This window comes from uncultured Winogradskyella sp. (genome assembly GCF_947496485.1).
Taxonomy (GTDB): domain Bacteria; phylum Bacteroidota; class Bacteroidia; order Flavobacteriales; family Flavobacteriaceae; genus Winogradskyella.
On sequence record NZ_CANMCZ010000001.1, the window covers coordinates 634,386 to 692,056 of the forward strand.

Genomic DNA, 57,671 nt, shown 5'->3' on the forward strand with positions numbered 1-57,671 from the left:
CCGAATGACAAATATAGCTTCTGATTCTAATTCTTTTAAGTGATTAATTACATAATTACTCATATTTAAATATTTAATTTTTTAATAATAAAGTCTAAAATGGTTTGAACAGAATTTTCTATTGATTGATTATCGGTTATAATTTCCAAATCTGCATTGACTGGAGCTTCATAAGGTGATGAAATGCCTGTCATATTACTAATCTCACCAGATCTTGCCTTTTTATATAACCCTTTTACATCTCTACGTTCACATTCTTCTAAAGATGTATTAACATAGATTTCGATAAAATTTTCCTCACCAACAATTTTTTTTACGTTCTCTCTGTCCTTAATATATGGAGAAACAAAAGCAGCTAAAGTTACTACACCTGAATCAACCAATAAATTTGCTATTTCGGCAATTCGTCTAATATTCTCAGTACGATCTTCAGGAGCAAAACTAAGATCTTTGTTAATACCTTGTCTAATATTATCTCCATCTAAACAATATGTTAAAATTCCCTTTTTATAAAGCTCAACCTCAACCAAATTAGCTAGCGTAGACTTTCCTGAACCAGATAGGCCAGTAAACCAGAGTAAAAAAGAGCGATGTTCATTTAGCTCCTCGCGGTTAAGTTTTGTGATTTTAAAATTATGTTTAATTGTATTTAAACTCATTCTTCCCTTTTTTTAAATAATTATTAAAGCGTTACTTCTTACTGCGTTGTTCTAAACCATAGTTAACTTGATACCATAACTTTTCATGTCCAAAATATAAAAGCATTTTGGTAATTACCTCAGCAACTCCTATTTTAAGACCTATTACAGGATTTCCTGTAATTACCCATCCTAAAACAATAGTATCTAAGGTGCCCACTCCACGCCAAGAGAAAGTTTTAAAAATATGGCGTTTGTTCGAATCTTTTATGGTTGATTTAAACCAAACTCTTTCATGTATATAATATAAAATCATTTTTGTAATCAACTCAAAAACTCCTATTTGGATTCCAATATTAAAATCATTAGATATAAACCATGATAACAGTATTGTGTCCAAAGTACCAATAATACGCCATGTAATAGTTTTGGCTAGATGTCGTTTACTAAATTTCACCATTAAATAATTCTAAACGCACAATGGCTGATGTCAATATCAAAAATGTTCTAGTTTCGATTTAATTTCGCAAATCTAAAACAAATACGAATAATTAAGTCTATTTTAGTCTATTAAATTAGTAGACTATTGGTTTTAAAATGAATACTAGATTATTTTGCAGTTAAATTCTCAATTATTGTTGTCAATGTAATATTACTATAATATCATTAACTTTATTTAATAGACTAAAAAAATGGAATTATAAAATTGTGATTAAAATAGTTTAAGAAATTGAAAATCAGTGAAAGAGTACTTTTAATGATTTTTCGTAAGAAAAATGCTTCATAAAAATTCCGTTTGTCTAGGATATTTCGGTAAAAAAGTTTGTTTATTCGTAAATTTTACTACCTTTGAACACCCTCTAATCACTAGACACTCATATAAAATAAATTTGTGCAAGACGTGTTTGGATAATAAAAAAATGGAATTATGAAAAAAACTTACTTTTTTTACTTGTTGGTAGCCCTTTTCTCATTTGGGTTTAGTCAATCGACTATTGTTACTATCGATCGTGCAAATATCATCGGTCCCACAACTACTGGTCATGATCCTTCAATATCAGCGATAGGTCTTACTAGGGGCGTTGGTGTTGTGCGTCACACAGGTAGTTCCAACTTTTCCACTAGAAACTGGGATGCAACAAGTCAAGCTAGTGCTGTTGCCAACAATGAGTATTTACAGTGGTCTGTTTCTGCTAGTGCATCCAATAGTATTGAAATTACCGAATTTGATATTAGAACTAGAACAGGTACAAGTACAGATGGCCCAACAAATTGGCAAGTTTTTTACAGTACAGATGATTTTGCAACAGCTGGAATACCAGCAACGTCAGTCCAAACAGCATCTAATATCACTACTGATTTCAATTTTAATGGTTTAAGTATTTTGTCTGGTATAGGTGGTAAAATTACCTTTAGACTTTATGCATGGAATTCTACTACAACTAGTGGATGGTTTAGAATTATAAAAAATCCTGGATGGTCTGCATATGGTATTTCTGATCCAGGCCTAAGATTAATAGGCACAATAACTAGCTCTACTGCTAATAATACTGAATCTAACATTGTTGCAACTAGTTTCGATCCTTCCGATAATATTAACTATTCATTGTACAGTGAAACTTCTGGTTTAACAATATCTAATTCAATTAAAGTAGGTGAATTTTCGATTCAAGATGGTGGAGATGATTTAACCGATGCAGATGCTGTGGCCACCATTTTAACAGATTTAGAATTTGGTGTAACCAATAGTGATTTTATTGCTCGTTTAGCCATTTTTGATGGTATCACAAATATTTCGGAGACATCAATAGTTTCTGAAACAGCTACATTCTCTGGTATTAGTGGTATTAGCGCTTTAGACAATAGCACTAAAACTTTTGATGTTTATGCAACCTTTAACGCCTCAGTTATTGACAATGAGCAATTTCAATTGACTGTCAACTCTGCGTCAGCAGATGTTACTGGGTCATCATTCAATGCTTTTAATGCTGGCGGAGCTCAAACACCAATTACTGGTGATGATAATAGAATTGAAGTAATTGCAACTAAACTAATATACGACCAACAACCTACAGATACTTTTCAGTTTGAGATTATGACCCCTTTCCCTACTGTATTAGCAGTTGACAATAATAATAATCGCGATTTAGATTTTAATACAACCATTTCTGTTTTAGCTGCTGGTGGTTCATTAGAGCCGTCACTTATAAACTATACTTTGACAGATGGTTCTGCAATTCTTAATACTCTTATATTCACTGAGAGCGATATTGTTGAAACACTTGTAACATTTGGAGGTGGACTACCCGCAGCTATAAGTAATTCATTTAATGTCTTAGGTCCTTTGATTACTATTGCCTTACAAGATTTTGATTCCGGTTCACCTGATTGGACGTACTCTAGTGACGTAGCAACCTTTGATAATGGTTGGGGGATAGACGGATATTATGGAGTAATTGACATCTCAAATGCTGGACCTTTAGACTACCCTTCATTTTCAAATAATATTTTTGGTGAAAATGATTTAAATGACGAAGGCGAAAATGGCTCATCTGGCTTTGCAACTTTAACATTTGATACCATAGACATTAGTACTTATAATGACGTTGCACTAACATTTGATTGGGATGTTCATGGTTATGTAAGTGCTGCAAATTGTGATGCTGAATATAGGTTAATATACGATGGAATTCCTCAGCCTGTAGTTTTTCTTTTAAATGGAAATGGAGAAATCGACACCGATGAAGGTACTGTCTCTGTGAACATTCCTAACTCAGTAAATGCAGTTAGTTTAATAGTTAGAGTACGAAATGATGGCGAGACTGGTTACTCAGGTTTTGACAACTTTAAATTGACTAGTGTATTTGATGGTTTGCTTTACACCAATAATGGCTGGACACCGAATGCGCCTTCTACCTCTACTGGAAGTGAAGATGCATATGTTCTTGATGGAACTTATAATGTCGGAACCGACATAGTGCTCAATAGATTATTCATCAACAATGGTGCTACAACAACTGTTTCAGCAGGACAATCTATTACTTCAAATTCAGGTGTAATAAATAATGGGGTATTAGAATTAAATTCTGTTTCTACATCTTATTCTAGTTTAATTTCTGATAATGTAAATGGTGAAGTTGTTTATAACCGACACGTAAACCAATTTGCTTCTTCAGGTTCTTCAACAGGAAATAACGATTTAATTTCAGCACCTGTAACGAATGCAGACCAAACATTCTTAGTCCTAAGGACAGCGAATCCAGATATGCCATCTGGTACTATTGGAGGAGTGCCCTCTTTCTTATTCGGACCATTTGATAATAATGCAAATACATATATCAACTATACAGCAGCAGATGACAATTCTGTTATCACTTCTGGTATTGGATATAGAACGGCATCTACCGAACCCACTGGTTCTACATTTGAATTTGTTGGTAATGCCGAAACAGGAGCTATATCAACTCCGATCTCAGTTGGAACTGGAAGTGAATTTAACCTAGTCGGTAATCCCTATCCTTCATATATAAGCCTTTCTAGCTTCTTAGCCAGTAATAGCAGTGAATTTAGTCCGTCAACCTCTGGTGTATACGGTTATGATGGTGATGCAACCGATGGTTTTACAATTTGGAACCAAGCATACTCCGATGCCAATCCTACTGCAAAAATTACACCAGGTCAAGGATTTCTTGTAGCTTCTAAAGCTGGAGGAGGTACCATTGCTTTCACACCTGATATGCGTACAAAAGGTACAACGGACGATTTTATTGCCGGAAGATTTGCTAATTTAAACTTAGCGCATATGAAGCTTCAATTGTCTAAAGGAAATTCTTTATATAATACAGATCTATATTTTAATGATAATGCATCATTAGGTATGGATCCTGGTTATGATTCGGCAATGTTCGATGAAACTACACCAGCTTTTGCAATGTATTCCCATTTAGTTGAAAACAATTTTGGCAAAGACATGGCTGTACAATCTGTTAGTTATTCAGACATAGATAATGTTACTATTCCATTAGGAATTAATATAGCACAAGGAGAACAAGCTACTGTAAGTATATTTGAAAACAATATACCAGAAGGTATAACTGTAATTCTAGAGGACAACGTTACGAATACGTTTACTAATTTATTAGAAGGTGACTATATATTTACACCTACAACAACTCTAAGTGAGACAGGTCGTTTTTACATTCATTTCTCTAATACGACTCTGAATACTACAGAAAATATTTTAAATGGTTTAGAAATTTACACAAATGCTAATCCTAAAGAAATTGTAGTAAAAGGTCAATTAGAAAGTAAAACGACATTACAACTGTACGATATACAAGGTCGATTAGTTAACACACAATTATTAAATACTAAAGACACAAAACATACTGTTGATGTTTCTAATCTTTCTGCTGGCGTTTACGTAGTACAATTACTAAACAACTTTGGAAACAGAACTCAAAAAGTAATTTTGAAATAACACTTTTAAAATTTACACTTATTAAACTCAAGCGCATCTTTACAAGATGCGCTTTTTTTTATGGCTTTTTACAATCGCCAAACCCATTTTCTTTGGTTAGCAGAATAGTATTGTATACTACTATGATATAGAATGAGAATAAAATACTGCGTCTTAAATCATAACTAAATGTTCATTAATTTATACTTATCATTTAAAAATGGTGCTTTTATCTAAACCTAAGAACAATTTAGATAATTTAAGTATTTACAGTAGTCAAAGTGATAAAACTGTTGTTATTTCAGATCAGTAATTTGAGCTTACAACAGTAAAAATTTATGACTTACAAGGTAAAGTTATTAATACTTCATTATTACAAATTTCTGATAGATTTCAAACTATAGATATAAGTAATATGAGTACCTATGAGTACCGAAGATTATGCAGTTCAATTAACTAATAAGACTCAAAACAAATCCCGAAAAGTGATATTAAGAGAATCAGCTTATATTTAATACTAGCAAAACAAAAGAGCACTTGCAAAGTTTAATGCTCTTTTTTGTAAACACTTTTTTTATGTAAAAATATTAGTTGCTCAGAAACGATTTATCCAGATATAATTACTTTTCTTTATTATTGATGAATCGATTATATATAACTACAAAAATATAAGGCATAAAAAAAGAACTATAAAAACTTATCTCTTAAGTGCTCTAAGTAGAACTTAAAAGGAGTTGTTAAATAACAATTGTTAATATCTAAATGTATTAAAGCAATTTAAAAAGTACATTATTTTTAGATTTGCATGGGATTAATTTAATTTTTTGTGACAAATGATAAGAATTAGGTCTTACAAATAAGACCTGTATTATTATTCGATTACCAACTAGTAATCGTGCCTAATTTGTTATACTATGAAATTTTTAATACCCCTTTTCCTACTACTTAATTTTCAATTTACGAATGGGCAAGTTATTGCTGCATTTTCAGGCACAGCAACTCCAACTGTAGCCACAGTAAATGACATTAATGCGAGTGCTTTAACGCCAGGTTCAGGCGTAGAAATTCAGACGTCAGCAATATTTGAATGTAAACGTTGGACAAATTCTTCAGTTATTGATTTTACCGATTATATTGAATGGAGTGTTATAGCAAACTCTGATTTTTCGATAAATATAACAACCGTAAATGTATCTTATAATGCAGGTAATAAAGCGCCGCAAACTATAGAATTGAGAACAAGTTTAGATAATTATACAACCATATTGTTTTCAACATCTATTAACGCAAACTCTACTGGAGTCCTAAATATCCCAACCTCTCTTACTTCCCTAATTGGCGGAACAATTACATTTAGACTATTTGGCTATAATTCAGGCAATCCAAATGCCGCAAGTCGCTTTGGCATTAATGGAGGGTTAAACACTCAAATTGGATTAACAAACACTGGAATAACTTTAGAAGGTTCAGTAACTTACAATGGATTATACTATGATGGAACTTCTTGGACACCATTTGCGCCTAGTAGCACAACTGGTAGTAGTAATGCAATAGTAGCAGACGGAAGTTATACAATAAACTCAGATGTAAACCTTAATAACCTAGAAATCAGATCGCCGAGCACCTTAATTGTAGATAAAGGAGACTCTATAAATATATTTGGAAATTTAACAGTTGATGGTATTTTAGAACTATGTTCTGACTCTAATGAGTACTCAAGTCTTATTGTAGATGGAATAACATCAGGTGATGTTTCATACAAAAGACATGTTAACAATACAGCCGCAGTTGGAGAGGAAGACTCTAATGATTTAATTGCACCGCCTGTATCAGGTGAAGCTTTTAATAGTTTTTTGACTAATAACTCAAACATTGTAAGTAATAGTAGTAATACCTTATACCTATTTGGTCCTTTTGATAAGACAATTGGAAGTTATGTAACCTATTCTAATACAGAAACTGCAACATTAGACGCTGGAACTGGTTATAGGGCTGCATCTACGGATACTGGTACATTTACATTCACTGGTATAGTGAATACTGGTACAATCACAAAATCAATCAGTAATTCTGGCCCTGCATTTGAAGAATGGAATTTGATTGGCAACCCATATCCCAGTTATATAAAACTAGCTGACTTTCTGAGTAGTAATATTGCTCAACTAGACCCGTTTAGTGCGGGAATTTATGGTTATGATGGTGATGCAAGCGATGGCTGGACAATCTGGAATCAAGCTTATTCGGATGATAATCCTGGTACTGTAATTACTCCAGGTCAAGGCTTTTTGGTGGCTTCAAAAACAGGAGGTGGAAATATAACTTATAACGCTGATATGCGTTCGACCGGGAATTCTGATGATTTCATTCTAGGTCGTTCAAATAACATAAATTCATCTCACTTTAAACTTTTAATCTCGAATGATTCTAAATCTTATTCTACTGACTTTTATTTTAATCCTAATGCAAGTAGAGGTTTAGATATTGGATATGATGCAAGCCTTTTTGGCAATATAATACCTGCTTTCTCAGTATATTCTCAATTAATTGAAAACAACGAAGGAAGAGCTATGGCTATTCAAGCTTTTGGAGAAGATGACCTTTCAGATGCCACTATTCCTTTAGGAGTTAATGCAAATCAGGCAGAAGCTATTACGTTTAGTATTAATGTATCTACTTTACCAAGTACTGTTGATGTGTATTTAGAAGATAATGTTAATAATACATTCACATTATTAACAGCTAGTGATTATACACTAACGCCAAACACAAATTTGAATGGTACTGGTCGTTTCTACTTACATGTTACAAACGGTGCATTATCTACACCTGAAAATACTTTAGATAATTTGAGTATTTATAGTAATCAAAATAATAAAACTGTTGTTATTACTGGTCAGTTATTTCAGCCTACAACAGTAAAAATTTATGATTTACAAGGTAGAGTTGTGAATACTTCATTATTACAAATTTCTCACAGATCTCAATCTATAGATGTGAGCAATTTGAGTACGGGAGTTTATGTAGTTCAATTGGTTAATGAAACTCAAAACAAATATCAAAAAGTAATTATTCATTAATCATTTCTAAATAGTGACAAATCCAAAATAATCGTGTCCTACTTTTACGATACAGTATTTTTAATTAAAAATATCTATCTTAGTTATTAGGAATTAATTATTAAATGCTTAAAATAATATCTTAATTGTATGTTTTTTGAAGTTATTATTACTTGAGCTAATGAGTAATAATTAAAAAGCTATTTTAAAATAGAACTATTTATAGATAAAATACGTATATTGATAAGAAACCTTACTAATTAAAAGATGTAATCTCTTAATTATGATGTGATTTATAATAAAATACAATTCTTTAGAACCAATAAAAATTGATTTTATTGTAAACCTTTTCGTATTTTACTTTAATAAATAAATTATTTTACTATTTTTGAACCAAATTTAGGGCAAAAGCCATGAAGAAAGATAATAATACAGATAAAATCACCCGTAAAGAAGCCATTAATAAAATGGGTAAATATGCTGCATTAACTGCAGTAGGTACATTCGTGATTTTAAATCCGCTCAAAGCACAGTCGTCGTCACCACCAGACCCAGGAGGGAATCCTTTCGATTAATTTTTAGTTACAATTTTGAACAAAAGACTAGCACCAACTTATGAAAAGTTTTTTGGTGACTATTGGGTATTATGGTACTCCAAATCTAATAGTTATAGTATTGTTGAGCCTATATTTAAAAAGCTATTAGATTATTATCTTATATCTGATACTCTAGAAACTTTTAAAGCCAAATTGGCTAGTCATAAAAGTGTTCTAAATGCCGAAGTAATTGCAGAAACATTTCATAATTATCTTAATGATTCTAATAGATTAAAAGAATCTTCTAATCATAAACATATTACCTTTGATTCTTCTAATCGTAATATTTCGAAAAAATACGCTATTAAAAATATAACTATTCAGATTTATTATGATTCTGACTTAGTATTAAAAACAATACATCCTGCCTTAGCATATCTTTCAATCGAAAATAGTAATAACATTAAAACTACTTTCGATATTTATCTTCAAAATGAATTCTTATGTTTATTTAAAGATGAACAGTTAATTACTTGTGTTCACAAAAGAGACTACCACCTTATGCAAGGTAAATTTATAATGCATCTGCTTTGTACTATTCATGATATAGAGGAAGAAGATTGGATAGGAACTTTTCATGGTTCAACGATTATAGATGGAAACTCATCTATTCTATTTATCGGAAAATCTGGAAAAGGAAAAAGTACATTATGTACTTTATTAGCCTCCAATGATTTTGGCTTACTTTCAGATGACGTGTCTCCAATGCTTTCAGAAAACAAAAGCATATACTATAACCCTCTAGCAGTATCCATAAAGGAAGGTGCTTTTAAGGTTCTTAAACCAATCGTAGGTGATTTTGATGCTTTACCCACTATCAAATTTAATAAAACGAAAGGGGCTTTAAAGTACATATCTTGCAATAGACCAAAAAAAGATTATTACCCTTGCAATGCAATTGTTTTAGTAAATTATGAAAATAATTCAAAAACCGTTTTAGAAAAAGCATCAATTAAAACAATACTAGAAACAATAATTCCAGATTCTTGGTTGTCACCAAATCCTTTTCATGCAAAGCAGTTTTTAGATTGGTTGGAAGTAGTAAATATTTATAAACTAACATATAGCGATACTAAAAGTGTTACTGCAGAAGTTTCTAAATTATTTAAATACCTCAATAAAAACTAATAATAATTCTATATTAGTAGCTTGTTAAATAATCTATGGGTAATCTTGCCATTACATATCAACACATTGCGGATATCCTAAGTTTTGAAACTTCAAATCATAAATTAGAGAAAACACTTAGTCATCCTTCATTCAATTGGGATCATATTGTTGTAGAAGGCAGTAAACACTTAGTTTTACCTGCTATTTATTGTAGGCTAAAAGCTAAAAAACTATTAGGCTTATTGCCAAAAGAACTTAATAGCTACCTAACAGAAATTACATCATTGAATAGAAATAGAAATGAAGCCATATTAAAGCAGGTTCATTCTATATCCCAACTCTTAAACCAACACCAAATAAATTACACTTTTTTAAAGGGTTCTGCACTCATAGTGCAAGACATCTTTGAAGATATTGCTGAACGCATGATAGGTGATATTGATATTTTAGTTGATATAGATCAACTAGACAATGCATACCATCTATTAATAACAAATGGTTATACTCCAATAGAACAAACTCTAGGTAATGACTTTTTTGAGCATAAGCACCTCCCTAGATTAAAACCTAAGCATGAGATTTGTGCTGTAGAACTTCATCGAAAGTTATTTGTTTCGCACAGCAATACCGAACTAAAATCTAAAACTATACTAAGTAAAAAAATAAATCGGTCTAGTGTATTTATACCATCTACCGAACACCTTTTAATGCATAACATTCTTAATTTTCAAATCAATGATAAAGGCACTCTTTACAATAGCATAAGTTTTCGTTCAGCTTACGATACTATAGTTTTACTACAAGAGTATAACCATAAAAAAGAATGGTATAACAAATGGTATAACAAATGGTATAACAATAAGATTTTTAAACGCTATTTTAATTACACTAGTCTTTTCTTTAATGAAATAAAAATAATAACTAATGCTAAATCGAATTTCTTTACATCCTTTTATCTGTTTAAGTTAAAGCATATTAAGTTCTATAAATTTTGGAATCGCTTGTTAAAATTAACAAATTTCATATCAGTAATGTTAAATCGCATGTCTACTTTCTTGTTGAATAAATCCTACAGAAAAGCGATAATTAACGATAGAAAACGGATTTACATATATTTTAAGTCGATTTTCGATAATTTTTAGGTTTATTTTTGTAATTATTATAATAACTTTACATCAATATTTGTTTTATAATGCATAAAGTTTAACTTTGACCAAAATTCTGAGCATGAAGAAATTAATTTTATTAACCATATTAGTAGTATTTAGTTTATCATCTTTTGCCCAACGAAATAATAACGAGTGGTTTTTAAGCGTTGGTTTTAACTCTGTAAATAGTTTGGGGTCTCATTCACCTATATTTCATCCAGATGAATGGATTACACAGTTCCCAATTTCTGCAGCTGTAGAATTTAATTGGAGTGAAGACTTTGCTATCGAACAATCAATAACCTTAAATGGTTTTACTGAAGAAGACGAAATTGACGGCGTCGATTTAAAAAAAGATTACAACTATTTATCTTTTGACACCCATATAAAATATTATTTTGGAAAGCACCTTTTTGGTCGTACGAGCAATATTGATTGGTTAGATCTTTATGTAAATGCTGGTCTTGGCTTCTTTAGCATAGATGAGACTAATATATCTGCTAATTTAGGTGGTGGAGCTTTATTTTGGTTAAACCAAAATAGAAGTTTTGGTATTAGAGCTCAAGTTATTGGTAAGTTTGCATTTAATCATTCTGAGAGTGGATTAGATAATAACCACTATCAATATCATTTACAAGCAGTATTTAAATTATAATAGGACCATAATAAAATAAATAAAAAAGGCGCACTACTATAATGCGCCTTTTTATTTTTATTGTTCTTCCCTCAAAAGCTTATCAAAATAATTTATTGTATGCTTTAACCCTTCTTTTAGGTGAACTTTAGGCTCCCAGCCTCCTAACTCTTTTTTCGCTAAATTTATATCTGGTTGACGTTGTAAAGGGTCATCTTGTGGCAAAGGCATATATGTGATTTTTGATTTAGAATCTATTATATCAGTTATTTCCTTTGCTAATTCTAACATTGTAAATTCTACAGGGTTACCTATGTTTACAGGACCTACAAAGCTATCTCTACTATTCATCATTCTATGAGTTCCTTCGATAAGATCATCTACGTATTGAAAACTTCTAGTTTGAGTTCCATCACCAAAGATAGTTATATCATCACCCTTTAAAGCCTGAACAATAAAATTTGATACTACTCTTCCATCTTGAGGATGCATTCTAGGACCATACGTATTAAAAATGCGAATGATTTTAATCTTCACTTGGTTTTGGTTATGGTAATCCATAAATAAGGTTTCAGCGCAACGCTTACCTTCATCATAACAGGAACGTAGACCAATTGGATTAACGTTTCCCCAATAACTTTCTGGCTGAGGGTGTACTGTTGGGTCGCCGTAAACCTCACTAGTGGAAGCCTGTAATATTTTTGCTCCAACTCGTTTAGCCAAACCTAGCATATTTATAGCTCCCATAACCGAGGTTTTAACTGTTTTTATAGGATTATATTGATAATGTACTGGTGAGGCAGGACAAGCCAAATTATATATTTCGTCAACTTCAATCATATATGGATTGGTAATATCATGTCGAACTAACTCAAAATAGTGGTTATCCATTAGGTGCTCAATATTTCGTTTTGAGCCAGTAAAATAATTATCTAAACAAATAACTTCGTTGCCTTCTTTTAATAAACGATCACATAAATGAGAGCCCACAAACCCAGCGCCTCCAGTTACCAATATTCTTTTCATGTATTAATGATTTCTATTAATGTTTAAAAATAAGACTTTATTTATTAGTTACTAATAACCTGCAAAATTAAAATTAAGCATTGTTTTCACATAGTTATATAATTCAGGAAACTGTCCTCTAAATTCATTAGGTGTTTCTATAAAGGTTTCTATAATAACAGACAAAAATTCGTATTGGTTTGTATAGGCATAATCCCTAAAGTATTCTGATTCAATTAAGCGCTGCCTATAAGCTTTGTTACTTTCTAAAAAGTTAACAATATCAGTAAATCCATTTAAAAAAATAGCTGCTCTAAAACCTTTATTTTTAAGACAATCTAGATGCAAAGCATGCACAATCTCATGTATTGCCAAATTAAAGTTATCGTTTTCAATTGAATATCCAAGTAATACATCCTCCCAGGAAAATACAATAGCCTTATAGGAAGGATTAAACTCTCCTTTGTGCAAATTTTGATTTGTATTAGAATAAAAAGCTTTGGGGTATAACAGTATTTTATTAACTAAATCTATGCGGTAATTTCTAAACCCAAAAGTTATCATTACTAAAGTGCCAAGTATCAATATTTTCATATGGTCATCAATCTTCAATTGGTCTCTACCAACAAACTCTGTATTATCGAATAGTTTAGCCAGTCGGTGTTGAAAATAGATTCTTTCTTTATCAGATAGTTTATTATAAAAAAACAATTCATTCTTTAAAATTGTTTGCTGACTCTTAGTAAGTCGCTTCAACCCAAAATAAACATGATTATAAAGAGGTTTCCTGAACCTTGAGGCATAGAAAAAGAGTATCGCCCTAAAGACTCTATACATTATAAATAGAGTTATTAAAACAACACCTATAGGTATAACATAATTAGACATTAGTTCTCGTTCAAAAATTTCTTGCTGGGTTTGTAATAACATAAAAAAGTGATTGAAGGATTTAAAATTATATAAATTTTACTCTATTTAATTCTAAAACGTTTTTTTCTTTTATGCATTTCATAAAATACTATGATTGTAAATAAAAAATGCTGAAGCGAGCATAATCATTTTTTGCTCTTCTTCAGCATTTATTTGTGACCTCGAGAGGATTCGAACCTCCAACCCTCAGAGCCGAAATCTGATATTCTATCCAGTTGAACTACGAGGCCATTTCTACATACCTACATTATGATAAATCTAAAGGTGGTATTTATTAAGTAATCTGTTGATGTTTATGATAACTTAGCCTTAACTATAGTAGAAATAGTCTTTCCATCCGCTTGACCAGCTAATTCTTTAGAAACGATTCCCATGACTTTACCCATATCTTTCATACCTTCAGCACCAGTTTCTTCAATAGTCATAACAACAACTTTTTCAATTTCTTCCTCACTAAGGGCCTCAGGTAAAAACTGACTAATAATTTCTGCTTGGTCAATCTCTGGCAATGCTAAATCTTTGCGGTCTTGTTCTAAAAATATGGCAGCACTATCTTTGCGCTGTTTTACCATTTTAGATAGTATTTTTATTTCTGTTTCTTCAGTCAACTCTTCTTTTGATCCAGAAGCCGTTTGCGCTAACAATATCTCAGACTTTACAGCTCTTAAAGCTGCTAAAGCTGTTTGGTCTTTTTCTTTCATTGCTGCCTTCATAGCAGTCATTATATCTTCTTGTAAGCTCATAATTACCTTAATTTTAGTCTGTGGCTAAGATACTAAAAAGTTGTGGTGAACTCAGCACAAAAATACTCTATCAACAAAAAGCCCAAAAAGTTGGAGACACTTTTTGGGCTTTGACAATTGGTGTTAGCACTTAACTTAAACTTGCTATTAATCTACGTTATCGTGTAAAAACGAATTGTTACTTCTCAATTGAATATCATCGTTTTCATCTGTTCCGACAGACATTCTCGAAGTATTGGTTTCTGAAGAATGCTGAGCATCTTCTAAATTAACACCTTGTCTTTTGTAAGCAGGTTCTTTTTCGATTTCATCTATTTTTGCATTATTGAATTTATAGTTAAAATCTTTCATTTTTTTTCTGCGCTCATCTGCACGAGCTATAATTAATTCTGAAATTGGACTGTTCATAGGATCAATCTCATCCTTGACAATTTCTTCAGTTTCATCAACAGGTAATATTTTCTTTTCAAAAACTATTTCTTCTTTAACTTCTACCTGGTTAGTTTTTGTATTCATAGATGATTCAAAAGTTTCAAAATCATCTAAAGCATAACGCTTTTCCCCATCCTCATTTACTTCGGTTACCGAAATAATTTCAACTGGTTCATTAACACTTATATCTTTTACATCTTCATCTAAACTGAAGAACATTTTTTCTTCATTAACATCTACTTCTTCAATTTGCTCTGATTCTTTGTTAGATAGTGGTAAATCAAAAGTTAGCGTTATTTGTTCTTCTTCATTCTCTACTTCAATACTTTCAGCTTTATTTTCTATTGGAGTAATAATAAATTCCTCCGGTTGAGCTTCAACTTGTGGTTGAGAATCCAAGACTTCATCATAAACTACATTCATATTTTTTAAGAAGTCTGTAGTTTCAATTAGGTCCATTCCAGGTGCAACTTCTACTTTAGATTCAATTTTCACCTCCTCTTCATCAAGTAATGTATGGCGAACAATTGGAGTCTCGATTTCTCCTTCTAAAACAATATCTGGAGTTATAATTGCTGGCTCCTTCTCTTGAGTGCTTATATCTGTTTCAATAGCTTCTTCTAATGCGTGAATGACTATTTTTGTTTCAGTATTAGAGATTTCATTCTGTTGATCGATATCAAACCCTGTTGCAATAATGGTAACAGAAATTGACTCTTGTAAAGATTCATCTTCACCAACACCCATAATTATATTGGCACCATGACCTGCTTCATTCTGAATATGATCATTGATTTCACCGATTTCGTCAATAGTAATCTCCTGAGAACCAGAAACAATAAGCAATAATACGTTTTTAGCACCTGTAATTTTATTGTCATTAAGTAATGGTGAATCTAAAGCCTTCATGATAGCTTCTTGTGCTCTGGTTTGCCCAGAAGCCTCAGCTGAACCCATAATGGCTGTTCCACTGTTACTTAATACAGTTTTAGCATCACGTAAATCTATGTTTTGTGTATAATGATGTGTTATCACCTCCGCAATACCTCTAGATGCAGTAGACAAGACTTCATCTGCTTTTGAAAAACCTGCTTTAAAACCAAGGTTACCATAAACTTCACGAAGTTTATTATTATTTATCACAACCAGTGAATCTACATGCGATCGTAGTTTTTCTATACCACGTTGAGCTTGCTCATTACGCATTTTACCCTCAAATTGAAAAGGCATAGTCACAATACCAACGGTAAGAATATCTAATTCCTTAGCCATCTTTGCAATAATTGGAGCTGCACCAGTTCCTGTACCACCACCCATACCTGCAGTGATAAACACCATTTTTGTATTGGTATCTAACATTCTACGAATGTCTTCTAAACTTTCTACAGCTGCCTCTTCACCAACATCTGGATTTGCTCCAGCACCTAAACCTTCGGTTAAGTTTACACCTAGTTGAATTTTGTTTGGAACACCACTATTTTGAAGCGCCTGTGCATCAGTATTACATATCACAAAATCAACACCTTTAATACCTTGCTGAAACATGTGATTTATAGCATTGCTTCCACCTCCGCCAACACCAATGACCTTTATGACATTAGATTGGTGTTTTGGCAAATCAAATGATATGTTTCCAAATTCGTTGCTCTTACTCATATTATTATGATTATGGGATTTTATATTTTATACTTTACTTTATCTAATCTATAAAGATGATGACTATATAAACCATCATATTTTATTTTTCAATTGCTCCTCGCTTCAGCGCTGGCTCTTCATTAAAATTGTCCACAGGACAATTTTTAAACATTCAGCCCTATTCTGCGTTATCCAAAAACTCTTTAACACGCTCTGTGAGTTTGTCTAAAAATGAACGACGTTCTTTTATTGGCTCTTCTACAAAAACCTCCTGCTGCTGTACCTCCATTGATTGCTCTGCTTCATTTTCAATTATTAGTTCCTCAAGTTCTTCAGCTTTATTTCGTTCTTGACGCTTTAAACCATCCATAACTAAACCAACTGCTGTAGCAAATAATGGACTGGCAATATCATCATCACTATCTCCAGCTATGTGTTCGTTTGGATAACCTATTCTGGTATCCATACCAGTAATATATTCTACCAATTGCTTTAAATGCTTTAATTGACTTCCACCACCAGTTAATACAATACCGGCAATGAGCTTTTTCTTTTGCTCTTCATGTCCGTAATTTTTTATTTCAACATAAACTTGCTCTATAATTTCAACCACTCGAGCGTGAATAATCTTGGATAAATTCTTTAACGTAATTTCTTTTGGTTCTCTTCCTCGTAATCCAGGTATTGAAACAATCTCATTGTCTTTATTTTCACCTGGCCATGCAGAACCGAATTTCATTTTTAAAAGCTCTGCCTGCTTTTCTATAATTGAACACCCTTCTTTTATATCTTCTGTAATAACGTTCCCTCCAAATGGAATAACTGCAGTATGACGAATGATTCCATCTTTAAAAACTGCTAAATCAGTTGTTCCACCTCCAATATCAATTAGAGCAACACCAGCTTCTTTTTCTTCTTGGCTTAAAACAGCATTTGCAGAAGCTAATGGTTCTAATGTTATACCTTCTAATTGTAATCCAGCACTTTTAATACATCTTCCAATATTTCTAATAGATGATACTTGACCTACTACAACATGAAAATTGGCCTCGAGGCGCCCTCCATACATACCAATTGGTTCTTTAATTTCAGCCTGCCCATCAATTTTAAACTCTTGAGGTAAAACATGTATAATTTCTTCGCCAGGAAGCATTACCAATTTATGCACTTGGTTGATTAAACGATCAATATCTGCTTCATCAATGACCATGTCAGAATTAGCTCTTGTGATATAATCACTATGTTGTAAACTGCGAATATGCTGACCAGCAATACCAACAGTAACATCTTCAATTTTTTCTGATGCTGCGGCTTCAGCTTCTTGCACAGCTTGTTGAATGGATTGAATGGTCTGTGTAATATTATTTACCACGCCACGATGCACACCCATACTTTTGGATTTACCTACACCAAGAATTTCAACTTTATCGTACTCGTTTCTGCGACCAATCATGGCCACAATTTTTGTGGTTCCTATATCTAAACCTACTGAAATGTTATGCTTGTCCATAGTTTACTTTTTGGTGCATATGACTTGTTTATCAAATTTTAGATTTACCTGTTTATAGTTATCTAAAATTTTATCTTTTAATCCTTTCTGATAAAAGGCTTTAAAATTGTTTATCTTCTTTTCGAGTTTATTTAAAGTTCCTAAATGAACCAAAAAATCACTCTTACGTATTTTAAAATCAATAGTTTTATCATTGTTCTGACGAATCTCAATGACATGCTTTTTTAAAAATTCATCTTCATCAACTGCTTTTGCAAATTGAAAAACGGTTTCTAAATCATTTTTCTTGATATTACCTGTAACGAGCGGAACTCTTGCTGCGTAATTAGATGACAAAGGCATAAACGAACCTTCATCATCTATGTAATATGATACATTTGCGTTGACTCTTGCAATAGGTCTTTTTTGTTCAATTTCTGCGGAAAGCTCACCGTTTACTGACATAAACACCTCAGCTTCCTTTATCATTGGATTAGACTTTAGGGCAATTTCTAATTCATTCAAATCTATAATTTCTTTAGGCTGCTCCGTAACGGGTCTTTGATTTTGTATTAACAATTTACTAACAGTCGCCTCAGTAATAAATAATTTGTTTTCACCTAAGAATTTTATGCTTGGTTCAGCTATTTTTCGAACGTCATTTCTATGGTTTGAAAACGCGAATAAACCTCCCACTATAAGTAGTAATAAAATGATTTTTATGTAGTTATAATTAATTCGCAACGCTAAAGGTTTCTTTTATTTGTTTCACTTCTTCGCCTATATCGCCAGCACCTATAGTTAATACCACGTGAGCATCAGACTTTTTTATTTCATTTATTAATTCTGATTTTTGAATTAATTTTTTGTTAGAGTTTTTAATTTTATTAAGCAACCATTCGGATGTAACTCCATGAATCGGAAATTCTCTTGCTGGATAAATATCTAATAGTAATATTTCATCAAATTTCGAAAGACTATCTGCAAAATCATCTATAAAATCTCTTGTTCTGCTATATAAATGTGGCTGAAATATGGCTAAAACCTTTTTGTTAGGATACATTTCTGTAACTGCCTGATATACAGCTTTAATTTCTTCTGGATGATGTGCATAATCATCTATAAAAACAAACTCATCCGTCTTAATGTGATAGGTGAATCTGCGTTTTACACCTTTATAGGATGCTAATCCCTTGGCGATTTGGTTGTTAGGACAACCGAATTCTACAGCCATCGCCAAGGCTATTATTGCATTCGATAAATTATGTCTTCCAGGTAGGTTAAATTTGAAATCTTTAAATAATCCGATAGGTGTCTTTACATCGAACACATAACTTCCATTTTCTATTTTTACATTTTTAGCACTATAAGCTGAATCATCTTCAATGCCATACGTAATACCCTCTAAAGGCAACCCATTTCTAACAAAAAGCTTTCCATTTGGTTTGATACACTCCGAAAAGTCTTTGAATGACTTAGTAAGCTCTGAAGCATCACCATAAATATCTAAATGATCTGCATCCATTGATGTAATACAGGCTAAATCTGGTGACAAGGTTAAAAACGAGCGATCAAATTCATCTGCCTCAACAACAGTCACTTCAGTTCCGTTTATAATTAAATTAGAATTATAATTTTCGCTAATTCCACCTAGAAATGCAGTAACAGGAACATCACATTCGTTTAGTAAATGTCCTAATATGCTAGTCGTTGTAGTTTTACCATGTGTACCAGCTACAGCAAGACAGGTTGTTTGTTTTGTAATCTCACCTAAAACAGTAGAGCGTTTTAAAACTTTAAAATTATGGGTCTTAAAGTAGCTTAATTCTGAATGAGAGTTAGGAATTGCTGGTGTATAAACTATAAGTGTATTTTCAGTATTAAAAAAAGCACTATTAATATGTTCAATATCATCATCAAAATGAATTGAAATTCCTAAATTTTGCAGTGACTTTGTTATTTCAGTAGGTGTTCTGTCATATCCAGCCACAACTTTTCCATTAGCTACGAAATAACGTGCTAGAGCACTCATTCCGATGCCTCCGATGCCGATAAAATAAATATTATGTACTGAATCTAACTTCATTAATTTTTTAAAAGCTTTTCTACTTCGTTTACTATGTCGTTTGTTGCATTTACCAAGGCTAGCTTATGTATATTTTGCCTTAATTCTTTTCGCCTCTCTTCATTTGAAATTAACTCTGAAAATTCTTTTTCAAAATTGACATCTAAATCTTTTTCCTTAATCAAGATTGCAGCATTTTTATCCGCAACCGCTTTGGCATTCTTAGTTTGATGATCTTCCGCCACATTAGGTGATGGAATAAATATTACCGGTTTGCCAACTATACATAATTCTGAAACTGAAATTGCACCAGCTCTAGAAATGATAACATCAGCTGCTGCATAAGCTAAATCCATGGTATTTAGAAAGGCATGAACCTGAACATTATCTAGTTCATTATATTGCCTATATTGATTGTAATAAAGCTTCCCACACTGCCAAATCACTTGAACATTTAGCGTTTTAAACATTTCAATATTTGCTTCAATGAGTTGATTGATTCGTCTTGCTCCTAAACTTCCACCTAAAACCAATAGTGTATGCTTGCTATGAATTAATTTATAAGCATCTTTACCTTCTATTTGTTTACTTTGAACTTCTAATAAGTCTTTACGAATTGGATTACCTGTTAACCTTATTTTGTCCTTGGGAAAGAATTTTTCTAAGCCTTCATAAGCTACACAAATAATATTTACTTTTTTCGCAAGTAACTTATTTGTAATTCCTGGATATGAATTTTGTTCTTGAATTAAACTCGGAATCTTTTTTGAGGTAGCCGCTTGCAATAATGGTCCACTAGCAAAACCTCCTGTACCAATTACGACATCTGGTTTGAAGGATTTTATAATTTTTCTTGAACGCAATAAACTAGACATTAACTTAAATGGAAAAGTCATATTTTTTATAGTCAACTTTCTTTGAATACCAGAAATCCATAAGCCTTCTATTTTATAACCAGCTTGTGGTACTTTATCCATTTCCATGCGGTCTGAAGCACCAACAAATAAAAATTCGGCATCAGGATACCGTGACTTTAATTCGTCCGCAATAGCAACGGCAGGATAAATATGTCCTCCTGTTCCACCACCTGATAATATGAATTTATAATTACTCATTAAATTGTTTCGCTTAAAATGTCTAACGGATTTTCTTCTGATTCTTCTTGTCCTTTTAGTTCTTCACGCTTAGCACTTACACTTAGTATAATTCCTATCGCAAGACAAGTCATCCATATTGAAGTTCCACCACTACTTATTAATGGTAAGGTCTGACCAGTTACAGGGAATAATTCTACAGCAACTGCCATATTAATTAAAGCTTGAAATACAATAGGCAAACCAACTCCAAGTACTAATAATTTTCCGAATATAGTATCTGATTTTTGAGATACAATCACAATTCTAAACAACAACCATGAGTAAAGAATTAATAGAAATACGCCTCCTAACAAACCGTATTCTTCAATGATAATTGCAAAAATAAAATCTGAAGACGATTGTGGTAAAAAGTTTTTTTGTCGGCTTTTACCAGGACCTACTCCTTTAATTCCACCAGAAGCAATTGCAATCTTTGCCTTTTCAATTTGGTAATCTGCTTCAGTATCTTCGTTATTAGAATAATTTAAGATTCTATTTTCCCAAGTTGTTACTTTAACATTCAAAGGTCCTGTTGTCATTTTTGCAAACATTACGAAGAAAGCCAAAGCTATGATTCCAGAAACAATAATTAACCCCAAATATTTAACAGGGTAACCGCCTACAAAAGCTAACATCATAATCATTGTAAAAACAATTGCAGTTGTAGAAAAATTTGCCGGTAGAATCAATATTAAAATAAGAAAAACAGGTGTCCAAAGTGGTAAAATTGTTTCTTTAAAAGAAATGGCTCTATCTTTTATTTTTGAGAGGTATCTAGCGACATATACCATTATTATAACAGCTGCAAATGTTGATGTCTGAAAAGAAACACCCACAACAGGAATTTGTATCCAACGACTAGCGTTAGCACCTTCAATTGTTGTTCCCTGCAACATGGTAATTACTAAGAGGACCAAAACAACAGGAATCAATATCATAGATAATCCTCTAAAGTATTTATAAGGCACTTTGTGTACACCAAACATAATAGCAAAACCTAGTGCCAAGTGCATAAAATGTTTTACGAAGAAAGAAAACGTATTACTTGAACTAACAGCTAAATTACTAGCTGCACTATATACAGGCAGAAAGGAAAATATAGCCAATAGTGTGGCTATAGCCCAAATGGCCCTATCTCCTTTTATTTGTGCGAATATATTTTGCATTACCTCTTTTGTAATTCTGTCTTACGATACAGAATCTATTTTATATTTAATGGATTTTGCATCAATTGCAAAATGACAGTTCATTATAAATTCCTAACAGCATTTTTAAATTGACGACCTCTATCTTCATAATTTTCGAATAAATCGAAACTAGCACAGGCTGGTGACAACAATACATTTTCTCCTGCATCTGCTACTTTGTATGCAATTTTCACAGCTTCACTCATATACTGTGTTTCAATAATAACATCTACCATATTTCCAAAAGCTTCAAACAGCTTTGCATTATCAACACCTAGACATATAATCGCTTTAACTTTTTCGTTTACAAACGGAAATAACTCTTTGTAATCATTTCCTTTGTCCACTCCTCCAACAATCCAAACAGTTGGCGCATCCATGCTTTCTAATGCAAAATAAGTGGCATTTACATTAGTTGCTTTAGAGTCGTTGATGTACTGTACTTTGTTGATTTTAAGCACATACTCTAAACGATGCTCAACACCTTGAAAATTTTCTAAACTTTCACGTATTGTTTGCTTTCTAATTTTAAGTAAATGCGCCACAGTAGAGGCTGCCATTGCATTCTTAATGTTGTGTTTACCTTCTAATGCTAAGTTTTTTGTTGGCATAATTATTTGATTATTATCTATAGTTATTATTATCTTATTATTTTCGTAATACGCACCTTGTTCAATAACCTTTTTTAATGAAAAGGGTAATTTTTTGGATTGAATTGAGTTAGTTTTTAGCCATTCTTCAATGACTTCATCATCACTATCATAGATGAAATAATCCTCGTCTGTTTGATTTTCTACAATTCTAAATTTTGAAGCGATATAGTTTTCAAACTTATAATCGTAGCGATCTAAATGATCTGGAGTGATATTGGTTAAAATCGCAACCTTTGGTCTGAAATCTATAATATCATCTAACTGAAAACTGCTAATCTCTAATACGTAGTTTTCATAGTTTTTATCTAGAATTTGTTTAGCAAAGCTGTCTCCAATATTTCCCGCCAAACCAACATCCAAATCTTGTTTAAGTAGGTGATGTGTTAACGTTGCTGTTGTTGTTTTACCGTTGCTACCTGTAATTGCTACTAATGTTGCATCTGTAAATTTTGAAGCAAATTCAATTTCAGAAACCACTTTAATTCTAGCCTTACGGATTTGTTTTATCAAATCCACTTTATCAGGAATACCTGGACTTTTCATAACGATATCAGCATTCAGAATTTTTGATTCTGAATGTTGTCCATCTTCAAATTCAATCTCATTATTTAAAAGAACGTCTTTATACTTTTTTTTAATTTTTCCCTTATCGGAAACAAATATTTCAAATCCTTTTGCCTTTGCTAAAAGGGCAGTTCCCACTCCACTTTCTCCTCCTCCAAGAATTACTAACCGTTTCATTATCTTATCTTCAAAGTGACAATTGTTATTATTGCTAGTAGAATTCCAACAATCCAAAAACGTGTTACAATTTTACTTTCGTGATATCCTGATTTTTGATAATGATGGTGTAAGGGAGACATCTTAAATATGCGTCTTCCTTCTCCATATTTTTTTCTTGTGTATTTGAAATAACTTACCTGTAGCATTACCGATAAATTCTCTGCTAAGAAAATGCCGCAAAGAATTGGTATCAACCATTCTTTCCTCACTGCAATAGCAATTACAGCGATAATTCCACCAATAGTGAGGCTTCCTGTATCTCCCATAAAAACTTGTGCTGGATATGCATTGTACCAAAGAAAACCAACCAATGCACCTACAAATGCAGCAATATAAATTGTGATTTCTTCTACTTGAGGGATATACATAATATTCAGATATTGTGAGAATATGACATTACCCGAAACCCAAGCAAATATTCCTAAAGTCAATACGACAATAGCCGAAGTACCTGCTGCTAAACCGTCAATACCATCAGTTAGATTTGCACCATTAGAAACTGCAGTAACAATAGTGATAGTGACTAAAATGAAAATGATCCAAGCGTACTTTTCTAAATCTGGACTAATCCAAGTAATTAAATCGGAATAATCAAACTCATTATTTTTCACAAAAGGAATCGTTGTTTTGGTAGATTTTTCTGCTACATCAAATAATTTAGCTGCAGGTAAATTTGGGTTTTCAGCTAATAATAATTGTTGCTCCTGAATAGGCAGTTCTTCCTTAATCGTAACATCATCATGAAAATATAATGTCAATCCCACTATTAGTCCTAGACCAACCTGACCAAGTACTTTAAATTTTCCTTTTAACCCTTCTTTATCATTTTTAAATTTTTTGATGTAATCATCAATAAATCCAATGGTTCCCATCCAAAGTGTAGTTACAATTAGAAGAATGATGTAGATATTTTCGAGCTTAGAAAGTAGTAACACAGGAATAAGTGTTGCTAGAATTATGATGATTCCACCCATTGTTGGTGTTCCCGCCTTTTCAACTTGACCTTCTAGTCCCAAATCACGTATGGTTTCACCAACTTGTTGTTTTTGCAAAAACCTAATAATGCGTTTACCATAAATTGTAGAAATCAACAATGACAGAATTATTGCCATAGCAGCTCTAAAGGTTAAAAAACCAAAAAGTGAAGCTCCAGGTAATTGGAATTGTTGCTCTAAATATTCGAATAGGTAGTATAACATGCTATTAGTTTTGTATGACTTCTCGGCAACACACGAAGCATTAGCCTTTTATTCTTTATTTCTGTAATTGTTTCAAAAATTCTTGTACTATTTTGTAATCGTCAAAATCAAAGCGTTCTCCTTTAATTTCTTGATAGGTTTCATGACCTTTTCCTGCTATTAGAATTATATCCTTTGCACCTGCCATTTGACAAGCTGTTTTTATAGCTTGTTTTCTATCTGTAATTGATAATGTTTTTTTATAATTCTGAGGTTCTACCCCCTTTTCCATATCGTCAATAATAGTTTCAGGAACCTCGCTTCTTGGATTATCGCTTGTAAAAATTACTTTTGTGCTTAAAGCTGAAGCAATGTGCGCCATTTTTGGTCGCTTGGTTTTATCTCTATCACCACCACAACCAACGACGGTAATCAACTCTTCATTTTTAGTACGAATACTATTTATAGTTTCTAAAACATTCTTTAACGCATCTGGTGTATGTGCATAATCAACAATTGCAGTGATTTTATCTTCTGATATGAAATATTGAAAACGCCCAGACACATTTTCGAGCTCGCTTATTAGTCTTAGAATTTCAACTTTATCTAAGCCTAATAATTCCGCCGTTCCGTAGATTGCCAGAATATTATACGCATTAAAACTTCCTATTAATCGTGTCCATAATTCACTTTCATTCAGTTTCAACAATAAACCACTAAGCTCATTTTCTAGAATCTGTGCTCTATAATCTGCATAGTTTTTTAAAGCGTATGTATATTTTTTGGCTTGTGTGTTTTGAAGCATTACCAAACCATTTTTATCGTCCATATTAGACAATGCAAATGCCTCTTTTGGCAACTGATCGAAAAACTTTTTTTTCACGTCTCTGTATTCTGCAAAGGTTTTGTGATAATCTAAGTGATCGTGAGATAAGTTTGTAAAAATCCCTCCTGCAAAATGTAATCCTTCAGTTCTACTCTGATGAATCCCATGAGAACTCACTTCCATAAAGCAGAATTCGACACCTTCATCATTCATCATTTGCAAATACTTATTGATGACCAATGAATCTGGAGTGGTATGCGTTGCTTTATATGTGGTGTTATCTACCATTATTTTTACAGTGGAAAGCAAACCAACCTTGAAACCAGCCTTTTTAAAAAGTTGATATAATAAACTAGAAACTGTTGTCTTACCATTTGTACCTGTAACACCAACTAATTTCAAATTCTCTGATGGATGCTCAAAAAAGTTTGCAGCCATATACGCCATTGCTTGGTTAGAATTTGCAACTTCTATATAAGTAACACCATCTTCAAGATTTTCTGGAAGTCTCTCGCAAATAATAGCAATCGCACCATCCATAGTAGCCTTTTCTATGTAGTTATGACCGTCAGTAACTGTTCCCGAAATAGCAACAAATACATCATTAGTTTTTATTTGACGTGAATCGAATTCAATCTTATTGACAGTAATGCTTGTACTTCCAACTACAGCATTAATAGTAACCTTATACAATATGTCCTTTAGTATCATCATGATGCGTCTAAAACAATAGTTTGGTTAGCTTGTAATTTTTGATGTTTATCTACAGATTGTTTTCTAATTATCCCACTGCCATTTAGTTTTACCTTCACATTAACCTGAAGATTTTCTAATAGTGCAATAGCATCCATCGCGGGCATACCAACAACACTCGGCATTAATTCCTTATATTTTCTAGCATTTTCGAAATAATTTTCAAAATCCTTATTAACTAAACTATTGTTGAAGTTTAGTGTCTCAACTTCATCTATAATTGGTGTATCTGTATAAATTTTTTGAGCAATTCTTTTAAACACAGGACCTGAAACATCGGCACCATAATAACCCACACTTTTATCTGGTTCGTGTATAACCACAATACAAGAATATTTAGGATTGTCTGCAGGAAAGAAACCAGCAAAAGATGATATGTAATTGAGCTTATCTTTATCTACATAGTCTTTTTGACAAGTCCCTGTTTTTCCTGCCATTGAAAAGTTTTCAGAATATAGCTTATGACCGGTTCCATGGCTTTTTTCAACAACATTCTTTAATAACTGCTGTACTTTTTTTACAGTTTCCCTAGAACAGATTTTTGGATTTATAACTTCTTTTTCAAATGGAACTATAACCCTGTCATATTCTTTAACTTCTCTCAAAAATCGAGGTTTTACCATTTCCCCATCATTAGCAATAGCATTATAAAATGCTAAAGTCTGTAATGGTGTAAATGATACTCCATAACCATAAGCCATCCATTGCAATGCAATACCACTCCATCTACCATTTTTAATTCTTGGATCAGGAATTATTGGACTTGGCTCACCAATTATTGGCAAGTCTAGACTATCATTCAAATTCATAGCATACAGCCTGTCAATGAATTTACTAGGTTTATTTCTGTAGGCGTTATCAATAGCTTTTACCACACCTGTATTCGAGGATACCTCAAATGCTTCTGAAACAGATATTTTTCCATATCCACCAGTTTTTGAATCCTTAACTTTATTACCATAAAAAGTTAATATTCCTTTTTCTGTATCTACAACATCACTTGTATCAATAACTTTGTCTTCTAAAGCTGCAGTTAATGCCATTAATTTGAATGTTGAACCTGGTTCATGGCTTTCACCCACAGCATAATTTAAGCGTTCATAATAATGACCATTCTTATTTCTTCCTAAGTTAGAAATTGCCCTAATTTCACCTGTCTTTACTTCCATTACTACCACACAACCATGATCTGCTTTATATTTTTCTAATTGAGCAAGTAATGAGTGATGCGCTATGTCTTGAATGTTAACATCTATTGTAGTGTAAATATCATACCCATCTTTTGGCTCTATTTGATCAAAATCTGCTATAGGCTTCCATTGTCCGTTTCCTATTCTTTGTTTTAATCGCTTTCCATTAACACCTTTTAAATATTTCTCACCAAATGCTCCATCAATTCCTACTCTTGTAGCATAGTTATTTTCATCTATACGCTCATAACCTATTGAACGTGCAGCAATTTCACCCATAGGATGCTCTCTTCTTGTGGTTTGCTCTACAATAAGCCCACCTTTAATTGCACCAAGATTCAGCAAAGGAAAATTGCGCATTCTTATGTAGTCTGAGTAACTGATATTTCGTGCTAAGAGGAAGTACCTGTTTTCATTTTCGCGAGCTTTACGAATTACATTTACATAATACGATTTTGGCTTTCCCTTATAAACATGAAGTGAATCCGCTAAAGCTCCAATATACTTTTCAAACACAGCGTCTTTCGCCTGAATAGCATCAATTCTAATATCATATTTAGGAATTGAAGTCGCTAACAAACTCCCATCAGCAGAATACACATTACCACGATTAGCAGGTATTGGGAAATCTTTTGTTGTATGTTTTTCAGCAAGAGCTCTATACTGTTCTCCTTGAATAAACTGAATACTACACAATTTAAAAACTACAGCTAAGGCAAAGACAAACATACAGCCGGCGACAAAGTACAATCTGTTTAATATGTTAGTTTCTGTTGTTGCCAAAGCTTAATCTTATTGTTGTTTTACTCGATAAACGAGATTTAAATGTTATTACGGCCTTTAAAACCTTATCTTATTTTATATTAATCCCTACTTTGAGGTTTTCACTATTATTTTCGTTGGTGGATTTAAAGAAATCTCAATGTCTTTTTTTTTCATTTCCGCCTCAACAAAAGATTCTTTTTTAAGTCGCATAAGCTTTCCTCTTTTATCTACGAATGCTGAGCGCAATTCTTTAACCTCATTGGTCAGCCTTGCTATTTCGTAAACTTTCTTATCAGCACTATGTGAGCTCGCAATCATTATGATCGCCAAGACTGAAATAAAAATGATGATGCGCCAATTTTTAAACGAATCATCACTGATTAGAAACTTCCCACGTAATATGCTGTAAATGTTTTTTTTCATGCTTTTTTAGCAATTCGAAGCTTCGCGCTTCTCGCTCTATTGTTCATTTTAATTTCTGAATGCGATGGGACTATCAACCCACCAACTTTTTTTAATGGCACTTCAAAATTTCCAAATACATCGCGCTCTGGTTCTCCTTCAAATAACCCATTTCTTATAAAGCGCTTTACTAATCTATCTTCCAATGAATGGTAGGATATAAAACTTAACCTGCCATCTTCTTTCAATATTTCTGGTGTTTGCAACAACAATTCCTTTAAAGCTTCAATTTCTTGATTTACCTCAATTCTAATCGCTTGATATATTTGAGCTAATACCTTATTCTCTTTCTTATGATTTAAAAACGGTCTTAACACAGTTTTTAACTGTTCACTTGTTTTTATTTCACCTTTAACTCTTTCTGCTACAATGGTTCTTGCCATTGCTGGCGCCTGTCTCAGTTCACCATATTGAAAAAGCACAGCTCTTATTTGTTCTTCGGAATAATCATTTACGACCTCATAAGCAGATAACTTGCTATCTTGATTCATTCGCATATCTAAATCTGCTTCAAAACGTGTGGAAAAGCCTCTCTCTGCAACATCGAACTGATGAGACGACACACCAAAATCAGCTAAAATTCCATCTACTTTTTTAACTCCATAAAACCTTAAGAACCTTCTTATATACCTGAAATTCTCATTAATGAGAACAAACCGATCATCTTCAATTGTATTGGCTAATGCGTCTTTATCTTGATCGAAAGCATAAAGCTTTCCTTTAGAACCTAGTCTTGATAAAATTTCTCTACTATGACCACCTCCACCAAATGTGACATCAACATAAACACCATCTGGTTTTATATCTAAACCATCCACAGTTTCTTTCAGCAATACTGCATTATGATATTCCATTTGCATCATCCTCTTGTCCCATTACTTCTTCAGCCAAATCAGCGAAATCTAACGCAGCATCGTCAATAGCTTGTTCGTATTTGTCTTTATCCCAAACTTCAATAATATTCACTGCAGAAGCCAGCACGACTTGCTTTGTAATACCCGAAAAACTTATAAGATCTTTTGGAATAAGCAAACGACCAGCACTATCAACTTCAACTATTTTAACACCAGCAGTAAATCGTCTGATGAAATCGTTATTTTTTTTCTTAAAACGGTTGAGTTTATTCACTTTTTGCATCATTGTATTCCACTCTGACATAGGATACAACTCTAAACATGGTTGAAACACAGAACGCTTCAATACAAAACCATCTTGCAATGCAGCAGCCAACTGTTTTTTTAAAACAGCAGGAATCATAAGTCTTCCTTTGACATCAGCTTTACATTCGTATGTTCCTATAAATGAATTCAAACGATTCGGTTTCCCACTTTAACGATTAAGATTCAAATATATTGAAAAAAACACCACATTTTACCACATTATCCCACTTTTGTTAATAAGTTTTAATTCAACTTTTAATTTGAATGATTTTAATACAGAGTAAACTCAACAATAATCATTGATAAAGTAGAAAACGTTAAAGTGGGAAGTTTTCTGAAGAATGTTTACAACCTTGATACTTGAAAAAAATTGATATTTTCTGCATTATATTTATATTCTAAAGGATTTAGTTATATTTGTTTTTAACACTTAAGCACTAATGCATACATGGCACACCTTTTAAAAAAAGAAAAGGATTATAGATATATTGAAGTTGGAGAAGGCACACCAATTATTGTGTTACATGGATTAATGGGTGGACTCAGTAATTTCGATGCCGTTACAAATCACTTCGGCTCCAATGGCTATAAAGTAATCATACCTGAGCTGCCAATTTATACCATGTCTTTGCTTAAAACCAATGTAAAAAGCTTTGCAAATTATTTAAAAGACTTTATAGAATTTAAAGGTTTAGATAAGGTTATTTTATTAGGAAATTCTTTAGGTGGTCACATAGGGTTATACCACACAAAATTATACCCAGAAAAAGTTAAGGCACTTATAATCACAGGAAGTTCAGGACTCTACGAAAGTGCCATGGGAGGTGGCTACACTAAGCGAAGTGATTACGAAGTGATAAAGAAAAAAGCGCAAGACGTTTTTTACGATCCCGCTGTTGCTACCAAAGAAATTGTAGATGAAGTTTACGAAACTGTAAACGACAGAAATAAACTTGTGAAGACATTAGCTATTGCTAAAAGCGCCATTAGACATAATATGGCGAAGGATTTACCAAAAATGAAAACTCCAGTATGTATTATTTGGGGTAAAAATGATAATGTAACTCCTCCAGAAGTTGCAGAGGAATTTCATGATTTATTACCAGATTCTGAATTACATTGGATTGATAAATGCGGTCATGCTGCTATGATGGAACATCCTGAAGAGTTTAATACCATTTTGAATGGTTGGTTAGAAAAAAGAGAATTCTAAAGGTTGACATCCAAAAACCATTTTATCTTATCGTTGAATTAAAATAGGTTCTCGCTTTTGTGGGAAATGAATATGAAAATAAAATCAGCTGAATTTGTAATAAGCAACTCTGAAGTAGCAAAATGTCCTGAGAACGACTTGCCCGAATATGCCTTTATTGGAAGAAGTAATGTTGGCAAATCGTCTTTGATAAACATGCTTACAGACAGAAAAAGTCTAGCTAAGACTTCTGGAAGACCTGGTAAGACACAACTAATTAATCACTTCATAATTAATGATAGTTGGTATTTAGTGGATTTACCTGGTTATGGGTATGCTCGTGTTTCAAAAACATCAAAAAAGAAATTTCAGAAGTTCATTACTAATTATTTTGAAAAACGTCAACAATTGGTTAGTGCTTTTGTTTTAGTAGATATTAGGCACAAACCTCAACTAATCGATTTAGAATTTATGCAATATCTAGGGGAAAGCGGAATCCCATTTGGTATTGTATTTACTAAAGCCGATAAATTAAAACCATTAGTTATTGAGCGTAATGTCAATGATTATTGTGAAGAGTTATTAAAAACTTGGGAAGAAGTTCCACAATATTTCGTAACCTCATCTTCTAAACACATTGGTAAAGAAGAGCTACTAGAGTTTATTGCAAATACCAATGAAGAAATTGAGCAACTCAGAGCTGAATAAACCTATTAAGTTTTAACATCTAAAGCATCCCTTAACGCATTCCCTACTAACATAAATGCCATTACTAAAAGCATAATACAAATTCCAGGAATCAATGCTAAATAAGGTTTTCCTAAAATAATATAATTATAATGGTCTTTTATCATTGCTCCCCAACTTGCCATTGGTGGTTGAGCACCAATACCTAAAAAGCTAAGCCCACTTTCAATTAAAATTGCCGCTGCAAAATTAGCAGCTGAAATTACAATTAATGGTCCGAATATATTAGGCAAAATATGTTTGGTAATAATTCTATAATCATTGTAACCCAATGCTTTTGCAGCGGTTACATACTGCATTTCTTTGGCACTAATAATTTGCCCTCTAACAACTCTAGCAACTTCTACCCACATCGTTAATCCCACAGCAATAAAGACTTGCCAAAAACCTTTACCTAAAGCTAAAGTAATGGCAATTACCAACAATAATGTCGGGATTGACCATGTAATATTAATAATCCACATAATAAAAGCATCAACTTTACCACTATAATAACCAGCTATGCTTCCCATTAATAGACCAATAACTAAAGAAATAAAAACAGCAACGAAACCAATAAAAAAAGAGATACGAGAACCAATCAAAATTCGGCTTAAATAATCTCTTCCGTATTTATCTGTACCAAAAATGAAGCTTCTATTCTCAATATAACTTCTATAATCATTATCAGGAAATCTAGTGAGGTCAATTTGCTTTTCTATGCCTTGTAAACCATCTGAAGCATATTCTGTATAAGTAAGCACATTTCCGTTTACAGAGTAAGATTGAATAGGAATTTCGGTGTCAGTATTATTTTTTCCAAAGAATAACTTAGAAAGGAAATTTTGGTCAGATTCGATTCCGGAAGGAATGGTAAGCATTTGTGCTTCAAAACCTGGTGACTTAGAATGAATAGAAAGATGCATCTGATTGGCATTCTTTGAAGCATCCGGCGCAAATAGATATGCGAAGGTTGAAATCAAACCAATACAAAGAATAACCCCCAAACTAAAAACGCCCCAAAAGTTTTTTTTAAACTTTTGAAGCGCTAATCTTGAAAGTGAATTATTTTGGTTTCCCATTTATAATTTTAATTCTTCACTGAATTTGCCACTTTGTTTTTTATAGCATAGGTCATCTTTAAATCATTAAGTACGTTTAAAGCCTCTTCAATATATACGTCTTTTGCTAAAGCTAAATGCCAACGTCTTCGTTTTTCTTGCAAGACTGAATCTTCTTCCATTAATTTTATCTCATATGGTAGAGAATTAAAAGTCAGGTTCGTCTTGTATTCAGAAAGCTTTTCAAAACGTTTTGCTTCTTCTTCATTTAACTCCATTTCTTTCTTATAATCACTGTAGTTTAACGAATAAACCTCTCTGTCTCTTATTTTCTTAACCCACTTTGCATTGGCATCAATAAGCTTTAATTGTTCATTAGCTGCCATTCTTTCTTTACTCTTACTTATTGTAGTATCGTAATCGAAATAGTTTTCCCATACGCTATAATCTGCCGCATCAATTTTATCCCAAGGCAATGGGTTTTCCTGATCTTTTTCACCAATATTTATATAGCTATAGCGATCTGGAACAATAACATCGCTCTTAACACCTTCTAACTGAGTAGAACCGCCATTAATTCTGTAAAACTTCTGAGTAGTAAACTTCAATGCTCCCATATCTCCGTTGGTGTTATTCCTTACCATACGATTTAAGTCGAATACAGTTTGAACTGTACCTTTACCATAAGTTTGCTTACTTCCTATAACAATTCCTCTTTTATAATCTTGCATCGCTGCAGCTAAAATTTCTGACGCTGAAGCAGATAATTCGTTTACTAAAATTACTAATGGACCATCCCATACAATTGACTTATCTTTATCTCTAAGCACTTCTTTTGCTTCTCCAGTAGTTTTAACTTGGACAATAGGTCCTTCTTCAATGAATAGACCAGCAATATCTACAACGGTTTGTAAAGACCCACCTCCGTTGTTTCTTAGATCTAGTACAAGTCCTTCAACACCTTGTTCTTTAAGACGTATTATTTCTTGCTTAATATCGGATGCCGCATTTCGCTTATTGTAATCCTCAAAATTAATGTAGAATTTCGGCAGGTTAATCAATCCATAAGTTTTTCCGTCTTTTTCTACAGTAGATGATTTTGCGTAAGTCTCTTCCAACTCTACAATATCTCTAGTAATAGATATATCCTGAACAGTGCCATCAACTTTCTTAAGTGTTAATGTAACTACTGTGCCTTTTGGTCCTTTAATAAATTTAATAGCATCGTCTAGACGCATTCCAACTACGTTTAAAGCTTCTTTTTCATCCTCTTGTCTCACTTTTAGTATTTGGTCACCAACTTCTAATTCATTGGCTCTCCATGCTGGGCCACCACTAATTATTTCATTAACCATGATACCATCCATCTTCTTTTGTAAACGCGCGCCAATCCCTTCAAAATTTCCAGACATGTCTCTATCAAAACGCTCTTTATCTTCTGGTGCAAAATAAAACGTATGAGGGTCAAATTCTTCGACTATCGCATTTACATATACCGAAAACCAATCAGTACGACGCCTATCATCAATATAATCATAAAGCTCATCAAGTGATTTTTTTGTCGCTTCTCTAGCTTCTGCTTCAATGTTTTTTAAAGATTTTTTAACCTTAGATTTTGGTTTCTCGTTTTCATTAGAAAAAACGCTTTCTGGGAGATTGTTCGATTCTAAATTTAAATCGCGTTGGGCAATTGCATCATCATAATTGGCAATGGTAGAAAACTTGAGTTGTTGTCTCCAACGCTCTTTCATTTCTCGTTTATCATTGACAAATTCTAAATTTTCATAGTCTGCTGAATATTCTTCATTCTTAGAGAAATCAAATGGTTTTTCTAAAATATTAGTATAAATCTTCTTTGACTCGGCTATACGTTGCAATAAACGATCGTGCGTCAGATTGAAGAAAGACACATCGTAACCTTTAATTTGGTCATCTAATTTGGTTTTATAAACTTCAAATTCTTTGATATCCGAAGCATAAAAATAACGCTTAAAAGGGTCTAAATTATTTAAGTACTCTTCAAAAACATTGGCTGAAAAATCATCATTTATTTCTTGTGGGTCAAAATGTCCCTGATCTAAAAGATAGGTAATCAACTGAATTAACAACTTATCTTTATCTGGATTATCGAACTTTTTGCTCGTAAAACTGCAAGAGGCAAATGCTATTAACAATGCAAGTAGTAAAAACTTATAATTCCCTTTCATTTTTCTTTTGTTTTATTGATTTGTTCGGTAAAAATGTGTTGCCATAAATTACATTCTATACTTTCAGAAGTAAGATTTGGCGTTATTCATTTCTATTAATTTAATTCGTATTAAGTAGGCTTTTCAATTTTTCACTAAAATAGCAGAAAAAACCGTGCCATAAAAAATCGAGGCACTAATTTTTTGTTAAAGGTCATATAATCGATGAAACGCACGCTTTTTTAGTATTTTTACCTCATAAATTCAATTTTTATTAGATGTCTAAACGTCCATTAATTTTAGTTACCAATGATGATGGTATCACCGCTCCAGGAATTAGAACCTTAATTTCGGTCATGAATACTATTGGAGATGTTGTCGTTGTTGCGCCAGACAGTCCACAAAGTGGTATGGGACATGCCATAACAGTAAATTCTACTCTTTATATCGAAAAAGTTGATATTGACGGTAAACAACCTGAATATAGTTGCTCAGGCACACCTGCTGACTGTGTAAAATTGGCCGTGAGAGAAATATTAGATAGACGACCAGACATCTGTGTCTCTGGAATAAATCATGGATCAAATTCCTCAATAAATGTTATTTACTCTGGTACTATGAGTGCTGCATTAGAAGCTGGAATAGAAGGAATTCCTGCCATTGGGTTTTCATTACTAGATTATAATTGGAATGCCAATTTTGAGCATTGCAAACCCTTTATTGAAACCATTACCAGAAATGCTATTGAAAATGGCATGCCAGAAGGTGTTGTACTTAATGTTAATCTACCTAAACTCGAAAAACATGCTATAAAAGGCATAAAAATATGCAGACAAGCTCGTGCAAATTGGGAAGAAAAATTCGATAAACGTACCAACCCAATGGGGCGCGATTACTATTGGTTAGCAGGAAAATTCGTGAATCTTGATAATGGTGAAGATACTGACGAATGGGCTTTAGAACATGGTTATGTATCCGTTGTTCCTGTTCAATTTGATATGACGGCTCATCATGCTATACAAAGCTTGAATACTTGGAATTTAAAAAAGACTCTGAAATAAATGAAGTATTACATCATTGCTGGCGAAGCTTCGGGTGATTTGCATGGTTCTAACCTAATGAAAGCCTTGTTAAAACAAGACGAACAAGCCGATATTAGATTTTGGGGTGGAGATCTTATGCAAGCTGTTGGTGGTGAGTTAGTAATGCATTATAAAGAACGTCAATTTATGGGTTTTGCTGAAGTTATTTTTAACCTCAGAAAAATTACCAAACACATAAAGTTTTGTAAAACTGATATTGAGAGTTTTCAACCTGATGTTATTATTTTTATTGATAATTCAGGATTTAATCTTCGCATCGCAAAATGGGCGAAAGCAAAAGATTTTGAGACGCATTATTATATTTCCCCACAAGTTTGGGCATCTAGAGCAGGAAGAGTAGAGAAAATAAAACGCGATATTGATGCGATGTATGTCATTCTTCCCTTTGAAAAGGAGTTCTACAAGACATATAATTATGATGTTCATTTTGTTGGTCATCCACTAATTGATGCCATTGCCAACAGGCCACAAATAGAAGTGGAAATGTTTAGAAAAGAACATAATCTTAGCAACAAACCTATAATCGCATTATTACCAGGTAGTAGAAAACAAGAAATCACAAAAATGCTCGGAGTAATGTTGAGTCTAGTTAATGATTTTAAAGATTATCAATTTGTTATTGCAGGAGCTCCGAGTCAGGATTTCAGTTTTTACCAGAGTTTCATAAAGCAAGATAATGTCAATTTTATCTCTAATAAAACGTATGATTTGTTGAGTATATCAACTGCTGCTTTAGTGACTTCTGGCACCGCAACTTTAGAGACTGCTTTGTTTAAAGTACCACAAGTCGTCTGCTATAAAGCTAATGCTATTTCTTACCAAATCGCAAAACGTATTATTACTTTGAAATATATTTCGTTAGTGAATTTAATAATGGATCGCGAAGTGGTTACCGAATTGATTCAAGGAGATTTAAACAAAAAACGTTTAAAGAAAGAATTAGCTGCTATTTTAAAGTCTGATAAGCGCGAGCAATTATTTTTAGATTATTACGAATTGGAAAAGAAACTTGGTGGCAGAGGTGCTAGTGATAAAGCGGCAGAATTGATTTACAACGCTCTTAATTAATAAGGCAAACATGTCCATCCTAAAAATAACTCTTTAGGTCTTAATATTTCAATAAATTCATGTAGAGGTATAACTACAATTATTAAAGAAATTAAGAGAGAAGTGATTTTTGCTTTAGCTCCAAATGGCTTAACAGCGAATTCATGACTTTCAAAATTTAAAGTATAGTTATCTAACCTTTGTTTGAAATTATCATCCTGAATTGAATCAGTTGAAGACGTTCTTGATTTCAAGTTATCCTTAAACCAATTTAAAAGAAACATCAATGCTGTTGTTCCCGCTATACAAATAACTATAAAATTATCTAAGTCCGAATAAAGTAAAACTATGTTCATAAGTGTATAAATTTATAAAAAAAGTCCTCATCTTTTTTATTATTTTCGACATTGTAAGAAATTCTATCTATCAAAATACCTCAATGAAGCGATTACTCCCTTTTATATTATTAGTTTTCTTAGTGTTTAGTTGCAAATCAAAAAAAAACTATACCAACAAGAAAAAACAAAGTCATACTGTAAAAGTTAACACAACTGCAAAACCTACTGAGGAAGCAGAAACCATTGTAAAGTTTGCTAAAAAATTTGAAGGCACACGTTATAAGTATGGTGGCACCACAAAACGTGGTATGGACTGCTCTGGTTTAATCTACACAAGTTTTAAGGAACATGATATCAGCTTACCAAGAACAACTTCTGGACTTAAAAGTACAGGAGATTGGATAGACGTTAAAGAAGTTAATGTTGGTGATTTACTGTTTTTTGCTACTAAAAAGAACAACCGAAACGTTAACCATGTTGGCATTGTAACCAATGTAAGAACCGGAAATGTAGAATTTATCCATGCATCTTCAAGCAAAGGAGTTACGATATCCTCTTTAGCAGAAAAATATTGGTATTTTGCTTTTGTACAGGCACGGCGTGTATTGTAATTCTTACTATATTAGCTTTTTATATACTTGAATATAAGTAGTTTAAAATAAGATGAAATTGTATTGGAACAAAAACACTATCAATTATAAAAAACAATCTAAAAAAGCAGAAATTGATATAAAGAATCTTGAAGAAAAGAATAAAACACTTGAATCAAATCTTGCAAAGATTATTAAGGACAATGAAGTGCGCCAGACTGACATAAACAGTCTCAAAGCAGAAATAAAGGATTTAAACCAAAACTTAAATAGACCTAAAAAAAAGAATTGGTTTTCTAATAAAAATCTTAGTCTACTAGTATCAATATTCGTATTAATCGCCATGTGTTATCAAGCATATTTAGTGACGAAGCAATCAGACATTTTTATAGAACAAACAAGAATTTTTGATAATCAAACTGATATCATCAAGCATCAGGATAGTTTATTTGGAATCCAAATAGGGAAATCACAAGAACAAAATGATTTAATTAAAAATCAGAATAAGCTTTTTGGAAAACAAAATGAAATAACAAGTTTACAGAAGGATGCAAGCATAGAACAAAATAGTTTGATTAAAAATCAAAATGCATTAGTTGAAGTACAGAATCAAAAAATTGACTTACAGTCAAACCTTCTAGAAGCAGATAGAAGAAGCAGTCTAGTTTTATTATTTAATAGCTTGATTGAAAAAATAGACCAAGAATTGTCGCTTCAAATTGGTAAAGAAAATAAAACACTGCAAAAGTTTACTATTGATAGAGTAATTTCTCTATCTATATCTTTAAAACCATACTATTACTTATCTAATGGAGCTAATATTCAAAATTATCTAAGTCCTGAGAGAGGGCAACTTTTACTTTTTTTACTTAGCGCAAATCTGGATAGACAGACATATGATACAATATTTGAGAAAGGTAATTTTCAGTATTCAGATATGGAAAATACGTTTTTGCAAGATTTTGAATTGCACGAAATTAATTTAGAACATTCAAGTTTTGCAGGAGCAACATTAGATAATATCAAGTTTATTAAGTGTAACTTATCAAATACCATATTTAAAAAAGTAAACAGTGACAACTGTATTTATATTGGTTCAACAATAATAAATTCAAATTTCTCAGAATCCGAGCAAGTAAGATCTAAATTTTTTTCTTGTAAATTATACAATATAGATTTCTCTCATAGTTCTATGGTGAATAGTTATTTTAAAACAGAATATTATAATGTAAACCAACAACTAACTTTAGAACAGTTTTTTAAACATCAATTGATATTACTAGCCTCTAATAAAACTTGGAAAGACCCAATGTTTACTGGAACCAATGACTGTTTTCTAACAGATAAAAACAAAAATAATCATATGTCCTTTGATGAAATAGGTGATGATGACAATGAGTACTACAAAATATATAAAAAATTAGACTTTTCACATACCGATTTGAGTGAAACAGAATTTAATGATATTCTTTTCGAAAACTCAGATTTTAGAAATAGTTCTATGTTTTTAATTAGTTGTTTTAAAGTTGCTTTCTATAAGTGCAAAATGAGTGAAATAAAAACCAATTTATTTACACTACAATACATATTTAATAAAGAAGAACTTTATCCTGCTGATAATAAAGAATTTACAGTAATTGATTACGTTGATGGCTCACCTTTTAATTTAAATTTACAATATCAAAAAAGTGCCTTTAAAACGATAATGGAAAATATCCAAATTAGTTCTTATACTAGGGTGCCCACAGTTCTTGATTTTGAATCTTATACGTATTCTAATGACCTTAAACAATATTATGAAACGGTAATAGTTGATTTTAACTGGTTATAGTCTTAATCATTTTCTTATATTAGTATCTCATACTCATGAAGTTACTGAATTTCACCATCATAAAATTGACCATTTGTTTGGTTATTGGAATTGTTTTAGCACATTATGTTAATATTAGTTTCGACATCATTTTATATTCAACAATTGTTTTAGTTATAGTTCTCGGTCTTTACTGGCTTCTTTTAAAAACCAAAATTGATAGACTTCCATTTTTTGGATTATTAGCTTGTCTCTGTATGATTGGTGTTGGAATGTCTTCATATGGTATTCAGAATGAAAAATTACAATCGTACCATTATACCAATCTTAATCCATCTGAAAATTACAATTCAATTAGCTTCAAAATAAGAGAGCGTCTTAAACCAGATGCTTACAACGATAAATATATAGTTTCGGTAAACTCATTTAATAATAAAAGTGCTTCTGGTAAATTATTAATAAACATCCGCAAAGACAGTTTAAACCAATCGTTAGCTGTTGATGATTATTTATTCACTTCGACACAATTACAGGCTATACAAAAACCTTTAAACCCACATCAATTTGACTACAGCAAATATTTAGAATTGAAACAAGTTTACCACCAGATATACTTAAAACAAGATGATTTGTTACTGCTTAGAAACTCAAAATCTACTATTTATGGTTATGCTGACCAATTGAGAACAAAAATTAATGCTAAACTTATAAAAGCAGAATTTAAAGATGAAGCACTTAGTATTATGAATGCTTTACTACTTGGTCAACGCCAAACCATAGATAAAACTATTTACAATAATTATGTAAATTCGGGAACTATTCACATTTTAGCAGTTTCGGGATTGCATGTTGGGATACTCTTGCTGATTCTTAACTTTCTATTTAGTCCACTACTCTATTTAAAATATGGTAATGTTTTAAGAGGCATAATCATCTTTGTTATACTATGGTCTTTTGCCATAGTTGCAGGTTTATCTCCTTCTGTAACCAGAGCTGTTACTATGTTTAGTATTATCAGTATTGCAATGCATTTAAAGCGACCAACTAATATTTATAACACTTTAGTGATTTCAGCATTTGTAATACTACTATTTAAGCCTACTTTTTTGTTTGAAGTTGGCTTTCAAATGAGTTATTTGGCTGTTTTAGGGATAGTAAGTGTTCAACCCATTTTATATAAGCTTTGGAAACCAAAATATTGGATTTCTGATAAACTTTGGCAGATTTTCACTGTAACACTAGCTGCTCAAGCTGGAGTTGTTCCAATTAGTCTGTTTTATTTCCATCAGTTTCCTGGCTTATTCTTTATTTCTAATATTGTTGTAATTCCATTCTTAGGTTTAATTCTTGGTTTTGGGCTGCTTGTTATAGCTCTAGCTCTAATGAATTTGCTAAATAACTCTATCGTATCCGCTTATAGTTTTATTATTGATAGTCTAAATAGCTTTATTGCTTGGGTTGCTCAGTTTGAAGATTTTCTATTTAGAGATATTCCGTTCACGATACTTCAAGTGATTTGTTCTTATTTTATAATTATGGCTTTAGTTCAAGTTTATAAGCACAAGAATTTTAAATGGCTTGTTATAAGCTTAGTTGGAGTGCTTTGTTTTCAAAGTATCTCTTTTTACAACTCGCATAAAACTCAAGGTGATTCTTTTATTGTTTTTAATAAAAGTCGTTTTTCTATGATTGGTCAAAAACATAACAATAAATTATTAATTCATCACAATCTAGATTCCGTAAAGCAAAAGACTGACAACATTGTAAAGAATTTTGTCGTTGGAGAAGCCATCGATTCCATTTCAACAAATACTCTAAAATCAGTTTATCAATTCAAAAATAAAACCCTTTTAGTAATAGATAGTCTGGGAGTTTATAAGGGTATTTCGTTCAAACCAAACTACGTGATACTGAGAAATTCCCCGAAGCTTAATCTCAATCGTGTCATTGACAGCTTAAAGCCTGATTTAATTATAGCAGATGCTAGTAACTACAAGTCTTATGCAAAACGCTGGAAAGCTACTTGTAAACATAAAAAAATCCCTTTCCATTACACAAATGAAAAGGGAGCTTTTATTATAGATTAAACTCTTACTCTTTAAACGTTGGCTTAAATGATTTATAATACTCATTAAACTGCTCTTGCGTGGTCATTTCCTTATGCTTATCACTTTCAAACAGTTTTAAATACAGCTCTAATTGTTGCGGTTTTAAGTAACCTGTAACAGGGGTGATGTAATTTGCATCTTCATCAAAAAATACCATGGTAGGATATGCTCTTACTTTAAGAAATCTCGTAAACTCATGAGAGCTGTTTCTTCTATTTGCTTTTGTAGCATCATAATTTGGATTTCCAAACGTCTTATCCTTATAAGTTACACTATCATTACCTTCGGCATTAAACTTTACAGCATAAAAATGATTATTGATGTAATTGGCGACGTCTTCATTCTGAAATGTATTTTTATCTAACATCTTACATGGTCCACACCAATTGGTATATACATCCATGATTATCTTCTTTGGTGCAGTTTTCTGAAGCTCAATGGCTTCTTCAATAGTCACCCAATTTATTTTCCCTTCAACTTCTTTTTCTGCAGGCTTAAAAGCAGTAAGTCCAACCAAAACAAGTACAAATAATATTCTTTTCATAATTAGATTTGTTGCAAAATTCGCACCCAACTTACAAAAAATGTTGCTTTTCAGGAGCATTTAAGGATATTTTAACGGTTTTGTTAGCGTACACCGTGCATGAGTTTTTTCAGTAATGAATTTAAAACCATAGAGATAAAACCTATAGCAACCGATACTAATGTAAATATTAAAAAGAATGTACTTAACGAATACTGTTCTGTAATTTTATCTATCATTCCACCCATTGTTCCAGCAGCTTTTTGACCAATAGCAATTGCTAAATACCATATTCCAAACATAAAGCCAATCATACGACCTGGAACTAGTTTACTTAGATAGGATAAACCAACTGGAGATATACATAATTCTCCCATAGTATGCAATAAATATGCTAAAATTAAAAATATCATACTCACAGATGCTGTTTTTGCGCCTTGTGGAATGCCCATTGTACCAAATACTAAAATACCGAAACCAAGACCAAGTAACACCATTCCAATACCATATTTCATAGCTGCACTGGGATTATACTTACTTTCCCACCATTTTGAAAAGAATGGTGCTAACGTAATAATAAAGAATGAGTTTAAAATACCAAACCAAGAAGCAGGAACCTCTGTAGCCTCTTTACTAAATTCACGATTTAGTTTATAGTAAACTATGTACCACAAAAAGATAAAGGATATTGCAAGAATAATATTAGAATACGGAATTTTTGAGTATGTTTTTTTAAATAATAGATAGAGCACCCAAGTTATTATAGCTAATGGACCAACTGTTAAAATTAAATCGATAATTTTAAAAACCATTGCTGAATTTCCAGTTAGTGCTCTTTCTGTATAATCTCTAGCAAACAGCGTCATAGAACCTAAAGATTGTTCAAAAGCGGCAAAAAAGAATACTGTAAAAATTCCAAATACTGATACCGCAATAATTTTATCTCTAACAACTTTAGTATATCTAGATATTCTAGTAATAATTAAGAATAAAAACATTGCTAAACTTACTAAAATTGTAAAATTAGCGCCAACAACATCTCCTACTTTAAAATTTAAAAGATTTATACCTCCAATAGCAGATAATGGTCCATTAAATAAATATAATAAACCACCTGCTGAAGATAATACAATCAGTAACTTATCTAAGCTTGTAAACGGGTTTAATTTTCCTTCATTAGCTTTAGAGTTTTCAGAAGGAGCCTCTTCATTAATATTTTGTGGTAACTCAACTTCGTGAACTTTAGAAGGTCGTTCACCTATTTGTCCAAAAAAATCTTTAGCCAACCAAAACTGAATTAAACCTAATAACATAAAAATTCCTGCTAGACCAAAACCATAGCTCCAACCAATATTTTCTGCCAAATAACCGCAAAGCATCATTCCAAAGAAAGCGCCTGCATTAACTCCCATATAATAAATCGTATAGGCACCATCTTTTTTAGATTCCTTTCCTTTGTACATTTCAGAAATCATGGAGGTCATATTGGGCTTAAAAAAACCTGTTCCGATAATTAATAAAGCTAATCCTAAATAAAGTGACCAAGGTGTTTCAATAACCATTGCTGCATGACCAAGCATCATGATGAAACAACCAATAATAACTGCCCATTTATAACCAGTATATTTATCAGCTAGCCATCCACCCAAAATTGGAGTTAAATACAGTAAAGCACCATAAGTACCAATTAATTCAAGTGCATGTTGGCGAGGCCATTCCCAACCAGGATTATCACTGATAATAGGTGCTGTTAAGAATAAGATAAGAAGTATTCGCATTCCGTAGAACGAGAAACGTTCCCACATTTCAGTGAAAAAAATCACAAATAATCCAGCTGGATGTCCTATAACTTTGTCTTTAAATAGATTTTCGATATCAGTATTCATAAAAAGAGTATTTAATTAGGAAAAAAAGAAACCCTTGCTATATTAATTTACAAGGGTTTTATATATGATTATTTTAGTTGTCCGCTAGTTCGAAACCTTCTGCTTCTTCATGCTTCAAGTCTCTTTCTTGGTCTTCAACACCATGAGTAAGGCGTTTTAGTGGCTTTAATATCATTATAAATAAAGCTCCTATTATTACAGTAAATATTACAATTCCCGAAAATATGGTAAGCTCACCATAATCACTTGCCGATTCTCCAACAATACCCGCTACTTTATTGCCTAATCCTGTTGCCGCAAAATAAACACCCATCATTAATGACGCATATTTTACTGGTGCGAGTTTTGTAATAAACGACAGTGCCACTGGAGATATACATAATTCACCAATAGTGTGGAATAAATAAGCTAAGACTAACCATATCATACTAGACGTTCCAGATTTTTCAAATTCCATAGCTGCAAATACCATAAACAAGAACCCAAAGCCCATTATAATAATACCTAAAGCCATTTTAAACAATGAAGAGGCTTCCTTTCCTTTTAATTTGCGTTTAGCCCAGTAGCCTGCTACTGCTGTTGCAAAAAGTATAATAAATCCAGCATTTAAACTTTGAAACATTACAGTTGGTATCTCCCAACCAAATAACATTCTATCTGTATTTGTTTCAGTATACAAATTCATTAATCCTCCAGCTTGTTCAAAGGCTCCCCAAAAAATAATTACCATTATAAATGATAGTAATAATACTAAGAAACGATCTTTGTAGGCTTGTGAATCTAATTCTTTATAAATCATCATTAACAAAGCAGCAATTGCCGTTAAAAATAAAAATAAAAGACCGTAACCCCAATCAAGGTAATACCATCCTATTCCCGAAAGTATAGCAAGTACAGTAGTAAATCCTAGTTGTATTGGTGAACTAAATAGCTTAGAATATAATTTACCATATGAAATTTCATTAGGATCGTCTTTAGCTTCAATAAAATTACCAACATGAGTCAAATACTTTTGACCGTATATGTAATTGATTAATCCAAGAACCATTACAATTCCTGCCAAACCAAATCCTGCATGCCAACCCCATTTTGCCACCACTAAACCAACAATCATAGTTGCCAATAGTGATCCAAGATTAATGCCTATATAAAAAATACTAAATCCTTTATCTCTTCTAATATCTCCATCTTTATATAGTCCTCCTACCATGGTAGAAATATTAGGCTTCAATAAACCAACACCGAGTATAACCAAACCTAGTCCTGTATAAAATGCCCAAATATCAGTGAGAACTAGAACACCATGCCCTAGACATAAAATAATAGCACCTACTAAAACAGCTTTCTTTTGACCAATCAGTTTATCAGCAATCATTCCACCAGGAATAGACATAACATATACTAGCATTGTGTACCAACCGTATAATGCTAAGGCTTCTTTACTCGTCCACCCTAAACCTGCACCTCTATCATCTCCAATAGTAGCTGTAGTCATATATAAAACTAATAATGCTCTCATACCATAGTATGAAAAACGTTCCCACATTTCTGTAAGAAAAAGAATGTAAAGACCAATAGGCTGCCCAAAAAGTTCTTTTTGATGTTCTGGTTTAATTGCTGTTGACATAAAATTTATATTAGTTAGTTAGTTTAGATTTTTAGTCTTTAATTTTAGATGTAGTTTCCTCTTCTTTTCCATTCTCTTTTATTTTATCACCTAAAGTCTTATTGATGAAATTCGTCATCTTTTTATATAAATGTAAGCGCGTATTTCCGCCATATATACCATGATTTTTATCTGGGTAAATCATCCATTCAAATTGCTTATCAGCTTGGATTAGCGCTTCTACCATGCGCATGGTATTTTGTAAATGTACGTTATCATCTCCAGAACCATGAATTAATAAGAAATCACCCTCTAATTTATCGACATGGTTAATTGGAGAGTTTTCATCGTAGCCACTTGAATTTTCTTGAGGAGTTGTCATATAACGCTCTGTGTAGATGGTATCATAAAATCTCCAACTTGTTACGGGTGCAACTGCAATTGCCATTTTAAAGACATCGTTACCCTTAAATAAAGCGTTGCTACTCATAAAGCCTCCGTAGCTCCATCCCCAAATTCCGATTCTGCTTTCATCTATATAAGGTAATGCTCCTAACTTCTTGGCTGCCGCTATTTGATCTTCAACTTCATATTTCCCTAATTCGTTTTGGGTTACTTTTTTAAAATCTGCTCCTTTAAAACCTGTTCCTCTTCCGTCTACGCAAGCTACAATGTAACCTTGCTGAGCTAACATTTGGTACCAATAGTCATTTGTACTATTCCAGCGGTTTGCTACTTGTTGCGAACCTGGACCAGAATATTGATACATAAACAGCGGGTATTCTTTAGTTGCATCAAAATCTGCTGGTTTTATCATCCACATATTTAAGTCGTTTCCATTAATATTTATAGTACTAAACTCTTTTTTTGATGTGATATAATCTCCAACTTTTTGGGCCAATTTATCATTATCCTTGATACTTTTTACAACCTCACCAGATTTGGCACTATTCAAAGTATACTCTTGTGGTGATGTTGCGCTAGAATGTGTGTTTATAAAATAAGTGAAATCTGTACTAAAAGATGCACTATTAGTCCCTTCTGTTTTAGTTAATCGCTTTTTATTTTTTCCGTTTAGCTTTATAGAATATACATCTCTATTAATTGACCCATTTTCAACCGATTGGTAATAAATCGTATTTGCCTTTTCGTTAAATCCATAATAATTTGTGACTTCCCAATTACCATTTGTAACTTGATTGATTAACCTTCCATCATTGGCATAATGATAAATATGGTTATACCCATCTTTTTCACTTGTCCAGATAAAGCTATTATCTTGTAAAAAAGTAAGGTTAAAAGTTACATCGATATAAGCTTTGTCTTGTTCTGCCAATACTAAATTAGACTTCATAGCTTTAGTATTTATCATCCAAAGATCTAATTCATTTTGATGACGATTCATATATTGAGCACTCAACACATTTGCATCATTTGTCCATTTAATTCTTGGAATATAAAAATCGTTATAAGCTTTATCAACTTTTAGCTCTTGTGTTTTATTAGAACCTAAATCATACAGGTGCAAAGACACTTTAGAATTTGCCTCACCGGCTTTTGGATATTTAAACACTTGCTGTGTTTGGTATAAATCTGAACCAAAAACATCCATTGAAAATTCTGGAACTTCAGTTTCATCAAAACGTATAAATGCTATTTGGTTGCTAGCTTTATTCCAATCAAAAGCTCTTACAAAACTAAATTCTTCTTCATAAACCCAGTCTGTAATTCCATTTATAATTATATTCTTTTCTCCATCGAATGTAATTTGATCTACCTTACCAGAGCTTAAATCTTTCACAAAGAGATTGTTTTTAAATCCGTAGGCAATTTTAGTTCCATCAGGCGACAGTGTTGGCTCTTGCACCAAATCATCAGACACTTTTGTTATTTTTTTTGAAGCAATATCATAAATGTAAAATTCGCCTAGAGTTGATCTTCTAAAAACAGGGATTGATTTAGTAGTTAAAATTACTTTAGATTCATCATTGCTAAAGCTGTAATCAAAAAAACCTTGAATCTCTGCTATATCTGCAGATGACACCAAGGTCTTTACTTTCTCTAAAGTTTTATAATTGTAAATATCAATTGTTGCTGTTCTATTTTGCCTATCGAAATTTAACACTGAATACTGTTTACCATTCTTCATTGAATGCAAGGCTTGCATGCCTTCGGTTCTAAATGAACCACTCCAAATATCTTCGAGAGAAATCTGTTTTTCTTGACAATAAATTAAAGAGGTTGTTAAAAATCCTACAATAGCAACGAAGTGTCTTATTTTCATGTATTTTATTTTTCAATGTAGCAATGCCAAGTTTACTAAAAAATATGCAAAAAATAAGCATTATTAACAGTAAATCCGTAATTAATGATAGTTATTGCACACATTTTATGCCAATCCTAAGTATCTTTACGTTTTAAACTAAATTAAATATGCCAAACGTTATTTCTGGCTTTTCTAAGCTCACGAAATCTGAAAAGATTGAATGGCTTTTAGATTCTTATTTTACTGATAAAGAAACTGCACGTCAACTTGTAAAGCAATATTGGAATACTGATGAAAAACTTCAGAAGTTGCATGATGAGTTTATTGAAAATACAATCACCAATTACTATCTACCACTTGGAGTTGCACCAAATTTTTTAATCAATGATACATTGCACACAATACCAATGGCCATTGAAGAAAGTTCGGTAGTTGCAGCAGCTAGTAAAGCTGCAAAATTTTGGTTTGATAGAGGAGGTTTTAAAGCTAAAGTGATTTCCACAACTAAAATAGGTCAAGTTCATTTTACTTATAATGGTGATTATGAAAAACTTTATACCTTTTTTGAAATCGTAAAACCAAAATTAGTTTCTGACACTTCTGATATTACCAGAAATATGAAACGAAGAGGTGGTGGTATTTTAGATATTGAACTACGAAACAAATCTAAAGATTTACAAAACTACTATCAGCTCCATGCTACTTTTGAAACCTTGGATGCCATGGGAGCGAATTTTATTAATTCTTGCTTAGAGCAATTTGCAACGACTTTTAAAACAGAGGCAGAAGAAAAATTAGATGGTGACTTAAATATAGTAATGAGTATTCTGTCTAACTACGTTCCAAATTGTTTAGTTAGAGCCGAAGTATCTTGTAAAGTCGAAGACTTAAAAAGTAAAGATATTTCCAATCCAGAGCTATTTGTTCAGAAATTTAAGCAAGCCGTCAATATCGCAGAGATTGAACCTTTTAGAGCAGTAACACACAATAAAGGCATAATGAATGGTATTGATGCTGTTGTATTAGCTACAGGAAATGACTTTAGAGCTGTTGAAGCAGGAGTACATGCATATGCCTCTAGAAATGGTAAATATTCAAGCTTAACACACTGCTCAATTGATAATAACATCTTCAAGTTTTGGATTGAAATTCCATTAGCATTAGGAACTGTAGGTGGACTAACGAGCTTGCATCCATTAGTGAAGTTTTCATTAGAAATGCTCGAAAAACCCACCGCTAAAGATTTAATGAAAATTGTCGCTGTTGCTGGTTTGGCCCAGAATTTTGGAGCACTAAAATCATTGACTACCACAGGCATACAAGAAGGACATATGAAAATGCACTTAATGAATATATTGAATCAGTTTGAAGCCACAGTAGAAGAGAAAGACCAAATTGTGGAACATTTTAAAACCAATGTGGTTACTCATAGTGCAGTAGTTGAAGCCATTGAAAACCTTAGAAACTAAATTTGAAAACTTTTAGAAGCAACGGAAAATTATTACTTACCGCTGAGTATGTGGTTTTAGATGGAGCTAAGGCACTGGCCTTACCAACCCGATATGGACAAAGCTTAACCGTTGAGCCTAATAATGCTAATACTATTGTTTGGAAAAGTTATAACGAATTAGACGAACTTTGGTTTGAGGATGAATTCTTAATTACAAAAACTTCTAGTAGACTAAGTTTAAAGGCTAAAAACTATACAGATATTTCTAAACGGTTAATTCAAATTTTAAAAGCAACTTATAGTCTTAATCCAGAATTCTTAAGCACAAAACAAGGCTATAATATTACTACACACCAAGATTTTAATAGGCTTTGGGGTTTAGGCACTTCTTCCACGCTTATTAACAATATAGCAAATTGGGCTCAAGTTGATGCCTACAAACTTTTAGAAAAAACGTTTAAAGGCAGTGGTTATGATATTGCCTGTGCGCAAAACAAAACTCCTATTGCTTATCAATTAAGATATAGTCAAAAGCCATTAGTTGAAGCTATTGATTTTAATCCAAGTTTTAAATCACAGCTCTATTTTGTATACCTCAACCAAAAGCAAAATAGTAGAGATGGCATAGCTTCCTATAAAAAGAATGCAAAAATTGATAAAAGCATAATTGAAGAAGTAAATGAAATTACTGAAGCTATGATATTATGTAAGTCGCTTTCAGAATTTGAAATGCTTATCAACAAGCATGAGGTAATTATTTCTGACCTTATCAATCAAGAGACCGTAAGGTCACGACTCTTTAAAGACTATGATGGCTGCTTAAAAAGTCTTGGTGCTTGGGGAGGCGATTTTGTTTTAGTCACATCAGAAACCAATCCTACAGACTATTTTAAATCTAAAGGTTTTGAAACTGTGATTACCTATACTGAAATGGTATTAAACTAAAAATGGCTTTACATTTCTGTAAAGCCATTTTTTATATTATTCAAAGCTGACTAGTAAACCGTCTTAGCTCTGTTATCTTCTATATCCGCTGCTTTTTCTAATGCTTGATATACTTTATTCTGCACTGCACTTTTACGTTCAGTATTTAATCTATTCATTATAGCAGTATAGTTATCTAATTTTGTAGCCTCATTTATTTTAGTGACTTCGATAACATAAACACCTTTTTCGCCGTCAATAGGCTTAGATGTTGATCCTTGGGCCAAACCAAATGCAGCACCAACTACTTTAGGCTCTACACCTGCTCCAGAGAGTGTAGTATTTTTAATGGTAACAGCAGCAGCAGTTCTAGGACTCTGACCATTGTTTTTTGCAATATCATCTATAGAAGTTGCAGTGATTTTGTCGCGAATCATTTTCGCTTTCTTTTCTTTTCTTATTTCTGGTATAGCTGTGATTGAAGCATCTTCGATACTCATCAACCCTTCTTCATTTTTTTCTACAAGCTTGGCAACAATAAATCCAAATCCTGAAACAGGGAAATTTTTAAACTCACCTATATCAGTATCTTCATCAAATGCCCAACGGACTACTTCTCTCTGACTTCCTAAACCAGGTATATTCTCGTCTAATTCTTTAAATGTAATTGGTTTTATGGCTAAATCACGTTCTTTAGCCAATGCATTAAAATCACCATCCTTGGCAGCGATCTCAAACTTAGACATATCATTAAAAACTTGACTAAGTGTTTCTTCTGATGGTTCAATTTCGTCTGCTAATGTGGCCACTTTAATAGCCTTATTGTAACTGTACTTATCTAAAATCTCAATGATATGATAACCAAAAGATGTACCGACAACATCTATATCACCTTTTTCATTATCAAAAGAAAAAGCTTTAAACTCTGGCGCCATACTAGCATTATAAGCAAATTCAATCTCACCATCTTTCTCATTACTTACCTTATCAGAAGATAATTCTAATAAATCCATAAATTTAGTACCGCTTTTTATTTTTGCTAAAATACTATCAGCTGTTACTTTAGCCTCTTCATAAGTTTTTGTAATAGAAGGATCTGCATTAGAACCGCCTGCAAAAGGCACTAATATATGACGTACTTTTACTGAGTCTGCTAATTGCTTAGTTTCAACTATTTTAGATAATTTATAATATCCAGCATCTTTATAAGGCCCATAAAAATCCCCAACATTTAGCTTCAATAATGTATCTTTTGCAACAGATTGTATTTGCGCATTTCTTAAAAAGGTATCATTATACTTAATATCAGAATAAGAATTAATAAATTCTTCAAGGTTGTCAGTTGAACTAAAACCAGGAATTGTATCTGTATTTTTGCTACTTTCATTATACTCTAATCTGTCATTCTTTAAAGCTAATAAATTCGCTTTTATCTTATCCTCGTCTGCTTTAGAAGCTTCTTCCTTAAACTCAACATAAACCACTTCTCTGCTTTCGTCTACCTTGTACTTATCTTCATGCTTTTTGATATAATCACTAATCTCACTTTTAGAAACCTTAACCAAACTATCTGCAATACTCGTATATGGTATTTGCACATAGCGCATATCTACTGTTTTAGCATCGCCAAAATAATCGTCCTCAGCTTCAGAAATTGTAGTACTCACTCCAGCTTTGATCATATTATAATACGTCTGCTGAATAGCATTCGCAGCAATATTTTGCTCATTGTTTGTCCATACTTCATAATTAACACTAATAGGTTGTCCACCTGTAGTAAGTGTAGAGACTTCTGGACTTATATCTTTTAAATTAGAGATATATGCATTCAAACGATTTACATCAAAAACACCATTAGCATCTTGAAATTCAGGATAAGATGAAAAACTATTTTTTAATAAATCTCGCATTTCATCTTTTTCAACTGATAAACCTAAGGCTTCAAATTCAGTTTCTAATATAATTTTACGTAACTCTTGGTTGTAAATCGCATTCATGGATTGTGTAGAAGTTTGTCTTCCACCAGATCTATCTTGATAGTTTTTTACTTTCTGCTGAAACTCAGTTCTGCCTATATCTTTACCATTAATTGTAGCCACAACGTCTTGTGAACCACCCGTTAGAGCATCAGAATTTTTGAACAAATCACCAATTACAAAAGCGAATAATGCCATTGCTATTACTAATATAAGCACTAGTGAGCGTTGTCTAATTTTATTTAAAACTGCCATAGTTTATTTTTTTCGTATAAATAAGTCTGCGAAAATAGTATTTTCTACCAAATTATGAAAGGAGATGTATAGTTTTTATGGGTGATAAAACGTATTAATCGATTTCTAGAATCTTTAAAAGAACTAAGTCTATTTTTGTTGAGGATACTTCTTCTATGGCAAACTTAAAATTGTCAATTTGTACATCGTCCTTTTCTTGCGGAATTTCTTCGGTTGCATTAACAATTAAACCCCCTAAAGTTTCATAATTTTCACTTGTAGGTAGATTTAGTTTATAGGTTTCGTTAATATAATCTACTTCTAATCGTCCTGAAAATCTATATGTCTTCTCATTGATTTGTTCTTCAATCAGTTCAACTGTATCGTGTTCATCTTCAATTTCTCCAAACAGTTCTTCAATAATATCTTCAACAGTCATTATACCAGATGTGCCACCATATTCATCAATAACTACAGACATACTTCTACGTTTTTTTGTTAGAATATTGAGTACATCTTTAATGAGAATTGTTTCTGGAACAAATCCTACTGGTATGACAATAGATTTAATGGTTTTTGGTTTTTTAAATAGCTCAAATGCATGTACGTATCCTAATATATCGTCAATAGAATTTTTATAAACAATAATCTTTGTTCTTCCTGTTTCTATGAAAAGTTGTCTTAAATTTTCGATACTATCCGAAATGTCTACTGCAGTAATTTCGGTTCGAGGCACCATAACTTCTCTCGCTTTAACTTCTGAAAAATCTAAAGCATTCTGAAAAATCTGAATTTCACTATCAATCTCTTCGTGGTCTTCAACAGACTCCATTTGTTCGCTTATATAGTTACCGAGCTCTACTTTGGTCATTGCTAAAACCACATCTTCACCTTGCGCTTTAAAAATATATTTTAAGACAGCATCAGAAATCCAAATAACAAATTCTGAAACCCAAGAGAACAGAAGATAGAACACATAAGTTGGAAAGGCTAATATCTTCATTAAGTAATTAGCATAAATTTGAAAAAAAACTTTTGGTAAAAACTCGGCAGTAATAAGTATTACTAATGTGGAAATAATAGTTTGCGTTAGCAATTGCAGATCCACAAATAAGTAAGTCAGTGTAGTACTGTCGGATGGCAACATGGATTGAAACCAACGCACCAAAACATCACCCATTTTAAAACCATAAATTACTAATGCAATATTGTTACCAATAAGCATAGTTGCAATATACTTTGATGGTTTAGCAGTAAGTTTTCCTAGTATTTTACCTAAAAAATCTCCTTGTTTCTTCTCTAGTTCAATATGAATTTTATTGGAAGATACATAAGCAATCTCCATACCAGAAAAAAAGGCTGAAAGTATAAGTGTGCCTATGATAATGACTATATCTGTAGTCATGAATTACTTTTTATTACGGTCTTCAAACTTTTTTCCGAAGCGTTTTCTGAAGAAAAACATAAATATTGCCAAAGCTGTAAAAACCAATGACATATAAGCTCTACTTCTATCAGTTGACCAACTGGTTATGGCGTCCCAAAGAAATAATGCAGCAAAAATAATATAAGCGTATTGAAAGAATTTAAGTATTTTCATTTACTAATAGTAAAGTTGATTACTAAACAAAGGTAATCAATTATCAAGTTCAAAATCACCTCCCATTTCGTGCATCTGAAATTTCTTAAATGTTTTGTCCGAATCGAAGCCATAACCATGTGTTTTTCCAGTTGCTCGTTTAAAGACAAAAGGTTCATTTGTAAAGGTCCACTCTAGCTTTTCATTGTAATACAACTGATCAGTGTATAATGTATCACCATCATGCGTGGCAACAACAACATCATCTCTTAAATCTATAATGTCAGTATCAGTATATATAATAGCGTAATTAGATGTTATTGTAGTTTTATTATTATTTTCGTCATATACCTTAAGTTCGATGCCCTTAGGAAATTCAGAAAACTTAAAATCCCTGTTAGAATAGTCTAACATTTTTGGACTTAAAAGATTGGCTAAAAGTTTTACAGTAGTATCTTCCTTAACCTTAGTATATTTTAAATCTATATTTTCGGCTACTCCAATAGGTTGATTTTGTAATACACCTATTTTCTGAACCTTGTCAAAATCATTGGTACATGAAAAAAACAAAGTCACAACGATTGCTGTGACTAAGTTTTTTATAATATGTAAATTGTGTGTTTTCAATTATCCTGGAACTTTTACTGAGCGCCCAATCCAACATCCAATTTTAATGGTTTCACCTTTATTACCTTCAGTAAATACATCTGCTTTAGATGGCGCACTAGATCTATAGCTTGCTGCAGTTTGTGCAGCTGCTTTTCTTAAACGTCCGTCAACTCTACCAGCTTTCTCTGCTTCGATAGCTGCTAACCAGAATACAGCTCTTTTATTAAAATTGCTATCTCCACAGTTATTAGCACTCTTTGCATACATTGCTGCTATAGATAAATATGGTGATCCGTCAGAAGGGTTTAACTTTAGAGCTTCCATGTAATATTGTCTTGCTCTACTGTAGCTACCTTTAGATTTAAAATCTTGAGCTAGTTTCTTATAAAGCTTCGCTTTCTTCAAAGGATCAGTTTCTAACTGAATAGTTTGGTCAAAATACTTTTGCTCATTAGTTAATAAGTATAAGTAGAATGCTGTATCAGCACTTGGCTCTATAGTATTCTTCTGTTGTACCAACTTTAAGAATAATGGATCATCTTTACAGCCTTTAGCATACATACGGTTCATGGCACGTTGTAACCAAACACCATTATTTTTGTTTTGCTCAAAATCTTTTTCATACAATGGTATTAGAACTGCACATGTTGCTCTTTCACCAAGTTTTTGATCCATACTAGTAGTCACTTTTTCAAAAGCACTCAGATTAGCTTCATAATTGTCTTTATACTTTGTCTCTTTCTTAGTAAGAGTTGTACCAGCTTCTTCTTTTGATATTAACTTATTAAGCTTTTCCGTGTAACCTTTTTCTAAGTTTTCAATAATTTCAATAACATCATCATACTTATCAAACATCTTCTGTGAAGACAATTTACCTTCGTCATATAAATCAACAGCTAATGAAAAATAAGTGTAAAGTCCCTGCGCACTGGTAAAATGTTCTCTATCTTTCTCAAAAGCTTCATCGAACATTTTATAGTCTTCTTCTATAGATATATTTAACTCTTTTCTGTATTTGTATGCTAATTGAGCTTTATCCGCTAGAACTTCACCTAAATCATACTTCGAAGCGAAATGCTCTCTTGCCTGATCCCATAGTAACATTAAGTCTTTAATATGAGCTACTTGATCTGCCCCTGATGAGTTATCGATTTTATGCTTTAAAATTTTCTCACCATAAGCGTAGATTGCTCTGTTAAACTTAGGACATTTTTCTCGTACTAATTTCCATGGACCATAAGCATCATCATATTTTTTACTCTTGTAATAACTATCAAAAATTGATAAGTTAGTCATACATTCTTCATCTTGCTGAGCCGTACCTATGTTGAAACCTGCAAAAAGCGCTAGTATCAATATTGTAATTTTCGTCTTCATTTTTGTTATTATTGTTAGTTATACTTCCTTTTTTGGAACCATCTAGAGTTCAAAGATAAACTAACATTGAAGTTTATAAAATTCTCTTGAACTAAATTTTGGTTCGTAGTGCCTCGTTTCCCAAATTCTAAGCCTAAATTAGCGTTAGAAAATAAATCTTTGTCTCCGACTGGTAAACCTAGACCAAAAGATATGCCAAACTCCTTAATTGACTCATCTTTTATTACTAAACCTGTGTTAGCATAGTTAAAACCAGCTCTATAGACCACGCGTTTAAAATATCCTGAAAAGGCATTATAGTTAGGGATAAAAAATCCTCCCACAGCAATACTAGATGAATTCTCAAAAGCAGTAATTTCATTATTAAATATTGGATTTGAAAAATCAGCTGTATTTTGAAGTGTGTATTCCATACCAAAAAACCATGATCTTGACTCGCCAAGGCCAGCACCAAATGTTAAGCGAGAAGGTATAGTTAATTCTGTATTTTTTAAATTTTGAGATTCTAAGTCTACTTCAATAGTACTAGAAATCGAAATTACCTCTAAATCTATACCACTCACAGATACAGTAGAAAATGTTCGTTCATTTTCTGATGATAACGTACTTTCTGGTGAGTAGGACGCAGTAGCAGATAACTCTAGTTTATCTGTAATATTAGTTTTAAATGCTAAACCAAGGTTAAAATTTAATCCGCTTAGGTCAGATCTATTGAATTCTCTGGTTTGATATTGTACTATCTCGCCTTCTGGATTATATTCTATCGCTAATGCTGTGTTTTGTATATTACCGAAATTGTAATTAAAATCAACGCCAAAACTCAGTTGATCAGAAATTTGATATCCTAAACCAGCAAATACCTTATTAACACCTCCTTCACCTCTGTAGCGATTTATTATATCATCGTCGCTATTAATATCGTCAAGTTTATAACCTACTGAGGTGAATGGCATTAAACCAAAACCAAAACCAAATTTTCCGACTGGTACAGATAATGCCAAATAATCGAAAGTAGCACTACTTCCTGTAGCTTCACCTGAATTA

The 57,671-nt window shown here is 32.4% G+C and carries 47 protein-coding genes and 1 tRNA gene (2 of these 48 cut by a window edge); 15 read left to right on the forward strand and 33 right to left on the reverse strand.

The features are described from left to right. The 3 genes in view from cysD to Q0822_RS02670 are tightly spaced (at most 31 nt apart) and all read right to left on the reverse strand, a layout consistent with a single transcriptional unit that may run on beyond the window. On the reverse strand, window positions 1–63 hold the start of the coding sequence (gene cysD, locus Q0822_RS02660) for a sulfate adenylyltransferase subunit CysD (protein ID WP_299119804.1). 843 nt of this gene lie to the left of the window's left edge; the window shows 63 of its 906 coding nt (coding positions 1–63); it begins with the start codon at window positions 61–63; its stop codon lies off the left edge, out of view. Window positions 64–65: 2 nt separating this feature from the next. Next, the gene (gene cysC, locus Q0822_RS02665) at window positions 66–659 is read right to left on the reverse strand and encodes an adenylyl-sulfate kinase (protein WP_299119806.1); all 594 of its coding nucleotides are present in this window, start codon (window positions 657–659) and stop codon (window positions 66–68) included. 31 nt (window positions 660–690) lie between these two features. Next, a complete protein-coding gene (locus tag Q0822_RS02670; protein ID WP_299119809.1) occupies window positions 691–1,098 on the reverse strand; it encodes a DUF2061 domain-containing protein in 408 nt (135 codons plus the stop codon). 468 nt (window positions 1,099–1,566) lie between these two features. Here Q0822_RS02670 and Q0822_RS02675 point away from each other — a divergent pair, with 468 nt between their 5' ends. The 6 genes from Q0822_RS02675 to Q0822_RS02700 all read left to right on the forward strand — a co-directional run bounded on the left by Q0822_RS02675 (window position 1,567) and on the right by Q0822_RS02700 (window position 11,662). Continuing rightward, window positions 1,567–5,118 carry a T9SS type A sorting domain-containing protein gene (locus Q0822_RS02675; protein ID WP_299119810.1) on the forward strand — a complete coding sequence of 1,184 codons (3,552 nt, stop codon included), beginning with the start codon at window positions 1,567–1,569 and terminating at the stop codon, window positions 5,116–5,118. Between the two features lie 893 nt (window positions 5,119–6,011). After that, on the forward strand, window positions 6,012–8,174 hold the full coding sequence (locus Q0822_RS02680) for a T9SS type A sorting domain-containing protein (RefSeq protein WP_299119813.1): 2,163 nt from the start codon (window positions 6,012–6,014) through the stop codon (window positions 8,172–8,174). Window positions 8,175–8,566: 392 nt separating this feature from the next. Beyond that, window positions 8,567–8,728: a hypothetical protein gene (locus Q0822_RS02685; protein ID WP_299119816.1), complete on the forward strand. Its 162-nt coding sequence runs from the start codon at window positions 8,567–8,569 to the stop codon at window positions 8,726–8,728. A 15-nt stretch (window positions 8,729–8,743) separates the two neighbouring features. Beyond that, window positions 8,744–9,877, forward strand: coding sequence for a hypothetical protein (locus Q0822_RS02690; RefSeq protein WP_299119818.1), 1,134 nt, complete (start codon window positions 8,744–8,746; stop codon window positions 9,875–9,877). A gap of 35 nt (window positions 9,878–9,912) precedes the next feature. Beyond that, entirely contained in the window at window positions 9,913–11,001 is a 1,089-nt protein-coding gene (locus Q0822_RS02695) for a nucleotidyltransferase family protein (RefSeq protein WP_299119821.1), read from the forward strand. Window positions 11,002–11,086: 85 nt separating this feature from the next. Beyond that, entirely contained in the window at window positions 11,087–11,662 is a 576-nt protein-coding gene (locus Q0822_RS02700) for a hypothetical protein (RefSeq protein ID WP_299119823.1), read from the forward strand. A gap of 57 nt (window positions 11,663–11,719) precedes the next feature. On the opposite strand, the gene Q0822_RS02705 is transcribed toward Q0822_RS02700, so the two are convergent. The 17 genes from Q0822_RS02705 to mraZ all read right to left on the reverse strand — a co-directional run bounded on the left by Q0822_RS02705 (window position 11,720) and on the right by mraZ (window position 30,187). Further along, on the reverse strand, window positions 11,720–12,667 hold the full coding sequence (locus Q0822_RS02705; RefSeq protein WP_299119825.1) for a UDP-glucuronic acid decarboxylase family protein: 948 nt from the start codon (window positions 12,665–12,667) through the stop codon (window positions 11,720–11,722). Window positions 12,668–12,718: 51 nt separating this feature from the next. Further along, entirely contained in the window at window positions 12,719–13,576 is an 858-nt protein-coding gene (locus Q0822_RS02710; RefSeq protein WP_299119827.1) for a zinc-dependent peptidase, read from the reverse strand. A gap of 156 nt (window positions 13,577–13,732) precedes the next feature. Next, window positions 13,733–13,806, reverse strand: a tRNA-Arg gene (locus Q0822_RS02715). A gap of 63 nt (window positions 13,807–13,869) precedes the next feature. Beyond that, complete coding sequence (locus tag Q0822_RS02720) at window positions 13,870–14,319, reverse strand: GatB/YqeY domain-containing protein (protein WP_299119829.1); 450 nt, start codon at window positions 14,317–14,319, stop codon at window positions 13,870–13,872. Between the two features lie 147 nt (window positions 14,320–14,466). Beyond that, a complete protein-coding gene (gene ftsZ, locus Q0822_RS02725; RefSeq protein ID WP_299119833.1) occupies window positions 14,467–16,407 on the reverse strand; it encodes a cell division protein FtsZ in 1,941 nt (646 codons plus the stop codon). Window positions 16,408–16,567: 160 nt separating this feature from the next. Beyond that, the gene (gene ftsA, locus Q0822_RS02730; RefSeq protein ID WP_299119836.1) at window positions 16,568–17,899 is read right to left on the reverse strand and encodes a cell division protein FtsA; all 1,332 of its coding nucleotides are present in this window, start codon (window positions 17,897–17,899) and stop codon (window positions 16,568–16,570) included. A 3-nt stretch (window positions 17,900–17,902) separates the two neighbouring features. Beyond that, window positions 17,903–18,574 (reverse strand): hypothetical protein, encoded by a 672-nt coding sequence (locus Q0822_RS02735; RefSeq protein ID WP_366125096.1) that lies wholly within the window; start codon window positions 18,572–18,574, stop codon window positions 17,903–17,905. Window positions 18,575–18,611: 37 nt separating this feature from the next. Continuing rightward, the gene (gene murC / locus Q0822_RS02740; RefSeq protein WP_299119840.1) at window positions 18,612–19,964 is read right to left on the reverse strand and encodes a UDP-N-acetylmuramate--L-alanine ligase; all 1,353 of its coding nucleotides are present in this window, start codon (window positions 19,962–19,964) and stop codon (window positions 18,612–18,614) included. After that, window positions 19,964–21,058, reverse strand: a complete 1,095-nt coding sequence (murG, locus tag Q0822_RS02745) for an undecaprenyldiphospho-muramoylpentapeptide beta-N-acetylglucosaminyltransferase (protein ID WP_299119842.1) — start codon at window positions 21,056–21,058, stop codon at window positions 19,964–19,966. Before murG ends, murC begins: the two co-directional genes overlap by 1 nt. Beyond that, entirely contained in the window at window positions 21,058–22,245 is a 1,188-nt protein-coding gene (locus Q0822_RS02750; RefSeq protein WP_299119845.1) for an FtsW/RodA/SpoVE family cell cycle protein, read from the reverse strand. The genes murG and Q0822_RS02750 overlap by 1 nt, the downstream gene beginning before the upstream one ends. 83 nt (window positions 22,246–22,328) lie before the next feature. Beyond that, window positions 22,329–23,660, reverse strand: a complete 1,332-nt coding sequence (gene murD, locus Q0822_RS02755) for a UDP-N-acetylmuramoyl-L-alanine--D-glutamate ligase (RefSeq protein WP_299119848.1) — start codon at window positions 23,658–23,660, stop codon at window positions 22,329–22,331. Next, on the reverse strand, window positions 23,660–24,901 hold the full coding sequence (mraY, locus tag Q0822_RS02760) for a phospho-N-acetylmuramoyl-pentapeptide-transferase (RefSeq protein ID WP_299119851.1): 1,242 nt from the start codon (window positions 24,899–24,901) through the stop codon (window positions 23,660–23,662). Before mraY ends, murD begins: the two co-directional genes overlap by 1 nt. A 55-nt stretch (window positions 24,902–24,956) precedes the next feature. Continuing rightward, complete coding sequence (locus Q0822_RS02765) at window positions 24,957–26,420, reverse strand: UDP-N-acetylmuramoyl-L-alanyl-D-glutamate--2,6-diaminopimelate ligase (protein ID WP_299119854.1); 1,464 nt, start codon at window positions 26,418–26,420, stop codon at window positions 24,957–24,959. Then, window positions 26,417–28,378, reverse strand: coding sequence for a penicillin-binding protein (locus tag Q0822_RS02770; protein ID WP_299122244.1), 1,962 nt, complete (start codon window positions 28,376–28,378; stop codon window positions 26,417–26,419). Before Q0822_RS02770 ends, Q0822_RS02765 begins: the two co-directional genes overlap by 4 nt. A 141-nt stretch (window positions 28,379–28,519) precedes the next feature. Continuing rightward, on the reverse strand, window positions 28,520–28,837 hold the full coding sequence (locus Q0822_RS02775) for an FtsL-like putative cell division protein (RefSeq protein ID WP_299119856.1): 318 nt from the start codon (window positions 28,835–28,837) through the stop codon (window positions 28,520–28,522). Continuing rightward, window positions 28,834–29,730, reverse strand: coding sequence for a 16S rRNA (cytosine(1402)-N(4))-methyltransferase RsmH (gene rsmH / locus Q0822_RS02780; RefSeq protein ID WP_299119859.1), 897 nt, complete (start codon window positions 29,728–29,730; stop codon window positions 28,834–28,836). The genes Q0822_RS02775 and rsmH overlap by 4 nt, the downstream gene beginning before the upstream one ends. After that, complete coding sequence (mraZ, locus tag Q0822_RS02785) at window positions 29,717–30,187, reverse strand: division/cell wall cluster transcriptional repressor MraZ (protein WP_299119861.1); 471 nt, start codon at window positions 30,185–30,187, stop codon at window positions 29,717–29,719. The genes rsmH and mraZ overlap by 14 nt, the downstream gene beginning before the upstream one ends. Window positions 30,188–30,484: 297 nt before the next feature. Between mraZ and Q0822_RS02790 the strand changes: the two genes are divergently transcribed. Both Q0822_RS02790 and yihA read left to right on the forward strand, forming a co-directional pair. Further along, entirely contained in the window at window positions 30,485–31,249 is a 765-nt protein-coding gene (locus Q0822_RS02790; RefSeq protein WP_299119864.1) for an alpha/beta hydrolase, read from the forward strand. A 72-nt stretch (window positions 31,250–31,321) separates the two neighbouring features. Beyond that, complete coding sequence (gene yihA / locus Q0822_RS02795; RefSeq protein ID WP_299119867.1) at window positions 31,322–31,936, forward strand: ribosome biogenesis GTP-binding protein YihA/YsxC; 615 nt, start codon at window positions 31,322–31,324, stop codon at window positions 31,934–31,936. Between the two features lie 5 nt (window positions 31,937–31,941). On the opposite strand, the gene Q0822_RS02800 is transcribed toward yihA, so the two are convergent. Further along, window positions 31,942–33,036: an ABC transporter permease gene (locus Q0822_RS02800; RefSeq protein ID WP_299119869.1), complete on the reverse strand. Its 1,095-nt coding sequence runs from the start codon at window positions 33,034–33,036 to the stop codon at window positions 31,942–31,944. A gap of 8 nt (window positions 33,037–33,044) precedes the next feature. Beyond that, window positions 33,045–35,222 carry a carboxy terminal-processing peptidase gene (locus Q0822_RS02805; protein WP_299119872.1) on the reverse strand — a complete coding sequence of 726 codons (2,178 nt, stop codon included), beginning with the start codon at window positions 35,220–35,222 and terminating at the stop codon, window positions 33,045–33,047. Between the two features lie 257 nt (window positions 35,223–35,479). Between Q0822_RS02805 and surE the strand changes: the two genes are divergently transcribed. Together surE and lpxB are read left to right on the forward strand one after the other, a co-directional pair. After that, window positions 35,480–36,262 (forward strand): 5'/3'-nucleotidase SurE, encoded by a 783-nt coding sequence (gene surE, locus Q0822_RS02810; protein WP_299119874.1) that lies wholly within the window; start codon window positions 35,480–35,482, stop codon window positions 36,260–36,262. Continuing rightward, the gene (lpxB, locus tag Q0822_RS02815) at window positions 36,263–37,372 is read left to right on the forward strand and encodes a lipid-A-disaccharide synthase (RefSeq protein ID WP_299119875.1); all 1,110 of its coding nucleotides are present in this window, start codon (window positions 36,263–36,265) and stop codon (window positions 37,370–37,372) included. On the opposite strand, the gene Q0822_RS02820 is transcribed toward lpxB, so the two are convergent. Beyond that, window positions 37,369–37,707, reverse strand: a complete 339-nt coding sequence (locus Q0822_RS02820; protein WP_299119878.1) for a hypothetical protein — start codon at window positions 37,705–37,707, stop codon at window positions 37,369–37,371. The two genes, lpxB and Q0822_RS02820, sit on opposite strands and share 4 nt — an antisense overlap. Before the next feature lie 83 nt (window positions 37,708–37,790). On the opposite strand from Q0822_RS02820, the gene Q0822_RS02825 reads away from it, so the two are divergent. From Q0822_RS02825 to Q0822_RS02835, 3 genes are read left to right on the forward strand one after another with little or no spacing between them, the layout of a single operon-like run. Next, window positions 37,791–38,300, forward strand: coding sequence for a C40 family peptidase (locus Q0822_RS02825; RefSeq protein ID WP_299119881.1), 510 nt, complete (start codon window positions 37,791–37,793; stop codon window positions 38,298–38,300). 52 nt (window positions 38,301–38,352) lie between these two features. Further along, complete coding sequence (locus tag Q0822_RS02830; protein WP_299119884.1) at window positions 38,353–40,110, forward strand: pentapeptide repeat-containing protein; 1,758 nt, start codon at window positions 38,353–38,355, stop codon at window positions 40,108–40,110. 35 nt (window positions 40,111–40,145) lie between these two features. Beyond that, the gene (locus Q0822_RS02835; RefSeq protein ID WP_299119887.1) at window positions 40,146–42,176 is read left to right on the forward strand and encodes a ComEC/Rec2 family competence protein; all 2,031 of its coding nucleotides are present in this window, start codon (window positions 40,146–40,148) and stop codon (window positions 42,174–42,176) included. Between the two features lie 4 nt (window positions 42,177–42,180). Here the strand turns inward: Q0822_RS02835 and Q0822_RS02840 are convergent, their stop codons facing one another. From Q0822_RS02840 to Q0822_RS02855, 4 genes are all read right to left on the reverse strand, one after another. Next, window positions 42,181–42,741, reverse strand: a complete 561-nt coding sequence (locus tag Q0822_RS02840) for a thioredoxin fold domain-containing protein (RefSeq protein WP_299119889.1) — start codon at window positions 42,739–42,741, stop codon at window positions 42,181–42,183. Between the two features lie 83 nt (window positions 42,742–42,824). Further along, entirely contained in the window at window positions 42,825–44,606 is a 1,782-nt protein-coding gene (locus Q0822_RS02845) for a peptide MFS transporter (protein ID WP_299119891.1), read from the reverse strand. 73 nt (window positions 44,607–44,679) lie between these two features. Then, window positions 44,680–46,233, reverse strand: a complete 1,554-nt coding sequence (locus tag Q0822_RS02850) for a peptide MFS transporter (RefSeq protein ID WP_299119893.1) — start codon at window positions 46,231–46,233, stop codon at window positions 44,680–44,682. Between the two features lie 31 nt (window positions 46,234–46,264). Beyond that, window positions 46,265–48,496: a S9 family peptidase gene (locus tag Q0822_RS02855; protein WP_299119895.1), complete on the reverse strand. Its 2,232-nt coding sequence runs from the start codon at window positions 48,494–48,496 to the stop codon at window positions 46,265–46,267. Window positions 48,497–48,645: 149 nt separating this feature from the next. Here Q0822_RS02855 and Q0822_RS02860 point away from each other — a divergent pair, with 149 nt between their 5' ends. Together Q0822_RS02860 and Q0822_RS02865 are read left to right on the forward strand one after the other, a co-directional pair. Further along, window positions 48,646–49,947 (forward strand): hydroxymethylglutaryl-CoA reductase, degradative, encoded by a 1,302-nt coding sequence (locus Q0822_RS02860; RefSeq protein WP_299119897.1) that lies wholly within the window; start codon window positions 48,646–48,648, stop codon window positions 49,945–49,947. Between the two features lie 2 nt (window positions 49,948–49,949). After that, window positions 49,950–50,873: a GYDIA family GHMP kinase gene (locus tag Q0822_RS02865; protein ID WP_299119899.1), complete on the forward strand. Its 924-nt coding sequence runs from the start codon at window positions 49,950–49,952 to the stop codon at window positions 50,871–50,873. A gap of 50 nt (window positions 50,874–50,923) precedes the next feature. Here Q0822_RS02865 and Q0822_RS02870 read toward each other — a convergent pair whose 3' ends face one another. The 6 genes from Q0822_RS02870 to Q0822_RS02895 all read right to left on the reverse strand — a co-directional run. Next, window positions 50,924–53,083 (reverse strand): peptidylprolyl isomerase, encoded by a 2,160-nt coding sequence (locus Q0822_RS02870; protein WP_299119902.1) that lies wholly within the window; start codon window positions 53,081–53,083, stop codon window positions 50,924–50,926. Window positions 53,084–53,177: 94 nt separating this feature from the next. Further along, window positions 53,178–54,467 (reverse strand): hemolysin family protein, encoded by a 1,290-nt coding sequence (locus Q0822_RS02875; RefSeq protein ID WP_299119907.1) that lies wholly within the window; start codon window positions 54,465–54,467, stop codon window positions 53,178–53,180. Between the two features lie 3 nt (window positions 54,468–54,470). Beyond that, a complete protein-coding gene (locus Q0822_RS02880; protein WP_299119910.1) occupies window positions 54,471–54,662 on the reverse strand; it encodes a hypothetical protein in 192 nt (63 codons plus the stop codon). A 36-nt stretch (window positions 54,663–54,698) separates the two neighbouring features. Further along, window positions 54,699–55,268, reverse strand: a complete 570-nt coding sequence (gene lptC, locus Q0822_RS02885) for an LPS export ABC transporter periplasmic protein LptC (RefSeq protein WP_299119913.1) — start codon at window positions 55,266–55,268, stop codon at window positions 54,699–54,701. Then, on the reverse strand, window positions 55,269–56,627 hold the full coding sequence (locus Q0822_RS02890; protein WP_299119916.1) for a hypothetical protein: 1,359 nt from the start codon (window positions 56,625–56,627) through the stop codon (window positions 55,269–55,271). 14 nt (window positions 56,628–56,641) lie between these two features. Beyond that, window positions 56,642–57,671 carry the 3' portion of a hypothetical protein gene (locus Q0822_RS02895; protein WP_299119917.1) on the reverse strand. The gene runs 293 nt beyond the window's last position, so only the last 1,030 of its 1,323 coding nucleotides appear in the window; the start codon falls outside the window, past its right edge; the stop codon is at window positions 56,642–56,644.

What these genes read in the sequence shown, in the direction of transcription:
- cysC (WP_299119806.1), bottom strand. Translation starts at nt 659, where the DNA reads ATGAGTTTAAATACAATTAAACATAATTTTAAAATCACAAAACTTAAC.
- Q0822_RS02670 (WP_299119809.1), bottom strand. Translation starts at nt 1,098, where the DNA reads ATGGTGAAATTTAGTAAACGACATCTAGCCAAAACTATTACATGGCGT.
- Q0822_RS02675 (WP_299119810.1), top strand. Translation starts at nt 1,567, where the DNA reads ATGAAAAAAACTTACTTTTTTTACTTGTTGGTAGCCCTTTTCTCATTT.
- Q0822_RS02680 (WP_299119813.1), top strand. Translation starts at nt 6,012, where the DNA reads ATGAAATTTTTAATACCCCTTTTCCTACTACTTAATTTTCAATTTACG.
- Q0822_RS02685 (WP_299119816.1), top strand. Translation starts at nt 8,567, where the DNA reads ATGAAGAAAGATAATAATACAGATAAAATCACCCGTAAAGAAGCCATT.
- Q0822_RS02695 (WP_299119821.1), top strand. Translation starts at nt 9,913, where the DNA reads ATGGGTAATCTTGCCATTACATATCAACACATTGCGGATATCCTAAGT.
- Q0822_RS02700 (WP_299119823.1), top strand. Translation starts at nt 11,087, where the DNA reads ATGAAGAAATTAATTTTATTAACCATATTAGTAGTATTTAGTTTATCA.
- Q0822_RS02705 (WP_299119825.1), bottom strand. Translation starts at nt 12,667, where the DNA reads ATGAAAAGAATATTGGTAACTGGAGGCGCTGGGTTTGTGGGCTCTCAT.
- Q0822_RS02710 (WP_299119827.1), bottom strand. Translation starts at nt 13,576, where the DNA reads ATGTTATTACAAACCCAGCAAGAAATTTTTGAACGAGAACTAATGTCT.
- Q0822_RS02720 (WP_299119829.1), bottom strand. Translation starts at nt 14,319, where the DNA reads ATGAGCTTACAAGAAGATATAATGACTGCTATGAAGGCAGCAATGAAA.
- ftsZ (WP_299119833.1), bottom strand. Translation starts at nt 16,407, where the DNA reads ATGAGTAAGAGCAACGAATTTGGAAACATATCATTTGATTTGCCAAAA.
- ftsA (WP_299119836.1), bottom strand. Translation starts at nt 17,899, where the DNA reads ATGGACAAGCATAACATTTCAGTAGGTTTAGATATAGGAACCACAAAA.
- murC (WP_299119840.1), bottom strand. Translation starts at nt 19,964, where the DNA reads ATGAAGTTAGATTCAGTACATAATATTTATTTTATCGGCATCGGAGGC.
- murG (WP_299119842.1), bottom strand. Translation starts at nt 21,058, where the DNA reads ATGAGTAATTATAAATTCATATTATCAGGTGGTGGAACAGGAGGACAT.
- Q0822_RS02750 (WP_299119845.1), bottom strand. Translation starts at nt 22,245, where the DNA reads ATGCAAAATATATTCGCACAAATAAAAGGAGATAGGGCCATTTGGGCT.
- murD (WP_299119848.1), bottom strand. Translation starts at nt 23,660, where the DNA reads ATGAAACGGTTAGTAATTCTTGGAGGAGGAGAAAGTGGAGTGGGAACT.
- mraY (WP_299119851.1), bottom strand. Translation starts at nt 24,901, where the DNA reads ATGTTATACTACCTATTCGAATATTTAGAGCAACAATTCCAATTACCT.
- Q0822_RS02765 (WP_299119854.1), bottom strand. Translation starts at nt 26,420, where the DNA reads ATGATGATACTAAAGGACATATTGTATAAGGTTACTATTAATGCTGTA.
- Q0822_RS02770 (WP_299122244.1), bottom strand. Translation starts at nt 28,378, where the DNA reads ATGTTTGTCTTTGCCTTAGCTGTAGTTTTTAAATTGTGTAGTATTCAG.
- Q0822_RS02775 (WP_299119856.1), bottom strand. Translation starts at nt 28,837, where the DNA reads ATGAAAAAAAACATTTACAGCATATTACGTGGGAAGTTTCTAATCAGT.
- rsmH (WP_299119859.1), bottom strand. Translation starts at nt 29,730, where the DNA reads ATGGAATATCATAATGCAGTATTGCTGAAAGAAACTGTGGATGGTTTA.
- Q0822_RS02790 (WP_299119864.1), top strand. Translation starts at nt 30,485, where the DNA reads ATGGCACACCTTTTAAAAAAAGAAAAGGATTATAGATATATTGAAGTT.
- yihA (WP_299119867.1), top strand. Translation starts at nt 31,322, where the DNA reads ATGAAAATAAAATCAGCTGAATTTGTAATAAGCAACTCTGAAGTAGCA.
- Q0822_RS02800 (WP_299119869.1), bottom strand. Translation starts at nt 33,036, where the DNA reads ATGGGAAACCAAAATAATTCACTTTCAAGATTAGCGCTTCAAAAGTTT.
- Q0822_RS02805 (WP_299119872.1), bottom strand. Translation starts at nt 35,222, where the DNA reads ATGAAAGGGAATTATAAGTTTTTACTACTTGCATTGTTAATAGCATTT.
- surE (WP_299119874.1), top strand. Translation starts at nt 35,480, where the DNA reads ATGTCTAAACGTCCATTAATTTTAGTTACCAATGATGATGGTATCACC.
- lpxB (WP_299119875.1), top strand. Translation starts at nt 36,263, where the DNA reads ATGAAGTATTACATCATTGCTGGCGAAGCTTCGGGTGATTTGCATGGT.
- Q0822_RS02820 (WP_299119878.1), bottom strand. Translation starts at nt 37,707, where the DNA reads ATGAACATAGTTTTACTTTATTCGGACTTAGATAATTTTATAGTTATT.
- Q0822_RS02825 (WP_299119881.1), top strand. Translation starts at nt 37,791, where the DNA reads ATGAAGCGATTACTCCCTTTTATATTATTAGTTTTCTTAGTGTTTAGT.
- Q0822_RS02830 (WP_299119884.1), top strand. Translation starts at nt 38,353, where the DNA reads ATGAAATTGTATTGGAACAAAAACACTATCAATTATAAAAAACAATCT.
- Q0822_RS02835 (WP_299119887.1), top strand. Translation starts at nt 40,146, where the DNA reads ATGAAGTTACTGAATTTCACCATCATAAAATTGACCATTTGTTTGGTT.
- Q0822_RS02840 (WP_299119889.1), bottom strand. Translation starts at nt 42,741, where the DNA reads ATGAAAAGAATATTATTTGTACTTGTTTTGGTTGGACTTACTGCTTTT.
- Q0822_RS02845 (WP_299119891.1), bottom strand. Translation starts at nt 44,606, where the DNA reads ATGAATACTGATATCGAAAATCTATTTAAAGACAAAGTTATAGGACAT.
- Q0822_RS02850 (WP_299119893.1), bottom strand. Translation starts at nt 46,233, where the DNA reads ATGTCAACAGCAATTAAACCAGAACATCAAAAAGAACTTTTTGGGCAG.
- Q0822_RS02855 (WP_299119895.1), bottom strand. Translation starts at nt 48,496, where the DNA reads ATGAAAATAAGACACTTCGTTGCTATTGTAGGATTTTTAACAACCTCT.
- Q0822_RS02860 (WP_299119897.1), top strand. Translation starts at nt 48,646, where the DNA reads ATGCCAAACGTTATTTCTGGCTTTTCTAAGCTCACGAAATCTGAAAAG.
- Q0822_RS02870 (WP_299119902.1), bottom strand. Translation starts at nt 53,083, where the DNA reads ATGGCAGTTTTAAATAAAATTAGACAACGCTCACTAGTGCTTATATTA.
- Q0822_RS02875 (WP_299119907.1), bottom strand. Translation starts at nt 54,467, where the DNA reads ATGACTACAGATATAGTCATTATCATAGGCACACTTATACTTTCAGCC.
- Q0822_RS02880 (WP_299119910.1), bottom strand. Translation starts at nt 54,662, where the DNA reads ATGAAAATACTTAAATTCTTTCAATACGCTTATATTATTTTTGCTGCA.
- Q0822_RS02890 (WP_299119916.1), bottom strand. Translation starts at nt 56,627, where the DNA reads ATGAAGACGAAAATTACAATATTGATACTAGCGCTTTTTGCAGGTTTC.